Origin of the sequence: Pedobacter petrophilus (assembly GCF_009674725.1) — a bacterium.
Taxonomy (GTDB): Bacteria; Bacteroidota; Bacteroidia; order Sphingobacteriales; family Sphingobacteriaceae; genus Pedobacter; species Pedobacter petrophilus.
Genome location: NZ_WKKH01000017.1, coordinates 1 through 57,671, shown reverse-complemented (window position 1 = coordinate 57,671; position 57,671 = coordinate 1). Strand labels below are relative to the sequence as shown.

Genomic DNA, 57,671 nt, shown 5'->3' with positions numbered 1-57,671 from the left:
TGCAGGAATCTGTTCTGTTTTAGGCATTAAAAGTTCATTGCCTTCATCATCTAAAACTAAAGTTTCTTTTTTCCAAACCTGATAAACCTCGCCAGTGATAATCTCACCTACACGATCTTTATATTTTTTGAAAATTTCATCTTTTTCTAATTCCAATACTTTAGAAACCAATGTTTGGCGTGCAGCTAAAATCGCTCTGCGACCGAAACTTTCTAAAGTAATTTGTTCAATATAATCGTCTCCAACTTCTAATGTATTGTCTAATTTAGAAACTTCGGCAAGCTCGATTTCTAAATCATCATCTTCAGAAAAACCATCTTCCATTACTTTTCTGGTTCTCCAGATCTCTAAATCTCCGTTATCCGGATTCACAATCACATCACAGTTTTCGTCTGTTCCGTATTTTTTACGCAACATGCTACGAAAAACTTCTTCCAACACACTAATCACCGTAGGGCGATCTATATTTTTGAAATCTTTAAACTCTTGGAAAGAGTCGATTAAATTAATTGTTGTAGTACTCATTTTTACTTAAATGAAATTAACACACTTGTTTCTAATATATCATTAAACGGTATAGTTGTTTCAACATTTACCGCTTTTTTCCCTTTTTCTTTAACCGATTCTTCTAAAATTAGATTGTCTTCTGTAACTTCTAAAAGCTTTCCTTCCTTTTTAAGGCCATCCTTAAGTTTAATACTTAAGGTACGTCCTATATTTTTTACGTATTGGCGGTTTAATCTTAATGGCTCACCAACACCCGGAGAAGAAACTTCTAAATTATAAGCCTGCTCAATCACGTTTTCCTCTTCTAAATGAAAACCCACATGCCTGCTAATTGCCACACAATCCTGTATGCTAATACCTTCGTCGCCATCAACATGAATAATCAATTTATTGTTTGGCAACATTTTCACTTCAACCAAAAAAAGCTCTGGCCGATCTGCAATCTTTTCCTCAACGAGGCTTGCAACTTTCTTTTCTACCTGCATATTTTAACCTGATTTCATAGAAAAAGGGGACATTGTCCCCTTCTCTTTTCTTCGATTACGATGCAAATATAGTACTTTCTTACGAAAAATCAAATACTTATCTCTTATTATGCTGATTATTACCGTTTAAGTATTTGCTTTTGCGGCTGTAAATTGTGCCTGGCAGTACCGTTAAGTAAGTTACTCAGACCTGCGAACTTAATTCCGATGTAATTTTCTACCCGGTAACTTTTATTTTTCTGAAAAGGTTGTTCAGGTACGAAAACGACAGAATCGCCAGTGACGATAACTTTTCCAGGCACAACGATATCATCTTGTAAACTATCCAGTTCTCCTGGCTTTAACAAAACAGAAATTAATTCTACTGAATCAGCATTTCCCTGATATTGATTTTTAACTTGTAGCAAACTCGCCTCATCAATATTTTTGATTACTATTGATGCACTATCCGCTGAAAACTTAATTACAGGTTTTTTGTTTTTACCAGAACAAGAAATTAAAGGAGTTGCTATTATCACAACTGCAAAAATTTTATACAAGCTTTTAAACATTAACAAATTTAACATTATGAGATTAATTATTGAAGTTCTTTTGATGGGACTTGCCTTTTTTATTGGCGCCAAACTGGTTCCCGGTGTAGAAGTAACCGGATTTGCGAGTGCCCTTGGTGCTGCCGTTCTAATTGCACTGGCCAACGCCACTATTGGCTTTATTTTAAGATTACTGACTTTTCCCATTAACTTTTTAACATTAGGCCTGGTATCTTTCATTATCACCGTGTTGATGATCTTATTGGTAGACAGCATGATGACCTCTTTCAATACTACTGGTTTCTTCGCAGCTGCATTTTTAGCCATTATTGTGGCCCTGATCAAAGCAATCTTTAGCGCTGTTGCCGGAGAGAAAGAATAGCGAGTCTGTAGTCTTGAGTCAAAAGTCGTGAGTCTACAGTTCAAACACATAATACGACATATATTAAAAGCCTGTGATATTAAGTAATGCACTTAAATTCACAGGCTTTTAATTTAACGGTCAGACTAAAATCGAAACTATGCTACATCAAACAATAGACTCCAGACTATCGACTAAAGACTATTGACTAAATCTCAGCGTATCACTTCCCTCGAAATAATCATTTTTTGAATCTCCGAGGTTCCTTCATAAATCTGGGTAATTTTTGCATCGCGCATTAAGCGCTCAACGTGGTATTCTTTCACAAAACCATATCCTCCGTGCACCTGAACGGCTTCAATAGTTACATCCATTGCTACTTTAGAGGCAAACAGCTTAGCCATAGAGCCAGCCTGGGTATAAGGCAAACCCTGGTCTTTTAACCAGGCAGCCTTGTAAACCAATAGTCTTGCCGCTTCAATTTGCGTGGCCATATCAGCCAGTTTAAAGGCAATCGCCTGATGTTCCGATATCGGTTTCCCAAACGACTTACGCTCCTTAGCATATTGGGTAGCCAGCTCAAAAGCACCCTGAGCAATTCCAAGGGCCTGTGCTGCAATCCCAATCCTGCCGCCTTCCAGCGTTTTCATGGCAAACTTAAATCCAAATCCATCCTCACCTATCCTGTTTTCTTTCGGCACCTTAACATCATTAAACATTAAAGAATGCGTGTCAGAGCCACGGATGCCCAGCTTGTTTTCTTTCGGACCAATAGTAAAGCCCTCCATCCCCCTTTCAACAATAAAAGCATTGATCCCTTTATGTCTTAATTCGGGGTGAGTTTGTGCAATAACCAGATATGTTGAAGCTGAACTACCATTAGTGATCCAGTTTTTTGTTCCATTTAAGAGATAATAATCACCTTTATCTTCTGCAGTAGTACGTTGTGAAGTAGCATCTGACCCGGCTTCTGGCTCTGATAAACAGAACGCACCAATTTTTTCTCCAGATGCCAGTGGTTTAAGGTATTTTTCTTTCTGCGCTTCACTACCATAAGCTTCTAATCCATAGCAAACCAAAGAATTATTTACCGAAACCACTACAGATGATGATGCGTCAATTTTCGAAAGCTCTTCCATCACCAAAACATAAGAAATGGCATCAAGGCCACTTCCATTGTATTTCTCGCTCACCATCATGCCCAGGAAACCAAGTTCGCCCAGCTTTTTCACTTGTTCTGCCGGAAACTTTTGATGCTCATCACGTTCGATCACACCAGGCTTTAATTCTTGCTGTGCAAAATCTCTTGCAGCCTGCTGTATCATTATTTGCTCTTCACTTAATTCGAAATGCATAACATTTAGGTATAAAGGGTTAGTAAATCAAATGTAGCATTTCAAATCTAAAATTGCTATGGCTGCATAGTAATTTTATTGAAATAATTATTCCAAAAAGCAATTGGCCACCTGAAAATGAAAGCGCTTAAGAACAAACAGACAGACCTTATTATGATTTAATTTGTTTGGGATCAGGCTTCGTTAATGTTAAAAATATACTTAAACACCCTAAAATGAGAATAAGTAAGACCTGTGAGGAATGAATAATGGTAGCATAGGCTAATCCATCCTTTAAAGAAATGGAATATAGAATTAAAGATTGTGCTACCATCCAGTGGAAAACTCCTATTCCACCCTGCACAGGTGCAGCCATAGCAAATCCGGAAAATACAAGCGCTGTAAATGCAGCGTTAAAATGCAAATGACTGGTTGAGGGAATGGCAAAGAAGCAGAAATACATAGAAACCAGGTAAAAACTCCAGATACCGACTGTACAAAGTAAAAATGACGCCTTATTTTTCATTTTGCTGTAAGATCCGAATCCCTGCCTCAGGCTCACAAAAATTCTCAGGAACTTTTTGCTGACTCTCCTGCGTAGAAAATAAACTAACAAACCGCAAAGTGAAACCATGAAAATTCCAAATGCCACCAGCCAGGCATAGTTAAGATGTATGAAGTAATTTGTGATATTTTGGTAAATGCGGTGATAAAGAAAATCAAATACTAAATCATATTGAAAAATGAGCATTGCTAAGCCGGTTAGAAAAAGCATCAATACATCAAAAAGCCTTTCTGTAATTACCGTCCCCAGCGATGAGAATATTGGAACCCTTTCGGTCTTGTGCATTACAGAACAGCGAACAACTTCACCAAAGCGTGGTAAGGCTAAATTTGCTAAATAACCAATAATTACACCGTGATATACATTCCAGAAACCAACCTGATAGTGAATGGATTTATAAAGCATCTGCCAGCGTAATGCCCTGAGCAGGTAAGCAATTAAAACGCATAACGCAGAGATGATAACATGAAAAAGGTTGGCTGTTTTAATCTCCAGCCAGATTTTTCCCAAATCCTGCCCTCTAAACGCCAGAGATAAAATACCTACACCGATCAAAAGCATGATGAGGTATTTTACTGCCGTTTTCAGATCGAGGGCCACAACGTTATTTCAGTAAATGATTATTGTCATCCGGAAAAACAAGGATAGGATTGTATTTCTTCGCCTCATCGATCGGAAGGCTTCCGTATGACATAATGATAAGGATATCACCTAGCTGAGCCAGGCGAGCTGTTGCACCATTTAAACAGATTGTTCCGGTACCACGTTCGCCCTTAATTACATAAGTTTCGAAACGGGCACCATTATTATTATTGACAATTTGTACCTTCTCATTAGCGATAATATTGGCCGCATCCATCAAATCTTCATCTATCGTAATACTGCCAACATAATTTAGTTCAGCTTGTGTTACTTTCACACGGTGTATTTTCGATTTTAATATTGTAATAACCATTTGGCAAAGTTAATAATCAGTTTGCAGTTTTCAGTCATCAGTTTGGAGTTTCCGGCCGAAGTGAAAAGCATCAAAACTAAAGGAAAGAAATAATCTCCATTAAACAGAACAATATAGGGGTAACCCGCAACTGTCTTAATACTAAATACTTTATTATCAAGATACGTTTACTTAATAATCATATTATCGATTAAACGTGTTGAGCCAACTTTAGCAGCAACCAATGCCACTAAATTTTCTTCATCTTTTGATGCTGCCGGCTCTAAGGTATTGCCATTGGCGATGGTAAAATAATCCAGTTCTACTCCTTCAATATCTTTATAAAAGATTTTCGCCTTTGCTTCCAGTTCCTCCAATGAATATTCATCAAAGTGTTTAACCACAAAGTGAAGAGATTCATTTAACACTAAAGAATGTTGCCTGTCAGCAGCAGATAAGTGAATATTGCGGCTACTCATTGCCAGTCCATCATCTTCCCTGATAATAGGACAGGTGATAATCTGAATAGGAAGATCAAAATATTTAACCATATTTTTGATCATCAATACCTGCTGAAAATCTTTCTGACCAAACATGGCTACATCAGGCTCTACAGCATCAAAAAGTTTTTTTACAATTTGCGTAACGCCCTGATAGTGGCCTTTTCTAAACTCACCTTCCAGTAAAAATTCTGCTTTACCGAGGTTAATGTGCCAGTTTTCGTCTTCATCTAAAGGATACATTTCCTCCACATTCGGCATGAGCACACCACTACAACCTGCACTTTCCAGCATGGCTAAATCGTGTTCAATAGGGCGGGGATATTTCTCCAGATCTTTCGGATCTGTAAATTGCGTAGGGTTTACAAAAATACTGCAGATTATGATGTCTGCATTTTGCTGGGCCAGTTTAATTAAAGAAATATGGCCATTATGCAACGCACCCATTGTAGGTACAAGTGCTATTTTTTTACCCGATTCTTTTAAAGGTTTTAAGAAAGCTTTAAGCGTTGCTTTGGTTTTAAATATTTCCAATTTGGTCTATCTAAATTAAATAGTAAAGGTGTAAATTAATCTAAACGAAACCAAACAAATGCTTGCTATATTGATAAATAGTATTATTATGCTTACCTTTGCAGCTCATTATCTTTTATTTAACTTAATATTTTCTTAGAATATGGAGATGGCAAAAACAAAGCTGCTGATTGTTACACACGAGATGTCGCCTTTCCTCGAGCTCACTAAAATTTCTGAAATCACCCGTCAACTACCACAGGCTATGCAAGAAAAAGGATTTGAAATCCGCATCTTGATGCCTAAGTTCGGCAACATCAACGAAAGAAGAAACCGTTTACACGAAGTCATCCGCTTGTCGGGAATGAACATCATTATCGACGACAATGATAATCCCTTAATTATTAAAGTAGCATCCATCCCCGCTGCACGTATGCAGGTGTATTTCCTTGATAACGAAGAATATTTTCAACGTAAGCAAGTCTTTAGAGATGCGAATGAAAAATTCTTTGACGACAATGATGAGCGTACAATTTTCTTCTGCAAAGGCGCACTGGAAACCGTTAAAAAATTAGGATGGGCTCCAGATATTGTTCACTGTCATGGTTGGATGAGCGCTTTAGTTCCTGCTTATATTAAAACTACTTATAAAAACGATCCTACTTTCAAGAATTCAAAAGTAGTGTATTCTATTTACGAAGATGGTTTTACAGAAACACTGAACGATAAATTTGCATCTAAAGCAGTAATGGCTAACATGACTGAAGAAGATACTAAAGCTTTCGTTCCGGCAGATTGCAACAGCATGCATATTGGTGCGGTAACTCACTCTGATGCAGTAGTTTTAGCAGATGAGAATCTTGATGCGGCTGTGTTAAAATTTGTTAAAGATTCCAATAAACCAACATTAGCATTTAACTTAACCGAGAATTTTGAAAACTTCTATACTTTTTATGAAGAAATTTCAAATGATGAATTGGTTTCAGTTGCTTAATCAGGTATTATTATTTTAAATATGAAATTTACAAAACAAGACTTATTAACCCTGTTGATAGGTCTTTTTCTTTTTGCATCATGTAAAAACCCAGGTGCTGTTGGCTTAGATGTTGATCCAAATGCAGCTATCGAAGGTACTTTGGTTAATAATGAGCAGATAAACTCACAAACCATTAAAGAAAACGATATTGTTACTGGTGGATTGGCCCAGCATCCGATAGGCTATATGGTTGATCCGGTTTTTGGAAAAACAGAATCTAGCCTGGCAATGGCAGTAGCACCCCCTGCTACAATGACACAGGATTTTGGCACAAATGCTACCTTAGATTCTGCCGTATTGGTTTTAAATCTGGGTACTCAGTTTTATGGAGATACCACAACTTCTAAGTACAGTATTGATGTTTATCAGCTAACCAATAAAATAACCAACTTCAAGAGTTCTGATGTACAGGCACACAACAGTACTTTATTAGGTAATTTTAACAGCAAAATATTCCCAAAAACACCAATTAAGATTTTTGATATTATTGCAGGCAAAAAAGATACTTTAAAAACAGTTAAGGCTCAGATTAGAATTCCGCTTAACAGGGCATTTATTCAAAGCACGATCTTAGCTCAGCCAGCAGCTACATTTACAACCAATGCAAAGTTTATAGATTATTTTAAAGGTTTATATGCAGAAGTGAATAAAACATCATCTACTATTGCTGGAGGTGGGGTAGCCTTTATTGATCTTGCTGCTGCCAATTCTTATGTTCAATTGGTTTATAAAAAGCCGAATACCAGTAATGGCATCGATACTACAAGTGTAAATTTCCCGATTTCGGTATCAACAGGAGTGGCGGCAAATATTAAACATGATTATACCGGTACAGATGTTCAAACACAATTAACAAATAACGCTACACAATATAATGTAACCTATTTACAAGGTTTGGTAGGTGTAAAAACAAAAATCTCTTTTCCAAATCTTGCAAACTTTACCGGTACTCATGGTAAAGTTGTGGTAAATAAGGCCGAACTGGTAGTTGATGTAAGCAATGGCTCATTTGCAAATCCTTTTGTTCCGGCAGAAAGATTGGCTTTGTATCGCTGGGATATTGCTGAACAACCTACCACATTACCTGATTATAATAGCCTGGCAAGCTCTGGTGCAACGGGCTTGTTTGGCGGCGCTTACCAATCGCTGAATAACAGATATACGTTCAATATTACAGCATATGTACAGGGCCTTATTGATAAAACAATTACCGATTATGGAACATTCTTAGCGCCATCATCTACCGCCGCTTATGACATTACTCCATCGGGTACATCAGCAGGAAGATCTGTTATCGGATCTTTTGGCAACGCAACAAATAAAATAAAACTGAACATTTATTACACTAAAATAAATTAACAGGTTTAATTCCTATAATGAACCTCAGCCCAAAATGCTGAGGTTTTTTTATGCCTGAAAAATTATTTTCATTCGGAACAATCTTTGTTTAGTATATTCGTCAACTTTAGCAATACCCCAAATTTATGTGTGGAATAGTAGGTTACATCGGTTATAGAGAGGCTTGGCCCATAGTTTTAAAAGGTCTGAAAAGATTGGAATACAGAGGTTATGACAGTGCCGGTATAGCACTAATGAATGATAGCGGACAAAGTATTTATAAAAAGGCGGGTAAAGTAGCCGTTTTAGAAGAATTTGCAGAAAATCAGGATCGTTCGGGTACTATCGGAATGGGGCACACCAGATGGGCAACACATGGTGTACCATCAGATCGAAATTCACATCCACACACTTCAAATAATGAAAAACTATCAATTATTCACAATGGTATCATCGAAAACTATGCTACTTTAAAAGAAGAATTGATGGGTCGCGGCCATGAATTTAAAAGCGATACGGACACAGAAGTACTTATTCATCTAATTGAAGAAATTCAAAAAATAGAAAACTTAGACCTGCTGGAAGCCGTTCGTTTGGCCTTACATGAGGTTAGTGGCGCTTATGCAATTGTGATTATGGATAAAGATCATCCAGATCGTTTAATTGCAGCCAGAAAAGGTAGTCCGATGGTTATTGGCGTAGGTAAAGGAGAATATTTCATCGCATCAGATGCCACACCTATTATTGAATATACCAAAAATGTAATCTATTTAAAAGACGGTGAAATCGCTCTGGTTACCAAAAATGATTTATTGGTGAAACAACTGGATAACATTGTTCAAACGCCATTAATACAAGAACTTGAGCTGAAGTTAGAAATGCTGGAAAAAGGTGGTTTTGAGCATTTTATGCTGAAAGAAATCTATGAGCAGCCGCGATCGATTAAAGACTGTATGCGTGGCCGTATTTATCCAAGCGAGGGAAAGGTTCAACTTGGCGGAATAAAAGAATTCGCAGAGAAACTTAAAAATATTGATAGAATTATTATTGTTGCCTGTGGAACTTCATGGCATGCCGGCCTTGTAGGCGAATACCTGATTGAAGAATACGCCAGAATTCCCGTTGAAGTGGAGTATGCATCTGAGTTTAGGTACCGCAACCCAATCATTACGGAGAAAGATGTAGTAATTGCGATCTCACAATCCGGAGAAACTGCAGACACCATGGCAGCTATTGAAATGGCTAAAGAACGTGGCGCTACAATTTTCGGAATTTGTAACGTAGCAGGTGCATCAATTCCGCGTTTAACGCATGCCGGTGTTTACACTCATGCTGGTCCGGAGATTGGGGTTGCTTCTACCAAGGCATTTACCGCTCAGGTAACCGTACTTACTTTAATGGCCTTTTACATGGCGCAACAAAGGGGAACCATTACAGAATCGAAAATGATAGAGCTTTTAACAGAGTTGGATCATATTCCGGAAAAAATTCAAAAAGCGCTGGAATCAGATAAATTAATTAAAGAGGTTGCAGAGAAAATTAAAGATTCTCGTAATTGCTTATTTCTTGGTCGCGGGAGCGGATTTCCGGTTGCATTAGAAGGCGCTTTAAAGCTTAAGGAGATCTCTTATATCCATGCTGAAGGTTATCCTGCAGCAGAGATGAAACATGGCCCCATCGCCTTAATTGATGAAGAAATGCCTGTAGTTTTTATCGCTACTCAAAATTCATCATACGAGAAGGTAATCAGCAACATTCAGGAAGTAAAAGCCAGAAAAGGTAAAGTAATTGCAATTGTTACTGAAGGCGATACAGAAGTGAAGAAGATGGCAGATTACTGTATTGAAATTCCGGATGCAAATGAAGCATTTCTACCCCTTTTGGCTACTATTCCATTACAACTTCTATCTTACCATATTGCGGTTTTAAGAGGGTGTAACATCGATCAGCCAAGAAACCTGGCGAAATCTGTAACGGTTGAATAAAAAAGATCCAGACCTATCTCCAGGTGAGGTAGGTCTAATGATAAAGCTTCTTATACTTTAGTTTTTTTCTATCATCCCACGTGATATACAACTCGTTTTCGCTTAAATAAGTAATCCTTCCACTAACCCTTTTCTTCGGATACATAACTGTAATAAGACTATCTTTTAATTCATACCTGGCTAAGTCACTATCCGGATCAACATCATAACAATAACGTTCTCTGATTTCAAAAGTATGTTGTCTTTGTGAGGATGAAGTTGTCTGCCATCTCCCGTAAATGGTATATGGAGCAATCTTTTCCGGTATCTTCTTCCCAATTTTCAGGCTCCAGGAACTTCCACTTTCATGCTGCGCCTGCCGATTGTAGCTGGTATCTACAGCCATGAGAAAGGCCGTCTTGTTGTAAATTTTTTGCAGTTTACCTAGTGAATCAATAATTATAATCTTAAAACCAGACGGGAATTTTGAATTATTCCAAGAGGGAATAGGTGTTCTCACTGTGTTATAACTACCGGAAGCTAATTTTAAAGTATCAATGCGGTTAAATTCGTTATCTAAACTGGTATCGCCTGCCAATTCTACGTCGGAATATTTAAAATTCACAACCACAGTTAACTGATGTACACTTTGATTGTATAAATCTATGGTTTTAAAGTCTTCTTCGTAAGTGGGTTGTTGTCTCTCCTGAGTGGTGGCAACGAACGCGAAGATTGAGATCAAAGCTATAAACCTGATTATAGATGGCCTGGATGTGGCAAAAGGCGGTTTAAAAAAGGTGATGTAAGAGGCTAATACACTAATGAAGGCAATATAATCTGTATAATCTACTGTGCGAAAAGTTTGAAAACCAAAAAGATTTATAAAGTTAATCAGCGGTTGTGAATGGCCGGATTTCCAAAACAAAAATATGATGACTGTTGATAAATGAATAAAATTAATACGTTTCGGAAAAACAGCGCTCCAAAAAAATGGGAAAGCAAACAGACCTGCAAAATCTGAGAGCTTTCCCGTTAATTCGTTATGAAAATATGCTTTTAAAAAGAAATCATTCGTGAGCAGTAAAATTATAGAAAGTAAAAAGATAGGATGAAGAAGCTTATCTCTACTGCTCATCACAAATTAAAAAGGCAAATCACCATTTTCATCTGATGGGCCGATGGTAAACTCATCTTCAATTTTACGTTCTGCCGGGGCCTGATGAATGGTTGCCGTAGGACTCTGCTCGAAGTCGCTTTTGCGGCCTAGCATGGTGAAGTTTTCCGCAACAATTTCAGTTACATACTTTTTAACTTTTTCCTTATCCTCGAAAGACCTTGTTCTTAGCTTACCTTCAATATAAACGAGTTTTCCTTTTTGCAGATATTTAGAAGCAACCTCAGCAAGGCCTCTCCACAATACAATGTTGTGCCATTCCGTTTGTTCTACTCGTTTTCCATCTTTATTGTAGGTTTCTGACGTTGCAAGAGGGAAACTTGCTACGGTAACGCCACCATCTAAATGACGTACTTCAGGGTCTTTGCCCAAATGGCCTACTAAAATAACTTTGTTAATGCCAGACATAAATATTTTTGGTTAGTTTTTTAAAATTATAAATTAAATGGATCATGGTTAGTTAGTCCATTCCGTATTTAGAAGATATTCTGTTGTGAAATCGTGAATAACTTTTGGCTGCGGCAATTCATTTAATCTACTTAAAGAAACCCAATTAAGTTCCTTTTGTTTATCAATGTTAAATATATAATTATTTAATACAAAAAAGTGTATATGGATAATTTGGTGGGTTAATATATGTCTTTTATTTACAAGCGGGATAAACTCAGCATTTGCCCCAAAAGTTTCGGTTACGGTTTCCGCGAATGACGAACTGTTTAAGTTTATTTCTTCTACTGTTTCAATAGAGGGAAAATCGAAAAGATGTTGCCAGATGTCACCTGCCTGCCTTTCGTGCACCAAAACTTCCCCATCATTTTCACAAATAAAATAACTGATATAACGGTGTTTCTGCGCCGCTTTACGAAGCTTAACCGGTAGTAAATTAACCTGATGATGAGTGAAAGCAAAACAAGTTTGGTTTAATGGACAAATACTACAATTTGGAGATTTTGGCTTACATTGAATGGCACCGAATTCCATAATTGATTGATTATAGGTTGCCGGATCTTCCTGATAAAGAAGTTCATTAGCGAGCTTAAAAAATTCCTTTTTTCCTGCCGGAGCATTTATAGGGGTTTCAATGCCGAAGTACCTGGCCAATACCCTGAATACATTCCCATCTACTACCGCCCTGGCCTCACCAGAAGAAAAAGATGAGATTGCAGCAGCTGTATATTCACCAATTCCTTTCAATTTGATGAGGTCATCATGCCTGGTTGGGAACATTCCATTGAAATTATTCACTACATTTTGAGCAGTAGCATGCATGTTTCTCCCACGGGAGTAATAGCCCAAACCTTGCCAAAGTTTTAAAACTCTGGTTTCCGTGGCAGCAGCAAAGTCTCCTACAGTAGGGAAATTTTCTAAAAAACTATTGAAGTAAGGAAGGCCCTGTTCTACCCTTGTTTGCTGGAGTATAATCTCTGATAACCAAATGGTATAAGCATCGTTTGTGTGCCTCCAGGGCAAATCTCTTTTATTATTTTGATACCAATTTATCAGTTCAAGCTGGAATGTCATTGATGCAAATTACGGCGTATTTATTGGATAAAAAAAAATCTTGCATTTGCCTGATATCTCAGGAGATAAAAAAATCATCTTTTATTTCCCTATCTCATTAAAAAGCAATACTTTTGCAACCCCAAAACAGTTATAATATTAAAACACAATATATATAAATAAGTAAATATGACTAAGGCAGATATTATTTCAGAAATATCAACAAAAACCGGAATTGAGAAGGTTGATGTACAGGAAACAGTTGAGGCATTTTTCAAGGTTATCAAAACAAGCATGATTGGCGGTGAAAATGTATACGTAAGAGGCTTCGGAAGCTTTGTTGTTAAGAAGAGAGCACAAAAAACTGCTAGAAACATCTCTAAAAACACTGCAATAATTATCCCAGAACACTTTGTACCCAGCTTTAAACCAGCAAAAGTTTTTGTTGATAAAGTTAAAAGCAACTCTAAAAAAATTAGTGTAGAAGCCTAAGTCTTATTATGAATAGCAGCATCAGATCGAAACAAATCATCATTATTGGAGCAGTTTTATTGCTTGTTGCTTTTTTATTCACGAGAGACATTAAGGGTTTGGTTAAACCAACAGAAGAAAATGGCAAGATGCCTGCCGGCGAACAAATGGCTGGCACAGCATCAACACCATCTACTGCAGTTCTAAGCATCGAAACTTCTTCTATAGCGGCTAAGAATGTACTCAACAAGAATTTGGCTACAGATATTACAGCATTAGAAAACAGTTACAAAGGTGCTAAAGGCGCAGAAAAAATTGAAGTAGCGAAACAATTGGCGCAGAAATGGGACGATGTGGAGCAAATTACTCCATCAGCACTTTATTTAGAAGTGATTGCACAGGGAGAACCATCATCTAAAACATGGTTAGCCGCAGGAAATCAGTTCATGAAGGCTTTTGAGAGTACCCAAGATAGCTTGGCTCAACCTGCATTATTGCAGAAGGCCAATACATCTTACAAAAATGTGTTAGAGAAAGATGCAAATAACATTGAGGCTAAAACAGGCTTAGGCATAACGATAGTAAATGGCTTAGGAGCACCAATGCAAGGAATTGCAATGTTGCTTGAGGTTGTTGCTAAAGAGCCAAAAAATGTTAAAGCAAATATGAATTTAGGAATCTTCTCTATAAAATCAGGCCAGTTCGACAAAGCAATTCCCCGTTTCAATACGGTTATTGCAATTGCTCCTACCCCTGAAGCCTATTTTTATTTAGGAACAGCTTTAGAAAATTTAGGCAAGAACAAAGAAGCAATGGATGCTTATTTATCAAGCAAAAAATTAGCAGCGAACCCAACCTTATCATCATTCATTGATAAGAAAGTAGCTGAACTAAAGAATAAAAATTAATTAACGGATTAATAAAAACATTTAAAACTTAAAATTATGCCAAGCGGTAAGAAAAGAAAAAGACATAAAATGGCTACCCACAAACGTAAGAAACGTTTAAGAAAAAACAGACATAAGAAAAAATAGATTCTTATTTTGATAAAAGCCCTTTAAACCTCATAGTAAAACCTGTGAGGTTTAAAGTATTTATATGATTTTTTTGATTTCGTATAAAGTTGGCTATATCAGGTTTTTTTCTCGTTTACTATCCATTTGTTAATAGGCGATAGCCTTAAATCTGTAGCTGTTGGTAAAAGAATTAATTATCAATTCGACTCCTGCCGGAGTTACCATAGCTTTGATTGAAGACAAACAACTTGTTGAGCTTCACAAAGAACAAATCAATACTAACTACGCCGTAGGCGATATTTATTTAGGTCGCATTAAAAAAATTATGCCTGGCCTGAATGCCGCTTTTGTGGATGTTGGTTATGAAAAAGATGCTTTTTTGCATTATTTTGATTTGGGCCCTCAGGTTCAATCTTTAATTAAGCTAACTAAAATCAAGCGTAATGGCTCGGTTACAGGCACATTATTAGATAATTTAAAGCTCGAAGCCGATATTAATAAGGCAGGCAAAATTTCTGATGTGCTGGCAAAAAACATGCTCCTCCCTGTACAAATTGCTAAAGAGCCAATTTCTACAAAAGGACCACGTTTGAGCTCCGACATTTCGATTGCCGGCAGGTATGTGGTACTGGTGCCATTCTCCAATACCATATCTGTATCAAAAAAGATTAAAAGTAATACCGAACGTAATCGTTTAAAGAAGATTATAGAAAGTATTAAACCTCAAAATTTTGGGGTAATTATCAGAACCGTTTCTGAAGGCCGCGGAGTTGCCGAAATGCAAAAAGATTTATTAGATCTGATTGCAAAGTGGGAAAACTTCATTAAAAAGGTACCTTCAACTGAACCTTCAAAAAGGGTTTGGGGAGAAATGGACAGATCATCAACGTTAATACGTGATATTCTGAATCCTGATTTTACAAACGTTTACGTGAGTACGCCGGAGCTGTTCGATGATATTCGTTCTTATGTACATGATATTTCTCCTGAAATGGAAAAAATCGTGAAATTGTACAAACAGAAAGAACCCATTTTCGATCATTTTGGAATAGAAAAGCAAATTAAAAATGCTTTCGGAAAAACCGTAAACTTACCAGGTGGCGCTTATTTGGTAGTAGAGCACACCGAAGCACTTCACGTAATAGACGTGAATAGCGGGAACCGTACAGCCAGTAAAGAAAACCAGGAGGAAAATGCTTTACAGGTAAATAAAGAGGCGGCAAAAGAAATTGCCCGTCAATTGCGCTTGCGTGATATGGGCGGCATTGTGGTAATCGATTTTATCGATATGCACAAGCCAACAAACCGTAAAATGCTATTCGATTATTTGCGCGAGCTGATGTTATTGGATAGAGCCAAACACACCATTTTGCCTCCAAGCAAATTTGGTTTGGTACAAATCACCAGACAACGCGTTCGTCCGGAGATGAATATTGTTACGGTAGAAAAATGTCCGGCTTGTGGTGGAACCGGAGAAATTAAAGCAAGTATTGTTTTAATGGATGATATTGAGAACAACCTTAATTATATTTTACGTGAGCAAAATGAAAAAGGCGTAACACTAAGTGTTCACCCTTATATTGAAGCTTATATTACTAAAGGAATCTTGAACTTACAACGCCGCTGGTTTTTTAAATATGGCCAGTGGATTAAAGTTAAAGCACAATCATCATACTATTTAAATGAATTTCATTTTATCTCATCTAAGGATGAAGAAATAAAATTGTAGTTTAAAAAACATATTGTAGAAAGCCTGGATTGTAAAATTCAGGCTTTTTGCTTTCAGTACCACCTGCAACACTCATTTCTTCTCTCCTGGTCCTCACAAAAGAATGTAAACTTTTTTCCATCAACTATTTGATAATAAAAGTATTCTGTCTATCTTTGCAGTCCCAATTTTAATGGGAATAATAAATTGTTTAATAAATTAAATACAAGCAAGTGAATACGTTAAGTTACAAAACTGTCTCGGCCAATGCGAAAACTGTTAACAAACAGTGGATTGTTGTTGATGCGCAAGGCGAGATTTTGGGGCGCTTGTCATCGAAGATCGCTATGATCATCCGTGGTAAAAACAAGCCTGAGTACACCCCACACGTAGATTGCGGAGATAACGTTATCGTTATCAATGCAGACAAGGTTAAATTGACAGGAAACAAATTCAGCGAAAAGCAATATGTTTCTTATACTGGTTATCCAGGTGGTCAACGTTTTATCTCTCCAAAAGAGTTAATGGCGAAACACCCTCAACGTGTAATCGAGAAAGCGGTACGTGGTATGTTACCGAAAACTAAATTGGGCAAAAAATTATACACAAACCTTTTTGTGTATGCAGGTGAAAGCCACCCACATTCAGCTCAATCTCCAAAAACCATTAAACTTTAAGAAATGTCAGTTACTAACACTTCAGGCAGAAGAAAAACAGCTGTTGCACGTATCTACTTAAAAGATGGTGCTGGCGTAATTACCGTTAACGGTAAAGATCACAAAGTATATTTCCCAACTTTACCGTTGCAATATATCGTAAACCAAAGTTTAGAGGTTTCTGAGCTTACAGGTCGTTATGATATCACTGTAAACGTTCAAGGTGGTGGAGTAAAGGGACAAGCAGAAGCTGTTCGTTTAGCTATTGCTAAAGCGATTGTTGAACTAGATGCGGAGAAAAAACCTGCTTTACGCGCTAAAGGCCTAATGACGCGTGATATGCGTATGGTTGAGCGTAAGAAACCAGGACGTGCAAAAGCTCGTAAGAAATTCCAATTCAGTAAACGTTAATCACAGGAGGCAAAGACAATGGCAAGAACAACTTATCAAGACTTATTGGATGCAGGTGTACACTTTGGTCACCTTACCCGTAAATGGAATCCAAAAATGGCTCCTTACATTTTCATGGAGCGTAATGGAATTCACATTATAGATTTAAATAAAACATTAACCAAAACTGAAGAAGCTGCGGCTGCGATTAAACAAATCGTAAAATCAGGACGTAAAGTTTTATTTGTTTCAACAAAAAAACAAGCAAAAGGAATCGTAGCTGAACAAGCTAAGAAAGTAAATATGCCTTTCGTAACCGAGCGTTGGTTAGGTGGTATGTTAACTAACTTTGCTACTGTACGTAAGTCAATCAAAAAGATGTCTAACATCGATAAAATGACTAAAGACGGTACTTATTCGATCTTATCTAAAAAAGAGCGTTTAATGATTCAGCGTGAGCGTATTAAATTAGAATCACTTTTAGGTGGTATTGCTGATTTAAACCGTTTACCTGCGGCATTATTCTTAATTGATGTTAAGAAAGAACATATCGCAGTTACGGAGGCGTTAAAATTAAACATCCCTACTTTTGCGATGGTTGATACGAACTCTGATCCATCAAACATCGATTTCCCTATTCCGGCGAATGATGATGCAACTAAATCTATCTCTTTAATTACTGATGTAATTATCAAAGCGATTGAAGAAGGTTTAGACGAACGTAAACGTGAGAAAGATGACGAAGCAGAAAAAGAAGCAGTAGCCGCTAAAGCTGCAGCTGATGCGCCTGAGGTTAAAGAGCCAAGACGCAAAAAAACTGCTGAAGCTGAAGTAGAAGGATCTTCATCAGAAGAAACTAAAACAGAAGAATAATAATCAAAGTTGTGGGTTGAGAGTTATGAGTTGTGGGTATAAACCTATAACCTTAACTTTTAACCCATAACATTTTATAAAAAATTCAAAAAACTAAAAAAATGTCTACAGTACAAATTACTGCCGCTGATGTAAATAAATTGCGCCAACAAACTGGCGCTGGTATGATGGATTGCAAAAAAGCTTTAGTAGAAGCTAATGGCGATTTCGAAGCAGCGATTGATTTATTGCGCAAAAAAGGTCAAAAAGTATCAGCTGCTCGTTCTGGCAATGCTACTTCTGAAGGCCTTGTATTGATCAGTGTATCGGCGGATGGTACAAATGGTAAATTAGTTGCTTTAGCTTGCGAAACTGAGCCAGTTTCTAAGGTTGAAGATTTCCGTAATCTGGCTCAGGCTATTTTAACAGCAGCAGTTGATAATAACCCTACTTCTATCGAAGAATTATCAGCAATTGCTCTGTCAGACGGACGTACCATTGCCGAAACTATCACTGAACTAACTGGTAAAATCGGAGAGAAAATGGTTATTCAAGAGTACGCAAACGTAACTGGAGAAAAAATCGTTTCTTATATCCACTCCAATGGCAAAATGGGCGTTTTAGTAGTTTTTGAAGGTGCTAAAGATGTAGATATTACTGAAGCAGGTAAAGACGTTGCGATGCAAATTGCAGCAATGAATCCTGTTGCGGTTGATAAAGATGGTGTTGATCCGGCTACTATTGAGCGTGAAATCGAAATTGCTAAGGATGTGATCCGTGCGGAAGGTAAACCAGAAGAAATGGTTGAGAAAATTGCTGCAGGTAAATTGAACAAATTCTACAAAGACAGTACTTTATTAAACCAGGAGTTTGTTAAAGACGGCTCTGTAGATGTTCGTAAATTTTTAGATAATACTTCTAAAGGTTTAACAGTATCTGCTTTCAAACGTGTACAATTGGGTGCATAAGCATTTATAAAATAATATAGAAATCCGGTTAGCTGCAAAGTTAACCGGATTTTTTTTGATTAAAATTTTGTGATAAAATACTTAGACGCTTCTAAAGCAGCCGCACCGCTATTGTTTCCAGTTTTTTGCAAATATCTTGTGCATTTAGTCATCCGGTGATATAGACTTAGTGCAGATATTTCATCGGATGACTATTGGGGCTATTGAAACAAAAAGGAATTCCACGCTATCGCGTTTACAATTAACATTTATAGCATAACACCAAATTAGCGATCAACTTAGTAACTTAGGCCAGTTAAAAAGTAATCTTATGTTAAATATTCCTATCGCCAGGTTTTTTGCTGACAATATTTTGCAAGAAAATAAAAGCATCAGTATTGATCATGGCAAGATCGTATCCATCACAGAAACGACAGTAAATTCAGCCATTGAATTTGTTATTCCCGGGTTGATTGATCTTCAGATCTATGGTGCCGGCGGAAGGTTATTTTCAGCAGAACCAACTGTAGAATCACTTACTATTATGGAAGATGATTTATTGAAGAAAGGTACAACTGGTTTTCTGGCCTGCATGGCTACCAATACGCCTGAGGTTTTCAATGCCTGTATTGCCGCTGCAAAAGAGTATCGTACTTATGCCAGAAACTTACTGGGTTTACATTTGGAAGGGCCGTTTTTAAATCCAAAACGATTGGGTGCTCATATCCCTGCTTACGTTAGAAAAGCAACATTAGATGAAATAAAAGAATTATTGGATCATGGTGATGGCGTGATTAAAATGATGACCATTGCACCAGAAATACACGGTGATGAAGTGATTCAATATCTTCTGGACCATAACGTTGTGGTCTCTTTGGGCCACAGTGACGCAACCTTCGAAGAAGCAACCAATGCCTATAATAGTGGAATTCAAACCACCACTCACCTTTTTAATGCGATGACCCCTATTCACCACAGGGCACCAGGCATTCCTACCGCATTTTTTAACCATAAAAATGCAATGGCAAGCATTATTGCAGATGGCCAACATGTAGATTTCGAAGTAGTCAAGTTAGCATATAAGATAGCTGGCGATCGGTTATTTTTAATTTCTGATGCCGTTACGCCTTGCACAACAGGACCATATCAACATATTGAAAAAGGGAACAGATTCGTAATGCCAGATGGCACATTATCAGGCTCCTCTTTAACCATGTTAGAAGCTATCAGAAACTGTGTAAACCATTGCGATATCGAATTACCTGAAGCGATTAAAATGGCCACTGAATATCCGGCAAAATTGATTGGCATTGAAAATCTAACTGGGAAAATAGCTATAGATCAATCCGCGAATTTATTAATATTGGATGATGATTTGAAGCTAAAGAAGGTGATATTCAAAGGTTCAAATATTTCCATCTAAATATTTACATCATTTATCGAAAAGGATAGCCAGGTATTAAAAAAATCTTAATATTTTTGAGGTCATGAAATACAAACGCATCCTGCTAAAGCTTAGCGGCGAATCGCTAATGGGCGATAAACAATACGGTATTGATAATGAACGTGTTAAGCAATACGCTGAAGATATTAAGGCTGTTCACGATAAAGGTTTGGAAATCGCAATCGTTATTGGTGGTGGAAACATTTTTAGGGGTTTAAGTGCTGAGAAAAGTGGGATGGACAGGGCCCAGGCTGATTATATGGGGATGTTAGCTACCGTAATTAACTCCATGGCTTTGCAAGATGCATTGGAAAAAGTAGGAATAAAAACCCGTTTACTTACTGCGATTAAAATGGAGCAGATTTGCGAACCGTTCATCCGCCGAAGAGCCGTACGCCATTTAGAGAAAGGTCGGGTTGTTATTTTTGGAGCAGGTACCGGTAACCCTTATTTCACCACTGATTCTGCAGCAGCTTTACGTGCCATTGAAATTAAAGCTGATGTTGTTTTAAAAGGAACCCGTGTCGATGGTATTTACACTGCTGATCCTGAAAAAGATCCTTTAGCAACAAAATATGAAGAAATTTCGTTCCGAGAAGTTTACGATAAAGGCTTGAATGTGATGGATATGACTGCTTTCACCCTTTGTGAGGAAAACCAAGTTCCGATTATTGTGTTTGACATGAATAAGCACGGAAACTTTATGAAGATTGCAAATGGCGATTCGATAGGTACTTTGGTTAAATAAGCATTTTAAATTTATTACTTTTGTAGAAATACACAAATTATGAACGAACTCATACAATTACAATTGATGGATGCTGAATCTGCTATGGATAGAGCAATCGATCATTGTGAATCTGAACTAACTAAAATTAGAGCTGGTAAAGCATCTGCAGGAATGCTTGATGGTATTTTTGTAGATTATTATGGCGCTTCTACGGCGTTGTCGCAGGTATCCAGCATCAATACTCCTGATGCAAGAACAATCGTAATTCAGCCCTGGGAAAAATCACTGTTGGTACCTATCGAAAAAGCTATTCAAGTGGCAAATATTGGTATCAATCCTCAGAATGATGGTATTGTAATCCGTTTGGTAGTACCTCCGCTAACAGAGGAACGTAGAAAAGACCTGGTTAAAAAAGTTAAGGAAGAAGCTGAACGAGGAAGAATTACAGTTCGGAATATCCGTAAGGATGCAAATACTAAAATTCAGAAGCTTAAAGGCGAAGGGGTTTCTGATGACGAGATCAAAGCCGGTGAAGGTGAAGTTCAAAAATTAACTGATGCCTATATCATTAAAGTAGATAAACACGCAGAGGTAAAAGAAAAAGATGTAATGACTGTTTAATCAGTTATATTATAAATGTAAAAGGAACAGATTAAATCACCTGTTCCTTTTTTTATGCTTTAACTTTTGCGCTGGATTCGCGGATGTTGAAGATCGTTGGAACCACTACCTCACTATATTTCTTATCTGCACTGGTTTGTTTCAATTTTTCCATCAAAGTTTTCATGATATTTTCGGCAATAGCCTCTAAAGGCTGCGCAATTGCTGTTACCGGTGGGTCACAAAATTCTAAAATTTCAAAATCATCAAAAGATACTACTGCCAGGTCTTTTTGGATACGCATGCCCATTGCCCTGAAGGTTCTCAGACCATCAAGAGTGATATAATTCGCTCCAAAGATAACTGCATCTAAATTCTTATTTGCATTAAAAAATTCAGCCATCTCCTTTATTGTCGTTGCTGATGTACTATAGTTTATCTTTTTAACAAATGGATGCAGTTGATGCTTTGCTATAGTTTCCTCATAGCCAGCCAGGCGATCTAACATCTGCAGCTGAACAGAATCAACGGTGATAAAAGCGATATTCTTATATCCGTTATCAATCAAATGCGCCGTTGCAAGAGCTGTACTTTCTTTATTATTGATAATTACATAATCAGCCTGTACATCCTGCACGTACCGATCGAACAAAACAACAGGAGCATCCGTTGCAATCAGTTTTTTAACTTCATCTTCCAGACCTTCAGGCAATGCCATGATGTAGCCGTCTACGTGCCTGTCTTTAAAAATTTGCAATAACTCTATTGCTTTAGTTGTATCATTTCTGGTACTGCTAAATAGAATTTTATAGCCAAGTTCTGAAGCTATTTCATCAATACGTTTCGCGATACCAGAGAAGAAAGGCTCTGAAATGTCATCAACCAGAAAGCCGATAATTCTTGTCTTTCCTGTCCGCAAACTTGTGGCAAGCGTATTTGGTTGATAATTTAATTTTGCTACGAGGTCTAAAACCTTCTTAGTCAATGCATCACTAATGTTCTTTTCTTTTGCTCTGCCATTAATTACAAAAGAGACAGATGTAATCGAGATGTTTAGTTGTTTAGCTATGTCTTTAATTGATACTCTCTTCATTACTGGGGACTACAAGATATTTAGTGCAATCAATCGGTAAGATAGTCATAACTGATGTAATATTTCTGATATTTTTCATAACGTTATAAAATGAAAAAGAGCAACCTATCCAGGATTGCTCAATTAACTAACTTATTATTCATAAAAAATGCTGTTGGGGAAGGAGTCGAACCTTCAAGGGGTAGTTAGCTACAGTTCAAAAAATTAATTGTGGTCAACCCAATAAACTGCGTTTGTCCCATTATTCCCCACCACCGAGACAAGGAGGCGTGTCTGCCAATTTCACCACCCAACATTATAGTCATCAGTCCGTAGTCTTTAGTCGCCAGTCTGCTTTAGACTATGAACTTTTGACTCAGGACTAAGTCGCTGTAGGGGAAGGAATCGAACCTCCAAGGAGTAGTTAGCCATTGCTGGTTTTCCCATTATTCTCCGCCACCGAGACAAGGAGGTGTGTCTGCCTGTTTCACCACCCTACAGTATGTTTAGCAATTTGTTAAAGAACGTTCCTTTTTGTTAATTGCTTGATACAAATGTAATGGAACATCTAATACCTTGCAAATATTTTAAACATTTAATTTTATTTTTATAATATTGATAAATATTTGTAAATTCGCTTATCATAATTCAAAAATATGCTCAAAAAAGACAATTCCAATTTAGAAATTGACAACCTCGATATTGATATATTGAAGCAGTTAATGCAGGACGCTACTAAACCATATACCGAAATTGCGAAAGACTTAATTGTTTCTGGCGGCACTATACACGTTAGAATGAAGAAACTGCAGGAAATGGGGATCATAAAGGGCTCACACCTGATTATAGATCCTCAAAAAGCAGGTTACGATATCTGTGCTTTTCTAGGTATTTACCTCGAAAAAGGTATTCAGTATAAAGATGCTGTTGCCCAACTTAGTAAAATTAAGGAAGTTGTAGAGCTCCATTATACTACGGGTGCTTATAGTATGTTCGCTAAAATAATTTGCAGAGATACCAATCATTTACGCCACGTACTTAATGAAGAAATTCAGGCGGTGAATGGTATTCAACGTACCGAAACGCTGATTTCGTTAGAGGAAAGTATCAAAAGACAGATTGAATTGGGTTAGTTTTACGAGTGAGTCAAGTGTCTGAAGTCTTAGTCGATAGTTAAATGTTTTAAGTCCGGTAAGTAAAAAAGCTACAGTAGTTTTCTTGCCGGGCATCTTGACACTTAATATTTCTTGATTCTCAACACCTAATACTCAGAACTTTCTACTTAAGCAACTGGTATGCAATAAGCGCTGCAAAGTAAGCCATGACCGTCATATAAACCAATTGAATTACCGGCCATTTCCAGCCTTTAGTTTCGCGGTAAACAATTGCCACGGTACTCATACACTGCATCGCAAAAGCATAAAACAACATTAATGAAATACCAGTAGCAAAGGTGTAAACGGGTAAGCCTGTGCGGCTGTTTACGGACGCAGACATGCGTTCTCTAATGGTAGAAGTATCTTCATCGCCACCATCTACGCTATAGATAGTCGCCATTGTACCCACAAATGCCTCGCGTGCAGCAAAAGAAGTGATCAAACCAATGCCGATTTTCCAATCATAACCTAAAGGACGAATAGCGGGTTCTATCCAATGACCTAAAATGCCAACGTAAGAGTTTTCCAGCTTTTCTGTAGCAATAAGTGTTCGGATGTGATCAGTATTTTTTGTGGTATCTGCAAGTGCAGGTGCATATTTCCGGTCAATCTGATCAAAGCGACTGCCCGGACCAAAGGTTGCCAGCACCCAAAGAATAATTGATATTGCAATAATCACTTTCCCGGCCTCAAAAACAAAGGTTTTCGATTTTTCATACATCGTGTAAAGCACATTTTTCCATCTTGGCATGCGGTAAATAGGCAATTCCATAATGAAATAAGCACGCTCTTTAGTTTTAATGATGAACTTCATAATCCAGGCCACCAATACCGCAGCAATCACCCCAACCAGGTACATCACCATTAAGGCTAAACCCTGCATGTTAAAAATTCCAAAAATATTTTCTGACGGGATAATCAACGAAATGATCAGAATATAAACCGGAAGCCTTGCCGAGCAACTTACCAGGGGCGTTACCATGATCGTAATCATTCTATCCTTCCAGTTTTCAATATTTCTGGCCGCCATAATAGAAGGTACTGCACACGCTAAACCACCAATCATAGGTACAACGGATTTTCCATTTAAGCCAACTTTGCTCATGATTTTATCCATCATAAAAGTTACCCTTGACATGTAGCCTGTATCTTCTAAAATAGAAATGAAAGCAAACAAAATGGCAATTTGAGGAATAAACACGAAGATTCCACCCAATCCGGCTATGATACCATCGAGGAGTAAATTAGTGAACATCCCTTCGGGCAAATACTGGTGACCAAGATCAGTAACAAAACCGAAACCTGCTTCAATCCATTCCATCGGGTAGGAAGACCAGGCAAAAATCGCATTGAATATTACAAAAAGAATTAATATGAATATCGCGAATCCCCAGACTTTGTGGGTTAAAATTGAATCAAGCTTATCACTAAAAGTAAATTTCTTCGCAATACCTTCATCAGAAACCACATCTGCCAATATCGAACTTAAATATTTATAACGTACAATAGTTTCTGCTGCCTGCGTTTTAGAAGACTCAAATTGATGTGATTGCTCTATTTCTTCTATTTCTTCCTGTTCTTTTTCAGAAAAGAATTTAAGGTATTCATGCTGATGCAATACCTGTAAAGCATAATAATCATTATCAGAATTCAGTTTTGATTTGATGGCATTAATGGCCGCTGGTGCAAGAATGTTTACATCAACATCCTGAAACTGAGTGGCAATTTTATTGGTATTGGAAATCGCATTTTTTAGCTTATCAATCCCGATATTATTCCGTGCAGAAATTGAAACCACCTGCACACCTAATTTTTGAACGAGCTTATTTAAGTCAATATTAATGCCTTGTTTTTCGGAAAGATCGACCATATTCAATGCCAGTACCATCGGAATTCCTAAATCTGCAACCTGCGAATACAAAAGCATGTTACGTTTAAGGTTTGATGCATCAACTACCAGTACGATTACATCAGGATAACTATTATTATTCGCATCAGCTAAAACCTGGAAAACGATACTTTCATCAGCACTTTTTGGGTACAGGCTATATGTTCCGGGCAAATCAATTACTTCTGCACCCTTGCCATTGGCAAGCTTCATAAAACCTGTTTTTTTATCTACCGTAATTCCAGGAAAATTTCCAATTTTTTGATTTAATCCCGTTAAACGATTAAATAGAGTAGACTTACCTGTATTGGGATTACCAACTAATGCAACTTTAATATCCAAATCAGCTTATTTATTGATGATAACGACATCGGCTTCGCTTTTACGTAAGCAAAGCTGATAACCAGCAACACGAATGGCCATTGGGTCGCCAAGAGGAGCAAAACGCTCAACTTCTACAACTTCACCCGGCAAACAACCCATCTCCATCAATTTTACAGAAAGATCAAGGTCTGTAAATGAAATGATTGTTCCTTTTTCTCCAACTTTTAAATTTGAAAGTTTCATCTGTATTTGTTTTATGCTCAGATGGGGCCTCCAAGATTAAAATACTATCTCAATCCCTTCGGGTTCATGTGCTAAATCAGGTGCAAGTTAGCCTTTCTTTAGATTTATTCCAAATAGATGAATGGTATCTTGATGCCGAAAATCAGGTTTGACTAACCCATGATTAATTTCCTGATCTTCCTCCACCAAAACCTTCGCCACCACGGTTACGTCTTCCTCCTTCGTTACTTTTTTCGCTGATTCTGTTTTTACCGCCCATTCTGTTTAAAGAATATGTAAATGAGAACATAAAATAGCGTTGCAATACATTGTAGCGCTCATCCCGTATGGTATTGTTATCTGCAGTTCTGCTGACTCCCTGATTTTCATTCAATAAATCGTTAACAGCTGCTTTAAGCGTTCCCCGGTTTTTAAAAAACTGTTTACTCATATAAGAATTCAGTAAAGTAAAATGCGTATCAAAAGCCTCTCCCCTTCCGGTATTTTGATTATAATCCACGTCAATTGCCCAACGGATATCACCCGGGAATAAATAACTTACGCTGATGTTTGGACTAAAAGTATAGAATCGGGCATTAGAATTTGGCTGTACAGAGTAAGTAGCGCGATTAACTGATCCATTTATACCGGCTGTTAAATCTAACCGATCGAGATTCGATACCAGGCGATATCCATTACTTAGCACCCAGCTGTTGGTAATGTTTTTTAAAGAATTGGTAAAGTTCACATCCCGGTTGTAATTACCACTAATATTAATGTGAAAGTTTAATTTATTCCCGGCCATTAGCGGCAAACTGATTGATGAGTTTAAAGAACCGGCATAAACACCGTTTACATTTACCGGAAGGATGGCTAATTTACCCTGATCGCGTCCGTTTTCTATTAAACTACTGCTATTGGCAATCTTGTTTGAAGTCTGCGTAAGGTTAACGTTGATAAAAAGAGATCTGTTTTTACCAACAGTAAAAGTATTAAACGCCAGTCGCAGGTTATTGTTAAACTCAGGCCTTAAATCCGGATTTCCGACCGGGATATTCTGTGTATTGGTGTTATTTGGAATTGGTTGTAATTGTTGTATGGTTGGTTGATTTGTAGTACCACGGTAATTGACCACAAATCTTTTACTATTACTAAAGTTATAACGAAACATTGCAGACGGCGTATAATTGAAGACATTCTGTTTCAGGATAAATCCCCGGGTAATATTATTATTGGTTCTGTCTGTATTCTGTACAGCCATACCTACATTCCAATTGTATTTTTTCCCGTTCTTATTAAAGCTGAAGCCCGCAGTATTGATTAGAATTGTGTTTTCATAAGCATTGCTAAAGGTGGTATCAAGCAAATCATATTGCAACGTTGCAGGATTAAAATTATAAGTAAACCGATCAGATTTATTATGGTTATAGCCGTTTTGATAATTAAACTCCAGGCTTAATGTTTTATCGAGTGGTTCTGTGAATACCAAACGGGTATTTTGATTAATCGACTCACTTTCCTGGTCATTTAACTGATCGGTTATTTTTTGAGTGGTTAGGCCTCCCTCCGCCCTGGTTTCGTCATTCCGGTTGTAATTGCCGGCATCGTTATTATTAATATTGGTATTTAAATTTAACGATAGTGTTCTTCCCCTTTTCATAAACTTTTTTCGAAAAAGAATATTATTGCTTACAGACGGCGAAGTATTGTTGTTGCTTAAATTTTGGGTACCGTTAATGGTGTAGGTATTGTAATCGCGGGTGTAGATACTGCTGTTTAAGCCGGCGTTATTGGTATAACTTAAATTTGGCTGAATCCGGAGCGATGTCAGCGAATCCAGTTTTGTATCCACCATAAAGTTCAGCCGATGGTTTAAACGGTCTGCATTATTAGTTTGGCCGTTATTGAAAATAGTGGTAACATCGCCTAAAAGATTTTGCGTTACACTATTTCTGAGAATTAAGTTATCTGATTTGTTGACGAAGTAATTTAAGCTTACCTCTGTTTGATCAGCATAAGTATCATTAAAGTTGAAACCCGCAGCATTGGTTTCCGTAATTCCACCTCTGCCGCCGTTGCCGCCCCCGTTTCCACCACCAAGGCCGCCACCAAAATTCTGCTTATTTACGTTATTAAACTGCGCGACAACACTGAGTTTTCTATCCTGATTAAAGCGATTTACATTGACGTTAACATCATATCGTTTATCGGAACCATAACCCGCGGTTGTATTGCCGAAGTATCCATTTTTTTTATCTTTTCTGGTAGTGATATTAATAATTTTAGTTCTGGAACCATCATCTATCCCGGTAAACTGCGCCTGATCCGAAAGCTCATCGATAACCTGAATCTTATCTATCATATCTGCAGGAAGGTTTTTTGTGGCCAATAGCGGATCATTACCGAAAAATTCTTTTCCATCCACCCTGATTTTTGTAATCGTTTCCCCCTGTGCCTTGATTGTTCCGGCCTTATCAACTTCTACCCCCGGAAGCTTTTTAAGTAAATCTTCTACCACAGCATTCTCCACAACCTTGAATGAATTGGCATTAAATTCTAAAGTATCTTGCTTCACTACAATCGGTGGTACTTCCGCTTTAATTTCGACAGTTTGCAGGTCTATCGACCCTCCTTCCAAAACAATGTCACCAATATTTAAATCAGGTTTTTCTGCTGAGATAACGAAATCCTTGTTGGTATTTTTTAATCCTAAAAAGGCAGCATACAACCGGTATGAACCAGGCTTGAGTCCTTTAAAACTAAATGTACCATCTTCACCCGTATTCATGGCACCAATGGTTGTAGAATCTGTAAGGTTTTTAATGGCTATAGAGGCATAATCAATTGGCTGTTTATCTTTCGACTGAATAACACGGCCACTGATGGAACCGTTTTTCTGAGCGTAGGTTATGGTGCATGATAAAAAAAGGAGCAGCGTAAAAAGATGTTTCATTCGGTTAGTTTTCTGATTTTAAAATTAAAGACTATCCCGCACTTTAATGGTTTATTTGCGTCAGGTAACAAATGAAATACATAAACGTTAGTTAGACATTTATAATTTCTTACAAAAGGAAAAGGCCCGTTTTACACGGGCCTTTAAAAATTAACTAATCGATTTTACATCCTCATCCGCTGTCCTCCACCCTGACCAGGCGTAGGCATCTGCATATCGCCACTCATATTTCTTCCACCGATTCTGGTGAGCGAATAGGTGAATGAGAACATATAATATCTCTTCAATACATTGTAATTTAAATCGGTAATGGTATTGTTTGTTGCAGTTCTGCTTATTCCCTGGTTTTGGTTAAAAGCATCATTTACTGCAATTTTGAAAGTCCCCCTGTTTTTGAAAAACTGACGGCTGATATAAGAGTTCACCAGCGTAAACTGATTATTAAAACCCTCTCCTCTGCCTGTATTTTTAATATAATCTAAATCTACAGCCAGGCGGATGTTACCCGGAAATACATAACTCACATCAAAGCTTGGGTTCCAGGTGTAAAAGTTCGTTGTGGCATTTGGTTGAGCAGAATAGGTTGCCCTATTGTACGTGCCGGAGATTCCACCAGTTAAATCGAACTTATCAAAGTTGGTTACAAAATTGTATCTGTTGGTAACTCCAATTGAATTAGTCACATTTCTCACCAGATCACTTGGATTATCATTGCCCGTTGTGAAATTCACATTGCGATTATAGTTCGCATTTATTGATGCGTTTAACGTCAGCTTTCTCTCAGGTAGTATCGGCAAGCCAACGTTCACACTTCCATTTCCAGAGTAAACGCCATCAACATTTACATAAGTGGTTCTGATTTTTCCAAAGTTTTCATCATTACGGTCGGTTATAAGCTGACTGCTGTTTCCAATGGCATTGAAAGTTTGACTTAAACTTAGGAAAGCGAAGAACATTCTGCTCTTTGCAAAATCAAAGTTGTTATAATTGATGTTCAAGGTATTGTTAAAGGCGGGCTTTAAACCAGGATTACCAATGAAAACGCTTTGTGTATTGGTATTATCCGGAATCGGCTGAATCTGGCTGATACTTGGTTGTTGTGTATTTCCTCTGTATCGAATATTCAACCTCCTGGAGTTACTAAAATTGTATCTAAAGTTTGCGGAAGGAGTTAAATTAATGAAGTTCTGCGTGCGAACCAATCCGGTAGTGAGATTAGAGTTTACGCGATTGGTTTGTTGGGCGGCTAAACCAATGTTCCAGTTATATTTTTTTTCGTTAGTGGTAAAGCTTACACCTCCGGCATTGGTTAACGTTTGATTTTCGTAGGTATTGGTATAATCAAAATTAACTAAATCGTATTGACCGCTGGCCGAATTAAAATCCAATACCTGCCTGCCTTGGTTATCATGGCTATAGCCATTCTGATAATTAAATTCTAAGCTGGTAGTTTTAGATAATGGTTCGGTATAAACCAATCTGGAAGTGTTGTTTATTGAATTGGTATTTACCTTGTTTAACTGATCAGTAAGGGTATTGGTTACTACGCTATTAATCGTATTTGCTTCGGATATGTAATTATAGTTATCTGCATCGTTATTATTTATCGATGTATTAACATTAAGTGACAGGGTTCTTCCCCTTCTTTTAAATTTCTTTCGAACCAATAAATTGTTAGTGATATTTGGGGTAGAACTATTACTAATATAACGTTGCAAACCTGTTGTTTGAGATTCAAGCAAGTTTCTGTCATAATTACTCAGGTTTGTTGCATCACTTTGGGTATAGGAAACATTCGGCTGAATTTTAACAGTTGTTGAAGAATCCAGTTTGGTATCAATCATGAAATTAAACCGATGATTTATCCGGTCGGTATTATTATCAGCGTTGTTGGCCACCGTTGTAATGCTATTGCCTAAAAAGTTTTGCGTAAAACTCTGTTGCTGATTAACTACGTCAGATCTGTTAAAAAAGTAACTCCCCTGAATTTGTGTTCCGTCTTTGTAAGTATCTGCAAAGTTTATCCCGCCTGCGTTGGTATTGGTAATGCCCCCACTTCCGGCACTGCTTCCACCGCCACCAAAGTTACCACGGCCGCCACCGCCGAAGCCATTTCCGGCGCCATTACCCTGACCAAAATTTTGCTTGTTTACATTATTAAACTGACCAATTACACTAAACTGCTGGTCGTTATCAAATTTATTTACATTGATGTTGGCATCATATCTATCCTGAGTACCATATCCAACAGTGCTGTTTCCAAAATATCCTTTTTTCATTCCGGCTTTGGTAGTAATGTTTAAAATTTTGGTTCTCGAACCATCATCTACTCCAGAAAATTGAGATTGCTCTGATTGCTCATCAATAACCTGAATTTTATCTACCATATCTGCCGGCAGGTTTTTTGTTGCCAATAAGGGATCTGTTCCAAAAAACTCTTTCCCATCTACCTTCACTTTCGTAATGGTTTCGCCCTGGGCTTTAATGCTTCCGTCTTTAGCGACTTCTACACCAGGAAGCTTTTTTAATACGTCTTCCACAACAGCATTTTCGCGTACCTTAATGGTTTTTGCGTCGAATTCTAAAGTATCAGTTTTTACCACAACCGGAATGCTCGCGGTAACATTTACAGTATTTAAATCGACACCATCATCAGTCATTGAAATTTCGCCTGCATTAACAGCGGCTTTTGCTACTTCAACATCTTTTGTAGCTGTTTTCAGCCCTAAGAAGGCAGCATAAATTCTATACTTTCCGGGTGCTATTGCTTTGAAACTAAAAGTCCCGTCTGGCGCGGTTTGTCCCGATGCTACAACAACAGAATCTTTCAGATTTCTAACGGCTATGGTTGCAAAATCTACGGGCTGTTTATCTTTAGCGTTGATAACCTTTCCGCTTATTGAACCCGGATTCTGCGCCTGAGCGATGTAGCTACAAAAAATAAGAACAATGAAGATTGCCCTTTGAACGTTCCTTTTCATTAAAAAAATTTAGATAAAATATACAAAAACTAAGCTATCAGACTACTCGAAAGCTTAAAGGTTTGTTATCGAACGTTAAATGCTTGGTAACATTTTAAATACAGCAATTTGAATATCGCTGTTATATCACTTTGGGGATGATAATTTGGTTACCTACGCTGGGATGGGTAACTTTTATAATAAACTTTTGGGCAGTTGCAATCTTTTTTAAAGATGCTGCAACCGCTCAAAAATATGATGATCATTATAAATACTGAACTAATTATTCTTTTCATCGAAATTCAATTTATGCAATAATATATAGCTAAAAACAGCCATCAGCGCACCAATCATATCACATCCCAGATCCCACCACTCTGCAGATCGGTAAGTAAAAACCTTCCACTGTAAGAGTTCAATTCCTCCGCCAATTATGAAATTTATTAAAAGGATTTTGAATATAGTTAGTATTCTAAATCCATAACTATGCTGGTATTTTATTTTCCCATAAAACAGAAAAACAGAAAGTACGAAGAAAAACCCCAAATGGGTCATCTTATCAAATCCTACAAAAAAAAATCCTGGCCCGTTAGATTCGGGAAGCTTTATATTACAAAGCACCAAAATGATAAGCGTCCAGAGTATGGCCCATTTTTGCCGTTTCAGTGCTTTGTACAAAATAGGATAAGATTAAGCACCAACTAATGCCTGATAAGCATCAGCAGTTAATAAATCTTCAATTTCTGCAAGTTCTGACAGTGATACTTTCACCATCCAGCCTTTTCCATAAGGATCAGAATTTACCAATTCAGGATTATCATTCAACTCCGAATTAATTTCTAATACAGTACCAGTTACCGGCATAAATAAATCAGAAACCGTTTTTACAGCCTCTACAGTACCGAATACTTCTTCTCTAGCCACTTCGTCACCTACTGAGTTGATATCAACATAAACGATATCACCTAATTCGCGTTGAGCGAAATCTGTAATGCCAATAAAAGCTTCGTTACCTTCAACCTTAACCCATTCGTGGTCTTTAGTATATTTTAATTCTGATGGAAAATTCATTATCCTGTAAGTGTTTAAATAAATTAAGTTAGTCTATTATTCTGTTTCATACTTACCATTGCAAATGGTTAATTGATTTGCTATTTATGGCAGGTATGTCTACGTGTCAAAAATACAATTTAGTTTAAGCAATAGCAAAGACTGAAAAATTATGTTTTTATAAATTTATCATGCTATCAACTTGCCATTCAAATGCTATCTTAATTTAAGCGCAAATCATTTTCAACTTTCACGCTAATATTAAATTCAGCTGATTATCTGCGGCTTTTAAAGTATCAACTTCGTTTATTCTAATCACCGCTGCTCTACCATATTTGCAAATCAAGGTTATTCATCCACTAACCCCTAATTCAGCGTAAACCTTAAACTAAAACCAAAATTACTGAAAGAGGTATTAAACGTTTGCGAAGTATAAGGCTTTGTAATATTCGAATCGTAAAATAATTTAACATTAAATTTCTGATTCAAGACATAATCCACACTTGGTCTCAATGTAATGTTCTTTGCACCTGATGAAATTTCGGCTTCTTCTACGTCGGCTCTGTAAATAACAGTTTTATTATCGCGAATGGCGACATCGAGTTTGAAATCCATATTGTTATCCATTTTCAAACTTTTAAACCAGCCAAAAGGAAAACGAAACTTATTCGTTCTGTAACCCATCCCTAAAACCACATTATTTTCTGAAAGTTGTGCAAGCTGGCTATTGGCTAAACTCAAACCTAACAAACGTGATCTGTTAAGTTCAAAAGTAGCGCTCAGGTTATTTTTAAATCTGGTATCCACACCAATTAAAGGCGAGAAGTATTCTGATACCGTTACTTGTGCAAACTGGAATTCTGGCAGGAAGTTATTATTCGCATCACGGTTTACAGAAGAACCGTTGCTTTCCTGGTACCTTAATAAAGAGTTGAAACCATTAATATTGTAGGCAGAGCGATAACCATGTCTGATATCAATAGATGAAAAATGATCGGCAATCAAAGCAATCTTTGTCAATCCATTATAAGTTAATGTCCAGTTGGGGAGTGGAATCCTGGGAAAAGAATTCATACTCATCTTACCCGGGTCTTTACCAGAATATGCAGCCATAAAAGCAGAGATAATCACATCCTGACTCTCTTTACCATAACCATCTGAATAGCCTCCAGCCACCCCGGCTGAATTAGGATTTTGTGAACCTAGCCTTCTCGAGATAATAATCCTATTGGCCATAAACTGATTAAATAAAGTAGAAATTACGCTTGAATTTTTCTCTTTAAATGCGGTACCTAGCGCAATGTATGAAATGCTATAATCTCCTGTGGTAATTGCACTTAAGTTTTCAAATGAAGCAACGCTGGCAACATACCTGTAATTTGAGGAAAAATTTCTGGTTTGTGATTTATTTGCCCTGATGGTAATTCTTAAATCACGGAAAGGCTCTATCTGTCCGGTAAACTGTAAATCTTCGCGAAGCGTATTTACATATAACTGGGTTTGCAAGGTATCAGTGGTTAACCAACCATTGTTTAGCGCCATGTCTCTAATGTCTCGCTGACTTCCAAATGCAAAGCCTAAGCCAGGCGCACCGGTTGCGTTATCTATTCCAAAATATTTGGTGTTAGGTAAATATCCCGGCAAGAAAATTCCTTTGGTTTGCACATAATTTGCACTCACATTTTTAACACTGGTTAGTAAGTTAACGAAGAAATTCTTAAGCTTATCGCCGGTCTCCTCGCTGTTACCTGCATTTCTAATGAAGCCAAATTTATTATATAAGGTAGCTAAATTCAAGGTTGGATTAACCTGAACATTCCTGCTGTTTTGAACAGTATTCCCTAAATTAATATTTGGATCCAACAGTGTTGATAAAGGCTCTGTTTGCCAGTTAAAGTTAGTTCCATATCTGGTTTTAACGGTTACCCAGTTAAGCCCGGGAATTTTATCAATTGGCAAAGTATAGGTTACATTCAGGTTATGATTATAATCTGTGGTGCGACCTAATTTTTTAAGGTTTTGCCAAACCGTATCACGTTTCATACCATCAATTCTTCCATCTGGTTCATCAATAATAGAATAATTGGTGGCATTAAAATCCAATTGCAGTGAACGGGTTAAATTCCAGGCAATTCCGTAGATTCTACTCATCCTGAAATTCTTGTTAAATGTTGTTCCGAACCCATTCTGGAATATTGGAATTGAATTATTAGGATCGTTATTTCGCAACGTATTTTCAGAATACAACCTGTCTACATCAATTCTGAAGTTGATGGCACTGGGAAAGATACTAAAATTAAAATCCTTTAGTATGGCCAGCATATTCGATTTAATAATCTTCTCGAAAGGCGCATATGTTTTGGCCTCTTTCGCATAGCTATATTGTAAAGAAGCCCTGTAGGTATTCTGAATACTGCTTTGATTAATAAAATCCCTATGGTCGTATTGCGTAAAAGCATAACTGGCTGCAAAGTTTTCAATATCCCAAAGCCGAACGGGTTTACTATTATTGATTCGTTCTTTGCGCACATTGGTAAAGTTGATTCCCCTCCGTACGGTATAGTCTTGAGCAAAATTTAATATCGAATCTTTTTCTTCCTTTGTCGATCGGTCCAAGGCGTTTTTTAATTCTATATCTGGTGTACGCGGATTGTATTGTGGCGTAGAAACCTGCTTTGAATAGTTTACAAACATGGGGATTTTCACACCCGATTTCTGTGGTAAAAACTTACCTAGTTCTACCGCAGAGGAAACATCAAGCAAAACATTATCGGCACGGTTACGCTCACTCACTTTGGAATCGATAGATCCAAAACCAATGGTCGATTTACTGCCGGATATGTTCACGTCAGCAAAATCAGCCAGTTTTAAATTTAACCTGGCAGTGGCCGCCCAACCCCCTCTTTCATCAAACTCTGTTAACCTGAGTTCGTTAAACCATACCAGAACATCTTTCTCTGTTCCATCTTCACTTTCAGAAGTATTCAGGTTTCTTAGCGGATTTTTTACGCCAAGCATATACACCCTCACCTTACTCATATCCGGCTGCCCTTTTACGATAATGGTACGATCACCATCTGTAAAGGTGAAAGGCACATTAATAGGCCATGGCTGCCCGTTTGCTTGCTTCGCAACGTTACGGGCAAGTTTTGCATTCTGGAATAACGTAAGGTTAACGTCCATTCTATTTGCCTCCGGCCAGATGGCGTCAGGATCACTGGTACCCGGGGTCGTGATCTTTAAAGGCATTAAGTACTCGTAATAATTGTCTTGATTGTCTGTTCCGATTCTCAAAAATGCATTCAGATCACGATCACCTAAAAGCTGATTATTAATGGCTTCCGCATGAACAAACATCTCTAAATGTTTATAAGAACGGAAATCACTATAGGCCGTTTTAAATGCAGCTCTTCCATAACCATCACGGAGATTTTTAACGGTAACTGATAGAGATTGTTCGTTTAAACGTGTATCGCCACGGTAATTACTGAAATCACGTTCACGAAGAATCCCGGGAGGCGTTACGTAAGGTATCGGACTTTTCTTTCCGTTTTCCTCAATATTAACTGTTGACACCTGAATTGTCGAATTATCTGGCGTCAAAGCAGGCAATCCAGGTTCTACGATCACCTGATCTGCTGTGTTTTTAGTGTTAAATTCTCTCCATTCTCCTCTGATTAACTGAAGTTTTGCAAAACGCATGATCGCTGTATCTGCAAAGTTTGTCATAAACATCCTGAAGAAACGGATGGATTTAAAATCCTGAATATTACCAACTTTTTTCTCGTACTGTGAAATTGGGATTCTAAACTGGTACCAGGTTACGGCTTGCGTATTTCCGTTTGCCAGCTTTACCTGCGAGGTTACTTTATCCGTAATAAATTGTGTTTGACCTACATCCATCCCCGGTTTCATCGTCACTTTATACTGATAATATTCATCGCTTTGCGTCATGTTATTATCGCGGTTTATATCTTCACCATCAGGAAGTGATGTTGATGCAGAATTTTCTATCCCCAGTTCTGCCTGAGACTGCTGAGAGGTTTTGGAATTTCCCTCAGGACCATTATATTTTTCATAACGTTTTAAAATCCCTGCGTTAACCTGATCCAAAGCAGGTCCTCTGAAATAGGAATAATTATCTGAAGATGGATCCGCATCAATTTCTGCAGCAGCAGTTGCATTTAACTGAGATTTGATTTGATTAATCGCTGCAGCAAATTTTTCCTTTTCGTTTACATCTGATAACCCGTCTAAACCAACATCCTGTGCCCGTCTTGCATCGGGGTCATTATCGAAAGCCTGAATTACCGGTTGCAACCTTGGAACACGCCCCCAGGCGGTTTCATCATACTTAGCGCGATCATTCGTTGCCGGCAATCCATTTTCCAGTGATTTCCGTCCATCTTTTAAAATATCTTCAGAGATATTACCCAGGTTGAAATAAATATCACCCCCCTGAGAGTTTCTATTGTAGATAAAAGGATCCAATACCCAGAATTCGATAAAACCGACATTCAGCGCTTCAAAATCGTTCGTTTCAATTTTACGCTGGAAACCTGCCCACCGCTGTCTTGGATTTATTAGCTTTCCATCAGCTGAAAAACCAGTGGTAGCATAGTTGTATGGGCCACGAACAGTTGGGTAATAGGCAACATCCAGCGTTGTTATATTTAAAGCCTGACCAGTTGCCGTTTCCTTAAACGGAAAAACCTCCTGTTCAATAACCTGCCTTACATAATGATTGGAAAGTTCATTTCTGTTGTTCCTGATATTGGTTGGCGTAGTAGTGGCATTGGAATTATAAAAGGTGGGATCGATATTGTAATACGCAATCCGTGCACGGTTGTAACCGTAAGTAAGATCGTTTAACAATTGCGATTCTGCAAAATCTTGTGGTGTTCCTGACAATTGCCAGGCGATGGCGCTTTTTAGATCAATCACCGATCTCGACGCTTCAAAATCATCCAGATAACTTACGCCGTTTTTACTTCCTGCAAAGTTTAATGCCCGCGGATGTCCCGGAACCAATTGCGCAAACTCCCCATAAAAATTAACACTAGACGGTGCTTTAGTAGAAATAAACGGGAGTTTATCTACCAGTTTGGTTAAAAACCTTGAAGATGAACTATAATTAATATCTGCTCCCCAAATGGTATTGGAAATTGGTTCCTCGCCAAGGTTTACTTTCTGGGTAAGCGGTTTTTCCGTTAAGTTCATGAACGTACCACCCAAATTAAGCTTATTATTCAGCCGATAATCTAATCGCGTTCCGAATAACGACCTTTGCTGTAAACCAAAAAGCTCATTATTTTCAGTGGTAATTCGAATCGGCTGACCGGATGTTAACAATGCCTGATTGATGATACTTACCCTGCCACCCTGATAATCTACTGTAAAATCTACGCCTTCTTGTAAAGGCATGGTACCGGCGAAAACTTTAACAGATCCTTCCGGAACATTAATGGCGTTTAAGCTAAACTCTGAAGAAATTTCTGATTGATAATGCCCCTTAATTACGTATCTGTTTTTATTTTGAAACAGCTGCTTTGCAATCATTTGCGTAGAATCATAAAGCGCTGTGAACGTATATTTATCGATTAATGCCTGTTCACCGGGTAAAAACTTGTTTGCCAAATCCTGACCAAATGGTTCAATAATCGGGAATATAATCCGGCCGTTCGCAGGGTCGATAGTAATGTATCCGGTATTGGCGTTGTTTATTAAGGCTGCTAATCCACTAAGTGATAAGTTGGATCCAAAGTTACTGTTCGCTGTAGCACTATTGGAAAAGTAAGAGCCAAAAGCATTGTTGGCGGCTACAAAATCAAAGATCCCATCTGGCTTTTTTTCATTTTGCTGATTCAGCCTGTCAAATTCAATTAAAGAAATCCATTGTTTGTTGGCTGTATTTTGCCCTTCGGTCATGATCGGTTTTTCTACCCCGGTCTCATTATCGATTCTAAAAACATCAAGTTTAAAATTCAACGGACTAATTTGATACCCACCTATTGAATAAATATTTTTCATCATCAAATCCCAGGTTGGGAGATTGATTTTAGTCGTTTCATTTTTTAATAGTTTCGCAAAAAGCACTTTTGGATTCACTGCATCAAAAGAGATATCCGTAGAGAATTCACCCACCTGATATTCAACTCCATTATACGTATAACGATAAGCCACCGCCAAAACTTCATCCGAGTTGAGTGGATTATTCAGGGAGATATAACCCAGTTGGGGTTGGAAAGTAAATTCGCGTTCGGTTAATTTTCTTGCATAGGTAAGTTTCGCATACTGATCAGTACCGCCGTTGGCTTGAAAAAATGGTATAATCGAATTTGAATTTGTAAACCTGGCATCAGCGGGTAAACTACTCAATAAATTATTCGATTGCTGCGGAAATCCTGTTGCAGTTGTACCTGCCGGAAGAGCCGATCCGCCACCGGCGATTGCTCCCGGGTTAAAAGGCTGATTCTCACCCAAATTCAAGAAACCCAAGATATCTCTCGAATCTGTGGTGTTTCCAGCCTTATTGGTAATCCATACCTCAATTTTTGTGATCTGAATTGGCGAGGTAATAATGGGTGCATTGGCTAAATGCTTGTTATAGTTATTGCGGAAATACTGGGCCAGAAAATAATGTTTATTGGCTTCATAATTATCTGCAGTAACAGCAAATTCGTTTTGTTGCGCACCATTGGTAATCCGAAGTTCGCGTGACTCTGATTTCTGTTGAGTATAAACACTGGTTACATTCAGTTTTCCGAACTGCAACTGGGTCTTAATCCCGAACAATGCCTGCGTACCTGTGATTAAACTGGTATTTAATGGTAAACTTACGTTACCAGCCTCTATCTTTTTAATAATATCATCAGCACCACCAGTATAATCTAATTTAATCTGGTTTTCAAAGTCAAACTGTGCCTCTGTATTGTAATTACTTTTTATTTTAAGCTTTGTACCAATATTCCCAACCAGGTCCATTTGAATTCTCTGGTTAAAATCGAAATTGGTTTGCACCCTTTGCCGCTCATTAAATAAAGGGTTTTCATTCTTATTTCTGCGCCCTAAAAAAGTAAGCTCTGCTTCACCCCGCGGTTGAATATCGATAGTTGTTCCACCAAAAAGTTTCTCAAACGCCTTGCTGTTGACCTGAATTTTTGGAATAATACCTGTATTTCTATAGTCGCCTACTTCTGCATTTGAAATATTACGCCAGTTGCCACGCTTTACTTCACTATTAACCAATCTTGAATACTCATCGATCGTTAAATATTGAGTTTGCGTAACATATTTATCACCTATTAATTCTTTTACGATGTACCGTTTATTTTTGGCATCATATTCCACTACCTGCCTCACATTATTGGGTATTGGGAAAAACGGACTGCGTAAAGGACTGATCCCCAGTCGCTGTTTTTCCTTTAAACCGAAGTTATTTTTTAACAAAGAAGTATCTGCTTTGCTCTGAACCACTTGTGAGAAGACGTTTTTGGGAGCAATCAAGAAAAGAGGGGTGAGAAATAAGAGTATAGATATTCTCTTCAAGGGCGTTAAGGTCTATAATTTTTTTAAAGCTTGTTTAATTAGTTGCTCTACAGAAAGTGTTCCTTCTGTTACTTTTAATATTTGGTCGATGGTTTTTTCGGCAGTTTGTTTGGCAAATCCGAGCATAACTAATGCTGATAACGCCTCATCCTTAACGGTATTATGCTGAGGCATAGAAATTAACGAATCTACTCCCTCTTTTTTTAGCTTGTCTTGGAGTTCCAGAACCAGACGTTGTGCTGTTTTAGCACCCAATCCTTTTATCCGTTGGATTAGCGGCAAATCTGCTTTAACGATTGCCGTTTGAATTTCTTCTGGTGTTATCGATGATAAAATCATTCTACCCGTATTCGGTCCTATTCCAGATACAGATATCAGATGTAGAAATAAACGGCGTTCGCCCTCATCGGCGAACCCGTATAATGTATGTGCATCTTCTTTTACGTACAGCCAGGTGTAGAGTTTACACCTTTCTGCGTCTCCCAAGGCGCTGTAAGTATTTAATGAAATGTTTATATGATAGCCTATACCACCGGCTTCAACCACAACAAACGCTGGGTTCTTGTATGTTAATTTACCATCAATATAGGCGTACATGGAGTATTACTTCTTAGTTGTTTTTGTAAATATACCTTTTCGTTTTAATGTTTCAGCAATTTCTTCTTTTGCCTGAACATCCACTACCGCAATAGTAACCATATTTACGATCTCTCTCACCGAACTTCCTAACTGAACAATATGAACAGGCTTATTCAAACCTAACAAAATCGGCCCCACAGCTTCCGCTCCTCCGAGCTCTTGTAAAAGTTTATAAGCAATGTTTCCTGATTCTAAATTAGGGAAAACCAATGTATTTGCAGGCTCATCTGCTAAAGTACTGAACGGAAAATTATCTTTTAAAAGTTCGTTATTGATGGCAAAATTTCCCTGCATCTCTCCATCTACAATAACCTCCGGGTAATTTTTATGCAGAATTTTAACCGTTTCTCTTACCTTATTTGGCGTTACACCATCATTCGAACCGAAATTGGAATAGGACAATAATGCAATTCGGGGTTTGATATTAAATTGTTTTACCGATTTATCCAACAATAAAGTGATGTCTACCAACTCCTCTGCTGTGGGATCTACGTTCACCGTGGTATCACCAAAAAACACCGGACCTTTTTTGGTCATCATCATGTACATACCAGCCACACGTTTCACGCCTGGCTCCACACCAATCACCTGCAAAGCAGGCTTAATGGTATCGCCATAATTTTTTGTTAAACCAGAAATCATAGCATCTGCTTCACCAAACTCAACCATCGATGCACCATAATAGTTACGGTCTCTCAACAACTTAGTTGCGTCATTTATGGATACTCCTTTACGTTGTCTTTTTTTATAGAGTGCCGCTGCGTATTGTTTCGTTTTAGACGGATTTTGCATCTGATCAATGATCTCAACGCCATCTAATTCCAGCGCATGTTCATCAATAATCGCCTGAATTTTTTCTCTGTTTCCTAATAGGATTGGAATCGCGATATTTTCATCTTTAACAATTTGAGCAGCTTTTAAAATCTTGTAATTATCAGCTTCTGCAAACACCACCCGTTTAGGGTCAGTTTTAGCTTTAGTGGTAATGGAGCGCATAATGGCATCATCCAAACCTAAACGCTTTCTTAACTCCTCAGAATACGCATCCCAGTCGGTAATTACTTTACGGGCAACGCCGCTTTCTATAGCAGCTTTAGCTACCGCGATGGAAACCTCTGTTATTAACCTGAAATCTACCGGTTTAGGGATAATATAATCCCTTCCAAATTTCAGGTTACGTGCATTATAGGCCAGATTAACGGCTTCAGGAACTGATCTTTTGGCCAATTCTGCAATTGCTTTCACAGCTGCAATTTTCATGGCCTCATTAATAGTTGTTGCACGAACATCCAAAGCACCTCGGAAAATGTATGGAAAACCGAGCACATTGTTCACCTGATTTGGATAATCAGATCGGCCAGTTGCCATAATCAAATCCTTACGGGTTTTGATGGCCAGTTCATAAGCAATCTCCGGGTTGGGATTAGCCATTGCAAAAACAATCGGATTTTTCGCCATTCCAACCAACATTTCTGGCTGGATTACGTTTCCTGCAGATAGGCCGATAAAAACATCTGCGCCTTTCATGGCTTCACCTATGGTACCGATATCTTTTCTGCTGGTTGCAAAATACATCCGCATATCATCAAGATCAGTACGTTCTGTATTAATCAATCCGTCAATGTCGAACATCACCAGATTTTCTTTTTTCACACCTAAAGAAAGGTACATTTTTGAACAGGAAACTGCTGCTGCACCTGCCCCGCTCACTACTACCTTAATCTTATCGATTTTCTTTTTCTGAATTTCGCAGGCATTTAATAATGCTGCGCCAGAAATAATGGCCGTGCCGTGTTGATCATCGTGCATTACAGGAATATTCATTTCCTGTTTTAAACGGGTTTCTATTTCAAAACACTCTGGTGCTTTAATATCTTCGAGGTTAACGCCTCCAAAGGTTGGTTCCAAAGCTTTAACAATTTTCACAAAATCGTCTATGTTTTTGGTATCCAGTTCTAAATCGAATACGTCGATATCTGCAAAGATTTTAAATAATAAACCTTTACCTTCCATCACCGGCTTGCTGGCCTCAGGACCAATGTTTCCCAAACCTAAAACGGCTGTTCCGTTGCTAATTACAGCAACAAGATTCCCTTTCGCGGTATATTTGTAAACATCATCAGTATTATCTGCTATTTTTAAACAAGGTTCTGCTACACCTGGCGAGTAAGCCATGGTTAAATCACGTTGTGAAGTCGTTGGTTTTGTAGGTACTACTTGTATTTTTCCTGGCCGCCCTTGCGAGTGGTAATCGAGCGCATCTTGCTTTCTATTGATATTACTCATTAAGTAACTTATTAGTGACCGCGCAAAGGTACGATTCTTTTATCAGGCAGAAAACATTATGCAGGCAAAATAAGTCCTGCTAAATCAAGATGATTAGCACTTCGCTCGTAAACAGTTACATAGAGAAACAGTGATCGCTGTGATTAAAAATAAGCAAATATTAGGGCCATTATTTGTTCAATTTCAACTGAACACAAAACTGAAAGGTGAGAATTGATGTCACAATCTTCGGGGAGGTCAAAGCGATTTATGTTTTTTTATCGGCAGGTCGAAAAAATATCCCTCTTAACTAATATCTATTTTACCTCTTTATATATAGAAGAGGCAATAAGTTCTGCTGGCTATCCTTTGCTAATCTTCAGAATCATCCCTGCGTGCAAGCCTGCCCTGGATAACTTATTATCACGTTTGATACTTTGAACAGTGGCGCCATTAAATTTTTCAGCAATTTCGGATAATGTATCTCCGGATTTTACGGTGTAATTCAGGAAAGAAACTGGTGGTTTTAAGCGACTCACATTTTTAGCGAAGATTTTCAGGTTTTGACCGGGTACGATAGTTTTGCTCTTCAGTCCGTTCCATACCCTTAAATCTTGCACCTCAACCCCATATTTATTGGCAACTGTTGTGAGCGACTGCCCTGCAGCAACCTTATGTAACACTACAGAATTGCTGGCAATATGTTTAGTAGCCTTTGCTTTTCGCAGATCTCTTGCATCATCTGTGCTCGCCTGAATCACCCGCATGCTTGTCTCTAATCCCGTATTATTCAGCACTTCATAAATTCCGGCATAATCAATATCCCTAAGCTTCGGCATTACAATCCGTTTTGGATCTTCATCAGTACCATTAACAATTTGTTTTTTGTATGATGGATTAAGTGCAAAAAGGGCTGTTTCGTCAACATTTAACGCTTTTGCCAGGTCGGATAAGGAAACAAATTTATTCGTTTGAACTGTATCTGTTTTTAAGAATAAACTACAGGCCTGAGGAGAAATCTGGTGTTTATTAGAATAATTCATTACGTATACCGCAGCAATAAATGCCGGCACATAATTCCTGGTTTCTTTAGGCAGAAACTGCCTGATTACCCAGAAATCACGTGAATCTGCCTTAATCATTGCACGGGCCACTGCACCCTTGCCACAGTTATATGCAGCAATAGCCAGTAACCAATCACCCAGTTCTTCATACGCATCTCTAAAATATTGTGCTGCAGCATAACTGGCCTGAATAGGGTCTTTTCGTTCATCTACAAAATTATCCATTTTTAAACCATAAGCTTTGCCCGTACCAAACATAAACTGCCAGATACCTGTTGCGCCAACCCGGGAAATTGCATGGGGATTCATTTGCGACTCAACAATGGTGAGGTATTTAATTTCCTGCGGAATATCAAATTCTTTTAATGCTTTATCAAAAATGGGAAAATAGTAGTTTGATAAACCCATCATTTTGCCAAATAAATCTTTTCGCTTGGCATAAATGTCTATATACTGCTGAACATACTCGTTGTAGGGAAGGGGAACAGTTTTGGCAATAGAATCCAAACGTAACTTATAGATGTAATTTTGGCCCATTAATAATGGGTTTTCGTAGATAAGTGGCACCGAAACCGGGTCGGTGTTTATGAAAATGTTATCCTGTATTTTCGGAAGGCTATCAATATTTACTTTCTGCTGGGCATAAGAGACAGAAACAAATCCTATGAGGGTACATATACTGGTAAAAAGTAGTTTTTTTATCATGGGCAATTTGGTTTATCCAGCGCTATTTTCAGTTCTCCTACCGAAATCTTAATCAGAATGCCGCTCCGATTTAGCCGGAGAAACACAAAAAACGCTGTGCATATTTTAAAAAATACGCTATTTTAAAAATGCCTGAGAAAAAGCCAGGAGCTTGTCTTCCTCAAAATGTTTGGCTGTAAATTGAATACTTAACGGCAAGCCAGCGATATTATTGCCTAAAGGTAAGGCAATTGCCGGATTTCCGCTTAATGATGGTAAAACAGTAAAAATGTCTGCAAGGTACATTACCAATGCATCCTGAACGTTATCACCTATTTTAAAAGCGGCTGTTGGTGCCACGGGCGATAAAATCAAATCATAATCCCGGAACAGGTTATCCATTTTTTCTCTGATTAACCTGCGAACCTGTTGTGCTTTTTGATAATAGGCATCATAATAACCTGCGCTTAAAACAAAAGTCCCCAATAGGATACGCTTTTTCACCTCTTCACCAAAACCTTCTGCCCGGGATAATTTGTAAAGTTCCGTCAGTGATTTTGCATCTGTGTTTCGGTATCCGTAATGTACACCATCATACCTTGATAAATTTGAGGATGCTTCCGCAGTGGTTAAAATGTAATACGCCGGAACGAGGTAATCTAAAAGATCAAAAGACACATATTCAACCGTGTGGCCTTTCTCCTGAAGATTGGTTATTGATTTTAAAATAGCAGCTTTAATTTCCGGATCGAGCGCATCACTTTCGATGGTTTCTCTCAAAACAGCTATCCGCTGTTTTTTCTCTTCGTTTAACCTGGCCGGATAATCCGGAACAGCTAATGAAGATACAGTAGAATCGTTATCGTCGGCACCAGCCAAAACCTGAAGTAAAAGCGCGGCATCTTCAACCGAAGAAGTGATCGGCCCAACCTGATCAAATGATGAAGCGTAGGCAATAACGCCATACCGCGAAATTCGTCCGTACGTTGGTTTTAAACCAATCTGACCACAGAATGCTGCTGGCTGCCTAACTGACCCACCGGTATCAGTACCCAGGGCAGCAAGACACATATCAGCCTGAACAGCTACAGCAGAGCCACCAGAAGACCCACCCGGCACCAATTCTGGATTTGCAGCATTTTTTGCCGGCCCGAAGTAAGAGGTTTCATTGGAGCCACCCATTGCGAATTCATCACAATTTAAACGACCAATAATTACGGCATCTTCCTGCAATAAGCGCTGAATAACAGTAGATGAATAGGGCGACACAAAGCCATCGAGCATTTTTGATGATGCAGTAACGATGTGATCTTTATAGCAGATATTATCTTTAATGCCAATTACCATCCCGGCAAGCTTACCTGCAGTGCCTTGCGCTATCTTCTGCTGTACCGCTTTCGCCTGAACTTCCGCCGAATAAAAAAACACCTCATTAAATGCATTGAGGTGTTCATTATCTGAAATTTGCTTAAAATAATAAGCTAATAAATCGGGTAAAGTAAGTTGCTTTTGCGAAATGAGTGCCTGGATCTCTTTTAGAGCGCTGTATTTCTTCAAAACTTAAAATTATAACAATTAAACGGTTTTATCACGGTTTGATGGATCAACTTGTTCTCCATCTACGCCATCCTTACCATCCTTAAATTCTTTAACACCTTTACCTAAACCACGCATTAGTTCAGGAATTTTTTTACCACCAAATAATAACAATACCACTACCGCAATAATGATAATCTCTGGCGTTCCAAGCATTGCTGCTATTGTTGTATTTAACATAACTTTTTTGTTTAAACTTTTTGACTGTCAGTTACAATTTTTTCATCTATAGGAGTACTTGACGGATGATTGTCGGTTGTTGTCACTTTTTCATCTACCGGAGCAGTTTCTGCAGCTGGTTGATGAGCCTGATTATTTGCAACTTTCTCTTCTGCTTCTTCTTTATCTAAATCCATCGCATTGATGTTTCTATGAATTTCACGCTTAACACCATCAGATGCATCTTTAAATTCTCTGATTCCTTTTCCCAATCCTCTTGCTAATTCCGGCAACTTTTTACCGCCGAATAACAAAAGCACGACCACTAAAATGAGTACGATCTCAGATCCACCCATATTTAAAAACTCTAATAACGTTCCTTGATACATCACTAATCTATTTTATACAAATATAAACATTTTTAAACTTTCTTATTTACTAATCCAGGCTTCCGGATTTAAAGCTCCCTGCCCTCTTCTAATCTGGAACTTAAGTATCGCATCATCTCCAGTACTCGCTACCGCGCCTATGGTTTGCTTGGTATCGACAGAGTTACCTACACTTACGCTCACCCCTTTTAAATTCTGATACACCGTAAAGTACTCTCCATGGTTAATTACCACTGCAGTTCTACCCATAATGTTCTGAACCATCACTACTTTACCCGCAAATACAGCCCTTACTGCAGCGCCATCTGCCGTAGTGATGTCTACACCATCATTAGTATATGATGCCTGATCTACTTTATGTAAACCAAATCGTTCTGTAATCGTTCCGGTTGATACCGGCCATGGCAACCTCCCTCTATTATTTTCAAAGCCTGCCGAAAGTCTTGCTGCTTCTGGTGTAGCTGTTAACAACTCGGATGTACTCTTCGCTCTTACAGCGGGTGCTGTGCTGGTGGTTGGAGCCGGTTTATTTTCTGCTTTTGCTCTCGCTGCAGCAGCTCTTTCTTCAGCTGCGCGTTTTGCCGCTGCTAAACGTGCTTCTTCTGCTGCTTTCCTTCTGGCTTCTTCAATAGCTCTTTGAATTGCCGCAGCAATTGCCCGGTTAATTTGTGCCTGTTCTTTTTTCTTAGAATTGATATCTTGTTTAAACTGGCGTTCTTGCTTTGTTAATTGATTCAAAGCAACAGCCTGCTGATTCTTATCTTTTCCTAAACGCTCCCGCTCCCGCTCCTGTTCTTTTAGCAGATCACTTTTCTCTCTCAGGGTTTTATCCAACACCTTGATTTTTCCGTTTAAATCCTGCTGGGTATTTTCAATATAACCAGCTTGTTTTTTACGGTATTGACTAAATTGTTGCAGATATTTTATTCTTTTATAAGCCTGGTTAAAATCCCTGGCGGCAAAAATAAACATCATCTTCTCGTAGGCATTTCTGTTTCGTTGTGCAAAACGGATCATCCCCGCGTATTCCTTTTTTAAATCGCCTAACTGGTCTTGTAATGTATGTACGGTATTTGTGTTCTGGGAGATTTGATTATCAAGATTTTTTATTTCAGAATTGATGGTTCCGATCTTATCCTGACGGAGGCGAATCTGCGCATTGATTGCATTAATCTGCTGTAAAGTTAATTTCTTCCCGTTAGCAGTTTTATTTAAATTCTTTTGGAGCTGTTCAATTTCACGCTGGATAGCTTCTTTTTTCCTTCTGAGCTGACTTTCGGTTTGTGCAGTAGCCGAATAGGCAAATACGCTTAAAAACAGGATAAATATGATTTTCTGTAGCTTCATTAAGCCAAAAGTATAAAAATTTTATAGGAAAAGACATTAAAATTTAGATCCACAAGGCTTTGCAAAAAAACTTCACCTCATCTTCATTCGAAAAATTCTGCTCATAAAAAAAACAGTCGGCAAAATAAGCGGATGAAAATTCAACCTAAATATTTGATGACTGTTTAAAAGATCGCTAACACAAGCAAAGAATATTACTTTACCAGCTTATAGGTACCCGGAACTTTAAAAGGATATTCCAATGGAACATTACCGTCTATTTTTACAAATTTCAAATCGATATTAACTTTTTTCATCCCAGATAAAGTATTGATTTTAAGTGAACTGGGAAATAAAGATTCATTCAAATTCTGATAATCTGAATACATTACCTTTAACGCCTGACCAGATTTTGCATCATTCAGATTCGTTTCCTCCACTTTTAAAAGGGTATTAAACAGCAATTTATAATCCAGGCCTTCTTTACTTCCTGATACTACCCAAACGCCACTTTCTTGTTTTAAGTTAGCATCCTGCGTTAAAAATTCTCCCATTGCATTACCGGTTAACATCGCTTGCAGCGTATTAAAGTTAACTTGCTTATTGGTAAAATTATAGATATAACTAAATGGTTTGCTTAAATATTCGCCTTTTGCCCTGTTCATTACCTTAATACTGTCTGGCGTAATTAAAGCCCTGGCCGGCTCATATGCACCACCCAATGCGGTAATACTTACCCAAATGATTTCCTTATCTTTCAATCTGAAATTCATAGTTACATCATTCGAATTGCCGGCGATATCCAATGTGGCTTTCGCTTTTAACGAAAGGGTATTAAACTTCAATTGCTTGCTATTTAGTAAAGCCAAAGCTTCGGCCTTTGTGTTATCCGTTTTAACTTCTTCGGCAGCCTGAGGTGCAACAACGATTGCTTTTTTGGGCTTACACGCAGATACAAAAATTACTGTACCTGCAATTAGCAAGCTATTTAAAATACTTCTTCTCATTAATTTTCTTATTTAATACTTCAGATCCGTTCCCGGCAGATTTCGCCTTTTGCCACTGTACCAGGGCAGCATCCTTATCTCCCTTCATAAAAAGAATGTCTCCGTAATGCTCCAAATAAACACCGTTTTTATTGGTATTGTTTTGCAATGCTTTTTCTATCCAAACCTTGGCCAGATCATATTTCTGCTGTTTAAACAAGATATAGGCATAAGTATCTGTAACGGATGAATTATCAGGCATAGCATTGGCCGCCGTTTCCGAATATTTTGCAGCTTTAGCCAGGTCATCATTTTTCAGGGCAAGATAATAAGCATAATTATTCATGATAAAATAATTATCAGGCTCCATCGCAATAGCTTTTTCAAATGCTGTTTTTGCCAATGCAAAGTTATTTTGATTGATGTAGATATCACCTTGAAGGGCAAAAACCTGCGCTTGTAAGCTTTTGTTCTCCACATCTAACTGCAAAGCTGATTTCAAATTACTTAGAGCCAGATCAAACTTACCCGTTTTGAATAAGGCATAAGCTGTATAGTAATAGCGGCTGGCCTGATTTGGATAAATGGTAAGCGCCTCATCTCCCATCTTCACGGCATCATCATAGTGCCCTAATAATGTTTGGATATTGATAATTTGCTCCCATACCATATAAACCTGATCGTTTATCTTCAATGCCGCCTGATACTGGACTAATGCATCTTTTAATTTATTCTGCTGATATAAAACATCGCCATAAAGCGCCAGGGCCTTTGCATCTGCTGGGTTTTTCTCTGCTAAAAGCTTACTTAATGCGGTCACATTTTCGGCAACAACCGGCTGACTCAGTTTCGAAAACAATGATGCAATAATTTTCACCTTTTCATTTAAAGGCATTTCTGCATTTTCAAAAGCCTGCTTTAAAGATGCGAAAGCCTGCTCATCATTTTTCTGTTTGCCATAAACATCTGCAAGTCCCAGGTTTATTTCGAAATTACCTGGTGCCAGTTGTTGCGCTTTTAGTAAAACTTTTAGCGCTTCTGCATCATTACCTTTTTGCAGCAACAAGCCAGCGGCATAGAGGTAATTTTTAATATCGGCCTGATTACCTTCCAAAAGCTTAACTATATCACTTTCTGAGGCACCAGAATTTGGTTGGAAGCGTTTTTTAGCAGCAAGCAGTTCATTGGATTCGCCAAATTTGGCTAGAATTTCATCGTAAGTTTTTTTAGAAGCCGCTGTTTGATTGGATAAAAACTGTGCATTAGCCTTATCAAAATAATAAGCATCGTTCTCCGGATCTATCTTAATTAACTGATTAAAGACTTCAATCAACTCTGGCATTTTGTTGGTCCGTTTATAAATCTCTGCCAGCAAACGCTGATACCAGGGATTGTTCGGCTTTATAGTTATCGCCTGCCTGATATTTAATTCGGCTTCAGATAATCGGTCTAAACGCAGGTTCGCGTTCGCCAGTTCGAAAAGTGCAGCATCATTACCCGGTTCTAAACTAACAACTTTATTAAAATTAGTTAATGCAAGCGCATAGTTATCGGTCATTTTATCTCTCAAGCCAGCAAAAAACAATTGCTTTACCATATTGCTATCCCTGCCCGACGCTGCAACAGCGGGTTTTTGTCCGAAAGCATAACCACTCAAGGATAACAAAGCAAGAAAAACGACCCTTTTTACCATAATTTAAAAATGATTGATTGAAAGTATGGATGACAAAATGATTGAAGGAAAGAACGCTCATACAAATTGCAGAAACATTCGTTCATTCAAAACCAATTTATTTATTCCAAACCCCTATTATTAACCCTTTCCGGTATGTCCGTACCCACCTTCGCCTCTTAGGGTTTCGCCAAGAGACTCAACTGCCTGCCACTGCACAGTTTCATGTTTAGCTACAACCATCTGTGCGATACGATCTCCGTTAATGATCTTAAAATCTGTATCAGATAAATTTACCAATAACACTTTAATTTCGCCACGATAATCTGCATCAATAGTTCCAGGCGAATTTACAATACCAATGCCATGTTTGTAAGCTAAGCCACTTCTTGGTCTGATTTGTGCCTCAAAACCAACCAGTAATTCTATAAATAAACCGGTGGGAATGAGTTGCCGTTGCAAAGGTTTAAGTGTAATTTCTTCTATAATTGATGCCCTTAAATCCATCCCAGCAGCATGTGTTGTTTCATATTGAGGCAATGGATGTTCAGATTTATTAATGATGTTGATATTCATTTTTATAGCGGAAAACTGATTTGTGTAAATGATTTTCTATCGTTTTAACATTTTTCTTAAATCGTCTTTTTCAAAATAAGCAATGCCGCCAACAAACGCGATGAGCATAGCGTTGCCGATATAAATGTTTTTATTAAAGATAAAGAACGATGAAAATACGATTATAGTGGAAACAATTAAATAACCAAGAATCTTTTTAAGGTTATAAGGAATCGGATAATACTTTTGTCCTAAGATGTAAGAAATGATCATCATGGTGCCATAAGTAGCCATCGATACCCACGCTGAGCCCATATAGCTGTATTTTGGAATAAGGATCATGTTAAAAACAATGGTGATCACTGCGCCAACCAGAGAAATATACAGACCAAAACGGGTTTGATCTGATAGCCTGTACCAAATAGAAAGATTCATGTAAATCCCTAAACACACGTAACCAACCAAAAGATATGGAACGGCGGGTAATCCAACCCAGTATTCTGCCAGGTGAGCCTGATCTCTACTGATAAAGTATTTTAAGATTTCGATGTTGGCTGTTAAAGCCACAAAAAGAATAGAAAGCGCAATCACAAAATATTCTAAAATTTTTGCGTAGGTAACTTTTGCATTTTCATTTTTTGCATAACTAAAGAAAAACGGTTCGGCACCTAATCTGAATGCCATGTTAAAAATACTGAGAAAGATGGCCAGTTTACACACCGCACCATAAATCCCTACCTGGGTTTCGGTGGTGTAACGGTCTAACAGAATTTTATCTAAATTTTCATTAATGATGAAAGATAAGTTTGCAACAAGCACCGGCCAGCTGTAAGAGAGCATATTTTTGAATAATGCAGCATCAAACTTAAACTGCACCTTTAAAAACTCAGGCACCAGTAATAAAAAAGTAAAAGCACTGGCAATTAGGTTGGAGATGAAAACGTATCCAACCCATTTATCCCGAAACCAGCTCTGGAAAAATTCATGCCCGGGCAAATCATGCTTAATAATTAATGGGATGCCATAAATAAAAAACAAGCTCAGCAATACATAACTTAGAATGTTTAAAAATTTGATAATGCTATAGCGGAAAGGTTTTCCATCGGCCCTGATCCTGGCAAAAGGAATAACACAAATGGCATCAGAAAACAGTAACCATAGAAAATATTGAACATATCTTTTCTGATCCTGATAGTGCGACATGTTATTATTGAGCAGCCACTTTGTTATTGGCTCCGTAAAAACAAGACCTGTAATTAAAAATAAGATCGAAATAAAGGCAACGATTAAAAATGAATTGTTATATACCTGGGCTTTTTTATCTTCGTACTTATTTAAATACCGAAAGAATGTGGTTTCCATCCCGAACGCAAGAATGGCATTGGTCATAGAAGCATAGGCGTACATTTTTGTAAAAACACCTAGCGCCGCAGCACCATAGCTTCTGGTAAATATTGGGGTTAAAATAAAATTTAATAATCTTGAAGCTATGGTGCTGATCCCATAAACCATTGTTTGCCCAAGAAACTTTTTATATACAGACAAGAGATTTTAAATTTTAGATTTTAGATATAAATTGAATTTACCATTCATCAACCTCACTAAAATCGGATTAACAATATTATGATATATGATTTAGATTGAAATCGTAATTATTCAATCTAAAACGGTATTTATTTTACCAGAGTAAATTCTTTTTCACCACCTCAAAATTGCGAAAATCTTTAAGTGTTCCGTCGCTAACCGCTACATTTTCCACTGCAGATTTATCTGGTCCTTCTTTGCACCAGTCTATAAAAGCATCTAAAATAAATTGTTCGGCTTCTGCTTCGATATAAACAGAACCATCTTTTTCATTTTTAACAAAGCCGCGAATTCCCATTTGATCGGCTACAGCTTTTGTACTCGCCCTGAAGAATACGCCTTGCACCTTGCCCGTTACTTTTATATCAATGTGTTTCATTAATGGAAAATTTATGGCGCTAAGTTACGAATCAACTTTTATAACGCTCACAAGTAGATTAAATATCGAAATTTTGAGCAGCCAGTTCATTTTTGGCCTTTAGAAATTCTTCCCAGATCTCTTCCAGGATTTGTTTTGCAGGTTTAATTTCTTTGAGCATGGCTGAAACCTGTCCGATTTCAAGTTCGCCGTTTTCCATATCGCCTTCAAACATTCCGCTTTTTGCCCTCGCCCTTCCTAAGATTTGTAGCAACTGTGCGCGGTCTGCACCTTCAGCTTCGGCTTGTGCGACCGCGTCTGCAAATTCGTTTTTTAATAACCTTACCGGTACCAGTTTTTTCATGGCGAGCTGAGTATCGCCCTCAGCTGATGAAATAATTTTATTTTTAAAAGCCCAATGTGCCGAAGATTCTTCGGCAACGGCAAAGGCCGAACCGATCTGAACGGCATTGGCACCCAAAGCAAAGGCAGCAAGCATTGATTTTCCGCTGGCTATTCCTCCGGCCGCTATAATTGGAAGCTGAACTTCACTTCTAATCATGGGAATTAAGCACATGGTGGTGGTTTCTTCCCTTCCATTGTGGCCACCCGCTTCAAAGCCTTCTGCAACAATGGCATCTACTCCTGCCTCCTGTGCTTTCTTCGCAAATTTTGTATTTGCAATAACATGTACAACAGTGATTCCTGCCAGTTTTAAAATAGTGGTCCACGTTGCCGGATTACCTGCAGATGTGAAAACAATTTTAACCCCCTCCCGGATTACGATTTCGATTATTTCTTTAACATTCGGATACATCAATGGGATATTCACGGCAAAAGGCTGGCTGGTGGCACTTTTGTATTTTTGAATATGTTCCCGCAAGATATCAGGATACATAGAACCTGCACCAATGATCCCTAAACCACCTGCATTGGAAACCGCCGAGGCTAATTTCCAGCCACTACACCAAACCATGCCAGCCTGGATAATGGGGTATTTGATGTTGAAGAGTTTACAGATTGGGGTCATTAATATTTATGATTAGCAATAATGCCCTTTCAAAGAATGAACGATGATGAGTTCAGATTTAACTTCATAGATCAATCTATGCTCTTGACTTATCCTTCTGGACCAGTTACCTGATTGCTCATATTTAAGCGCTTCTGGTTTTCCGATTCCAGTATATGGACTCTCCTGAATGCTCTCTAAAAGCGCTCTTATTTTTTTTAGAATTGATTTATTGCCAGATTTTTTAAAATAATCTAAATCTTGTACCGCGATAAATGTAAATTCTATTTCCATATATCATCCAAGCTGATTTTGACAGTTTTCCCCTCGCTGGCTTGCTGTTTACTAAGCTTCATTTTTTCGGTAAAATCAGTAGTATACGGTTGTTTTGCCTCTTCAAAAGAGATGTTAAACGCTTTCATGAAAGCTTTAAGTGCTGAAAGTTGTTCTTTATTTTCAGGATGTACAATTAATGTTCCCATATATTCAAAATTAAACAAAACTTATCTGTGAACAAAGTGCATAATCCATTAAGCCAATTTAATCACCTGATCACTTTTAATGATAAAATCTTCTGATAACTGAATCAGGTTTAATCCGGGTGATTTACCGACTTCAATTGATCCAAACTTATCCGCTAACCCGAGAAAGTCAGCCCCATTGATTGTCGCCCATTTTAAAAGTTCTTCGAATTTCACTTTCTTCAACGATTGCAGAGTTTGCATCTCCGCTAAAATATTCAACTGGTGATTGCTCGCCAAACTATCTGTTCCTAAGGTAATTTTTAAGTTCTCGCTGATTAACAGATGAACATCGGGAAGTGCATTTTCAATATATAAATTAGCCTGCGGACATAAACACCAATATAAATCAGCATGATTCTGCTTTGCAAACGCTATATCTTCTTTACTGGAAACGGTGTTATGAACCAGCAACATTTTTTGCTTTTTTATATAAGGTAGCCAGGTTTGTAAAGAGGTTTTACCGGAAGGCTTGAAGAATACTAAATCCAGCCCTAGGAATTGATAAAGTTCCAGAAACCCTCCAGACTTCTGTTCGAAAAAATCATTTTCATGAGTAGTTTCCTGGTTGTGAACACTAATAAAGGTATGCTCCTTTTCTGCAGCCGTATTAATTAACGCAAAAAGTTCAGGCGAAACGGAATATGGCGCATGGGGCACCACAGATGCAGGCAAAGGCAAAAACTGGTCTTTAATATCGCTAGCGAACTCCATTGTTGCAGTTGCCCTATCGGGATTGAAACTCAACGCTTCTACAAAGGTGTGGTAATAGATTTCACTTTGCTGCTTAACGGTTTTTGAAATAAGCTGATTGGAAATATCACCAACCGCTACAATTCCATTATCGAACATTTTTTGGTCAGCGCTATGCATCGCCAACTGAATTTCTTCCGCATCGGCAGATCTGCTTTTGATAACGGTTTGCAAAAACGCTACCAGGCCAGTTCTTTCCGGAATCTCGCCAAGCATGTGTGATAATTCCAGATGACAGTGCGTATTAATGAAACCAGGAACAATTGCACCTTTGTATCCCTTTATTTCCAAAGGAAGCTGCTGAGCCGCCAGTTCTGTTAGTACTTCCTGGATTTCTCCTTCCGCATTAACTGCAACTACCCCGTTTTTTACGGGTGGTGTACTTACAGGAAAAATCCAATCGGCCGAAAAGTAGTTTAGCATGTCGCGAATTTAAGATTTTAGCTTCACCAATTACGATTTGTAAAGTGGTAAAAGAATAAGCTGAAAGGAATACTTAGATTTCGGGAACAATCGAAAGTCGTGAACAGACAATTCTAAATTAAAAAGAGCCTCCTATCGGAATCGAACCAATGACCTACTGATTACAAGTCAGTTGCTCTACCAGCTGAGCTAAGGAGGCTTTTAATCGGGCTGCAATGATAGAAAAAAATATTGTTTTCGAGAAAAATTATATTGTTTTTTTGAAGTTTTAGCTGAAGAAGCATTCTTGAAAGAAAGGAGATATTGGAAACGAAGGTAACGACGAATCACCACAACGCCTTGCAGGCACACCCACCTGAAGGAGTGAATTGCGATCGCTATAAACCCTTAACAAAGCCAAACCACTGTTCTTCGTTCTGCTCTTCAACCGGCATGGTCAATTTTTCGGGATGGCACTGACCTGGCCTACCCACTAACTTCCACAGAAAAATTGCGAGCCGGCAGTTTTGTTTCTTTTGCTGTCAAAAGAAAATAAGCCCGTCCGGCCAGGACAAAATGAATTTATTTAATAATGGATATAAACCACAACGCCTAAAGGAGTGAAATTGCGATCGCTATTAACACTTAACAAAGCCAAACCACTGTTCTTCGTTCTGCTCTTCAACCGGCATGGTCAATTTTTTGGGATGGCAATGACCTAGCCTTACCCACTAACTTCCACAGAAAAATTGCGAGCCGGCAGTTTTGTTTCTTTTGCTGTCAAAAGAAAATAAGCCCGTCCGGCCAGGACAAAATGAATTTATTTAATAATGGATATAAACCACAACGCCTTGCAGGCACACCTACCTGAAGGAGTGAATTGCGATCGCTATAACCCCTTACCAAAGCCAAACCACTGTTCTTCGTTCTGCTCTTCAACCGGCATGGTCAATTTTTCGGGATGGCACTGACCTGGCCTA

The 57,671-nt window shown here is 38.1% G+C and carries 49 protein-coding genes and 3 tRNA genes (1 of these 52 running past the window's edge); 15 read left to right on the top strand and 37 right to left on the bottom strand.

The annotated features are described in order from the left end of the window. From nusA to GJU39_RS12440, 3 genes are all read right to left on the bottom strand, one after another. Window positions 1-525, bottom strand: the 5' portion of a protein-coding gene (gene nusA, locus GJU39_RS12450) for a transcription termination factor NusA (RefSeq protein WP_154281126.1). 720 nt of this gene lie to the left of the window's left edge; the window shows 525 of its 1,245 coding nt (coding positions 1-525); its start codon is at window positions 523-525; the stop codon falls past the left edge of the window. Window positions 526-527: 2 nt separating this feature from the next. After that, window positions 528-992, bottom strand: coding sequence for a ribosome assembly cofactor RimP (rimP, locus tag GJU39_RS12445; RefSeq protein ID WP_154281125.1), 465 nt, complete (start codon window positions 990-992; stop codon window positions 528-530). A 119-nt stretch (window positions 993-1,111) separates the two neighbouring features. Next, on the bottom strand, window positions 1,112-1,510 hold the full coding sequence (locus GJU39_RS12440; RefSeq protein WP_154281124.1) for a hypothetical protein: 399 nt from the start codon (window positions 1,508-1,510) through the stop codon (window positions 1,112-1,114). 49 nt (window positions 1,511-1,559) lie between these two features. Here GJU39_RS12440 and GJU39_RS12435 point away from each other — a divergent pair, with 49 nt between their 5' ends. Next, the gene (locus GJU39_RS12435) at window positions 1,560-1,904 is read left to right on the top strand and encodes a phage holin family protein (RefSeq protein ID WP_154281123.1); all 345 of its coding nucleotides are present in this window, start codon (window positions 1,560-1,562) and stop codon (window positions 1,902-1,904) included. Window positions 1,905-2,098: 194 nt separating this feature from the next. Here the strand turns inward: GJU39_RS12435 and GJU39_RS12430 are convergent, their stop codons facing one another. The 4 genes from GJU39_RS12430 to panC form a co-directional block, all read right to left on the bottom strand. Beyond that, on the bottom strand, window positions 2,099-3,238 hold the full coding sequence (locus tag GJU39_RS12430) for an acyl-CoA dehydrogenase (RefSeq protein WP_154281122.1): 1,140 nt from the start codon (window positions 3,236-3,238) through the stop codon (window positions 2,099-2,101). Window positions 3,239-3,389: 151 nt separating this feature from the next. Then, on the bottom strand, window positions 3,390-4,382 hold the full coding sequence (locus tag GJU39_RS12425) for a flippase-like domain-containing protein (RefSeq protein ID WP_154281121.1): 993 nt from the start codon (window positions 4,380-4,382) through the stop codon (window positions 3,390-3,392). 4 nt (window positions 4,383-4,386) lie between these two features. Then, window positions 4,387-4,737 (bottom strand): aspartate 1-decarboxylase, encoded by a 351-nt coding sequence (panD, locus tag GJU39_RS12420; RefSeq protein WP_131028219.1) that lies wholly within the window; start codon window positions 4,735-4,737, stop codon window positions 4,387-4,389. A gap of 167 nt (window positions 4,738-4,904) precedes the next feature. Further along, on the bottom strand, window positions 4,905-5,750 hold the full coding sequence (gene panC, locus GJU39_RS12415) for a pantoate--beta-alanine ligase (protein WP_154281120.1): 846 nt from the start codon (window positions 5,748-5,750) through the stop codon (window positions 4,905-4,907). Between the two features lie 148 nt (window positions 5,751-5,898). Between panC and GJU39_RS12410 the strand changes: the two genes are divergently transcribed. The 3 genes from GJU39_RS12410 (at window position 5,899) to glmS (ending at window position 10,088) form a co-directional block, all read left to right on the top strand. Continuing rightward, complete coding sequence (locus GJU39_RS12410; protein WP_154281119.1) at window positions 5,899-6,723, top strand: glycogen/starch synthase; 825 nt, start codon at window positions 5,899-5,901, stop codon at window positions 6,721-6,723. Window positions 6,724-6,744: 21 nt separating this feature from the next. Beyond that, a complete protein-coding gene (locus GJU39_RS12405; protein ID WP_154281118.1) occupies window positions 6,745-8,124 on the top strand; it encodes a DUF4270 domain-containing protein in 1,380 nt (459 codons plus the stop codon). A gap of 125 nt (window positions 8,125-8,249) precedes the next feature. Beyond that, entirely contained in the window at window positions 8,250-10,088 is a 1,839-nt protein-coding gene (gene glmS / locus GJU39_RS12400) for a glutamine--fructose-6-phosphate transaminase (isomerizing) (protein WP_154281117.1), read from the top strand. A gap of 34 nt (window positions 10,089-10,122) precedes the next feature. Here the strand turns inward: glmS and GJU39_RS12395 are convergent, their stop codons facing one another. Genes GJU39_RS12395 through mutY form a run of 3 tightly spaced genes read right to left on the bottom strand, consistent with a single transcriptional unit; the run spans window position 10,123 to window position 12,762 of the window. Further along, complete coding sequence (locus GJU39_RS12395; RefSeq protein WP_154281116.1) at window positions 10,123-11,202, bottom strand: hypothetical protein; 1,080 nt, start codon at window positions 11,200-11,202, stop codon at window positions 10,123-10,125. Window positions 11,203-11,208: 6 nt separating this feature from the next. Further along, window positions 11,209-11,649 carry a single-stranded DNA-binding protein gene (locus GJU39_RS12390; protein WP_154281115.1) on the bottom strand — a complete coding sequence of 147 codons (441 nt, stop codon included), beginning with the start codon at window positions 11,647-11,649 and terminating at the stop codon, window positions 11,209-11,211. A 48-nt stretch (window positions 11,650-11,697) separates the two neighbouring features. Further along, complete coding sequence (gene mutY / locus GJU39_RS12385) at window positions 11,698-12,762, bottom strand: A/G-specific adenine glycosylase (RefSeq protein WP_154281114.1); 1,065 nt, start codon at window positions 12,760-12,762, stop codon at window positions 11,698-11,700. Between the two features lie 168 nt (window positions 12,763-12,930). On the opposite strand from mutY, the gene GJU39_RS12380 reads away from it, so the two are divergent. The 10 genes from GJU39_RS12380 to frr all read left to right on the top strand — a co-directional run bounded on the left by GJU39_RS12380 (window position 12,931) and on the right by frr (window position 21,576). Next, on the top strand, window positions 12,931-13,233 hold the full coding sequence (locus tag GJU39_RS12380) for an HU family DNA-binding protein (RefSeq protein WP_010601128.1): 303 nt from the start codon (window positions 12,931-12,933) through the stop codon (window positions 13,231-13,233). Between the two features lie 8 nt (window positions 13,234-13,241). Further along, on the top strand, window positions 13,242-14,120 hold the full coding sequence (locus GJU39_RS12375) for a tetratricopeptide repeat protein (RefSeq protein WP_154281113.1): 879 nt from the start codon (window positions 13,242-13,244) through the stop codon (window positions 14,118-14,120). 286 nt (window positions 14,121-14,406) lie between these two features. Beyond that, window positions 14,407-15,957, top strand: coding sequence for an Rne/Rng family ribonuclease (locus GJU39_RS12370; RefSeq protein ID WP_154281112.1), 1,551 nt, complete (start codon window positions 14,407-14,409; stop codon window positions 15,955-15,957). Between the two features lie 212 nt (window positions 15,958-16,169). Continuing rightward, a complete protein-coding gene (rplM, locus tag GJU39_RS12365) occupies window positions 16,170-16,613 on the top strand; it encodes a 50S ribosomal protein L13 (protein WP_131557562.1) in 444 nt (147 codons plus the stop codon). A gap of 3 nt (window positions 16,614-16,616) precedes the next feature. After that, entirely contained in the window at window positions 16,617-17,003 is a 387-nt protein-coding gene (gene rpsI / locus GJU39_RS12360) for a 30S ribosomal protein S9 (protein WP_154281111.1), read from the top strand. 18 nt (window positions 17,004-17,021) lie between these two features. Next, window positions 17,022-17,855, top strand: a complete 834-nt coding sequence (gene rpsB / locus GJU39_RS12355) for a 30S ribosomal protein S2 (RefSeq protein WP_154281110.1) — start codon at window positions 17,022-17,024, stop codon at window positions 17,853-17,855. Between the two features lie 101 nt (window positions 17,856-17,956). Continuing rightward, on the top strand, window positions 17,957-18,802 hold the full coding sequence (gene tsf, locus GJU39_RS12350) for a translation elongation factor Ts (protein ID WP_154281109.1): 846 nt from the start codon (window positions 17,957-17,959) through the stop codon (window positions 18,800-18,802). A gap of 310 nt (window positions 18,803-19,112) precedes the next feature. Then, complete coding sequence (nagA, locus tag GJU39_RS12345; RefSeq protein ID WP_154281108.1) at window positions 19,113-20,204, top strand: N-acetylglucosamine-6-phosphate deacetylase; 1,092 nt, start codon at window positions 19,113-19,115, stop codon at window positions 20,202-20,204. Window positions 20,205-20,268: 64 nt separating this feature from the next. Beyond that, the gene (pyrH, locus tag GJU39_RS12340) at window positions 20,269-20,973 is read left to right on the top strand and encodes a UMP kinase (RefSeq protein ID WP_154281107.1); all 705 of its coding nucleotides are present in this window, start codon (window positions 20,269-20,271) and stop codon (window positions 20,971-20,973) included. 39 nt (window positions 20,974-21,012) lie between these two features. Further along, window positions 21,013-21,576: a ribosome recycling factor gene (gene frr / locus GJU39_RS12335; RefSeq protein ID WP_154281106.1), complete on the top strand. Its 564-nt coding sequence runs from the start codon at window positions 21,013-21,015 to the stop codon at window positions 21,574-21,576. A 52-nt stretch (window positions 21,577-21,628) separates the two neighbouring features. Here the strand turns inward: frr and GJU39_RS12330 are convergent, their stop codons facing one another. The 3 genes from GJU39_RS12330 to GJU39_RS12320 form a co-directional block, all read right to left on the bottom strand. Then, a complete protein-coding gene (locus GJU39_RS12330; RefSeq protein WP_154281105.1) occupies window positions 21,629-22,648 on the bottom strand; it encodes a LacI family DNA-binding transcriptional regulator in 1,020 nt (339 codons plus the stop codon). 151 nt (window positions 22,649-22,799) lie between these two features. Beyond that, window positions 22,800-22,943: transfer RNA gene (locus GJU39_RS12325), tRNA-Asp, on the bottom strand. A gap of 74 nt (window positions 22,944-23,017) precedes the next feature. Continuing rightward, window positions 23,018-23,127: transfer RNA gene (locus GJU39_RS12320), tRNA-Asp, on the bottom strand. A gap of 156 nt (window positions 23,128-23,283) precedes the next feature. Here GJU39_RS12320 and GJU39_RS12315 point away from each other — a divergent pair. Next, window positions 23,284-23,760 carry an Lrp/AsnC ligand binding domain-containing protein gene (locus tag GJU39_RS12315; RefSeq protein ID WP_025145395.1) on the top strand — a complete coding sequence of 159 codons (477 nt, stop codon included), beginning with the start codon at window positions 23,284-23,286 and terminating at the stop codon, window positions 23,758-23,760. 145 nt (window positions 23,761-23,905) lie between these two features. On the opposite strand, the gene feoB is transcribed toward GJU39_RS12315, so the two are convergent. From feoB to GJU39_RS12200, 24 genes are all read right to left on the bottom strand, one after another. Continuing rightward, a complete protein-coding gene (feoB, locus tag GJU39_RS12310; RefSeq protein WP_154281104.1) occupies window positions 23,906-26,014 on the bottom strand; it encodes a ferrous iron transport protein B in 2,109 nt (702 codons plus the stop codon). 6 nt (window positions 26,015-26,020) lie between these two features. Continuing rightward, complete coding sequence (locus tag GJU39_RS12305) at window positions 26,021-26,239, bottom strand: FeoA family protein (RefSeq protein ID WP_154281103.1); 219 nt, start codon at window positions 26,237-26,239, stop codon at window positions 26,021-26,023. A 163-nt stretch (window positions 26,240-26,402) separates the two neighbouring features. After that, window positions 26,403-29,171 (bottom strand): TonB-dependent receptor, encoded by a 2,769-nt coding sequence (locus GJU39_RS12300; RefSeq protein WP_154281102.1) that lies wholly within the window; start codon window positions 29,169-29,171, stop codon window positions 26,403-26,405. A gap of 164 nt (window positions 29,172-29,335) precedes the next feature. Continuing rightward, complete coding sequence (locus tag GJU39_RS12295; RefSeq protein ID WP_154281101.1) at window positions 29,336-32,152, bottom strand: outer membrane beta-barrel family protein; 2,817 nt, start codon at window positions 32,150-32,152, stop codon at window positions 29,336-29,338. 258 nt (window positions 32,153-32,410) lie between these two features. Continuing rightward, window positions 32,411-32,686, bottom strand: a complete 276-nt coding sequence (locus tag GJU39_RS23420) for a VanZ family protein (protein WP_245227859.1) — start codon at window positions 32,684-32,686, stop codon at window positions 32,411-32,413. Window positions 32,687-32,821: 135 nt separating this feature from the next. Then, window positions 32,822-33,202 (bottom strand): glycine cleavage system protein GcvH, encoded by a 381-nt coding sequence (gene gcvH / locus GJU39_RS12290; RefSeq protein ID WP_154281100.1) that lies wholly within the window; start codon window positions 33,200-33,202, stop codon window positions 32,822-32,824. 345 nt (window positions 33,203-33,547) lie between these two features. Continuing rightward, window positions 33,548-40,729, bottom strand: a complete 7,182-nt coding sequence (gene sov, locus GJU39_RS12285; RefSeq protein ID WP_154281099.1) for a T9SS outer membrane translocon Sov/SprA — start codon at window positions 40,727-40,729, stop codon at window positions 33,548-33,550. Between the two features lie 12 nt (window positions 40,730-40,741). Beyond that, on the bottom strand, window positions 40,742-41,326 hold the full coding sequence (ruvA, locus tag GJU39_RS12280; RefSeq protein WP_154281098.1) for a Holliday junction branch migration protein RuvA: 585 nt from the start codon (window positions 41,324-41,326) through the stop codon (window positions 40,742-40,744). Between the two features lie 6 nt (window positions 41,327-41,332). Next, a complete protein-coding gene (locus GJU39_RS12275) occupies window positions 41,333-43,654 on the bottom strand; it encodes an NADP-dependent malic enzyme (protein ID WP_154281097.1) in 2,322 nt (773 codons plus the stop codon). Between the two features lie 341 nt (window positions 43,655-43,995). Beyond that, on the bottom strand, window positions 43,996-45,402 hold the full coding sequence (locus GJU39_RS12270; protein ID WP_154281096.1) for a lytic transglycosylase domain-containing protein: 1,407 nt from the start codon (window positions 45,400-45,402) through the stop codon (window positions 43,996-43,998). Between the two features lie 117 nt (window positions 45,403-45,519). Continuing rightward, on the bottom strand, window positions 45,520-46,938 hold the full coding sequence (gene gatA, locus GJU39_RS12265) for an Asp-tRNA(Asn)/Glu-tRNA(Gln) amidotransferase subunit GatA (protein ID WP_154281095.1): 1,419 nt from the start codon (window positions 46,936-46,938) through the stop codon (window positions 45,520-45,522). A gap of 18 nt (window positions 46,939-46,956) precedes the next feature. Continuing rightward, on the bottom strand, window positions 46,957-47,157 hold the full coding sequence (locus GJU39_RS12260; protein ID WP_029287719.1) for a Sec-independent protein translocase subunit TatA/TatB: 201 nt from the start codon (window positions 47,155-47,157) through the stop codon (window positions 46,957-46,959). Window positions 47,158-47,168: 11 nt separating this feature from the next. Next, window positions 47,169-47,525: a Sec-independent protein translocase subunit TatA/TatB gene (locus GJU39_RS12255; protein WP_154281094.1), complete on the bottom strand. Its 357-nt coding sequence runs from the start codon at window positions 47,523-47,525 to the stop codon at window positions 47,169-47,171. Window positions 47,526-47,567: 42 nt separating this feature from the next. After that, a complete protein-coding gene (locus GJU39_RS12250; protein ID WP_154281093.1) occupies window positions 47,568-48,872 on the bottom strand; it encodes a murein hydrolase activator EnvC family protein in 1,305 nt (434 codons plus the stop codon). Window positions 48,873-49,066: 194 nt separating this feature from the next. Next, a complete protein-coding gene (locus tag GJU39_RS12245; RefSeq protein ID WP_154281092.1) occupies window positions 49,067-49,858 on the bottom strand; it encodes a DUF4292 domain-containing protein in 792 nt (263 codons plus the stop codon). Further along, a complete protein-coding gene (locus tag GJU39_RS12240) occupies window positions 49,836-51,530 on the bottom strand; it encodes a tetratricopeptide repeat protein (protein ID WP_154281091.1) in 1,695 nt (564 codons plus the stop codon). The genes GJU39_RS12245 and GJU39_RS12240 overlap by 23 nt, the downstream gene beginning before the upstream one ends. A 120-nt stretch (window positions 51,531-51,650) precedes the next feature. Further along, complete coding sequence (dut, locus tag GJU39_RS12235) at window positions 51,651-52,085, bottom strand: dUTP diphosphatase (RefSeq protein ID WP_154281090.1); 435 nt, start codon at window positions 52,083-52,085, stop codon at window positions 51,651-51,653. A gap of 36 nt (window positions 52,086-52,121) precedes the next feature. Continuing rightward, on the bottom strand, window positions 52,122-53,609 hold the full coding sequence (locus tag GJU39_RS12230) for an oligosaccharide flippase family protein (RefSeq protein WP_245227858.1): 1,488 nt from the start codon (window positions 53,607-53,609) through the stop codon (window positions 52,122-52,124). Between the two features lie 133 nt (window positions 53,610-53,742). After that, window positions 53,743-54,027, bottom strand: a complete 285-nt coding sequence (locus tag GJU39_RS12225) for an acylphosphatase (RefSeq protein ID WP_154281089.1) — start codon at window positions 54,025-54,027, stop codon at window positions 53,743-53,745. A 58-nt stretch (window positions 54,028-54,085) separates the two neighbouring features. Next, a complete protein-coding gene (locus tag GJU39_RS12220; protein ID WP_154281088.1) occupies window positions 54,086-55,036 on the bottom strand; it encodes an NAD(P)H-dependent flavin oxidoreductase in 951 nt (316 codons plus the stop codon). A gap of 12 nt (window positions 55,037-55,048) precedes the next feature. Beyond that, a complete protein-coding gene (locus GJU39_RS12215) occupies window positions 55,049-55,309 on the bottom strand; it encodes a Txe/YoeB family addiction module toxin (RefSeq protein WP_154281087.1) in 261 nt (86 codons plus the stop codon). After that, a complete protein-coding gene (locus GJU39_RS12210; protein WP_154281086.1) occupies window positions 55,300-55,497 on the bottom strand; it encodes a DUF2683 family protein in 198 nt (65 codons plus the stop codon). The genes GJU39_RS12215 and GJU39_RS12210 overlap by 10 nt, the downstream gene beginning before the upstream one ends. 48 nt (window positions 55,498-55,545) lie before the next feature. Beyond that, window positions 55,546-56,712 (bottom strand): amidohydrolase family protein, encoded by a 1,167-nt coding sequence (locus tag GJU39_RS12205; protein ID WP_154281085.1) that lies wholly within the window; start codon window positions 56,710-56,712, stop codon window positions 55,546-55,548. A gap of 126 nt (window positions 56,713-56,838) precedes the next feature. Further along, window positions 56,839-56,911: transfer RNA gene (locus GJU39_RS12200), tRNA-Thr, on the bottom strand. Between the last annotated feature and the right edge of the window lie 760 nt (window positions 56,912-57,671).

What these genes read in the sequence shown, in the direction of transcription:
- GJU39_RS12245 (WP_154281092.1), bottom strand. Translation starts at nt 49,858, where the DNA reads ATGAGAAGAAGTATTTTAAATAGCTTGCTAATTGCAGGTACAGTAATT.
- frr (WP_154281106.1), top strand. Translation starts at nt 21,013, where the DNA reads ATGAACGAACTCATACAATTACAATTGATGGATGCTGAATCTGCTATG.
- rpsB (WP_154281110.1), top strand. Translation starts at nt 17,022, where the DNA reads ATGGCAAGAACAACTTATCAAGACTTATTGGATGCAGGTGTACACTTT.
- gcvH (WP_154281100.1), bottom strand. Translation starts at nt 33,202, where the DNA reads ATGAATTTTCCATCAGAATTAAAATATACTAAAGACCACGAATGGGTT.
- GJU39_RS12255 (WP_154281094.1), bottom strand. Translation starts at nt 47,525, where the DNA reads ATGTATCAAGGAACGTTATTAGAGTTTTTAAATATGGGTGGATCTGAG.
- GJU39_RS12270 (WP_154281096.1), bottom strand. Translation starts at nt 45,402, where the DNA reads ATGATAAAAAAACTACTTTTTACCAGTATATGTACCCTCATAGGATTT.
- rimP (WP_154281125.1), bottom strand. Translation starts at nt 992, where the DNA reads ATGCAGGTAGAAAAGAAAGTTGCAAGCCTCGTTGAGGAAAAGATTGCA.
- GJU39_RS12260 (WP_029287719.1), bottom strand. Translation starts at nt 47,157, where the DNA reads ATGTTAAATACAACAATAGCAGCAATGCTTGGAACGCCAGAGATTATC.
- glmS (WP_154281117.1), top strand. Translation starts at nt 8,250, where the DNA reads ATGTGTGGAATAGTAGGTTACATCGGTTATAGAGAGGCTTGGCCCATA.
- GJU39_RS12375 (WP_154281113.1), top strand. Translation starts at nt 13,242, where the DNA reads ATGAATAGCAGCATCAGATCGAAACAAATCATCATTATTGGAGCAGTT.
- GJU39_RS12315 (WP_025145395.1), top strand. Translation starts at nt 23,284, where the DNA reads ATGCTCAAAAAAGACAATTCCAATTTAGAAATTGACAACCTCGATATT.
- GJU39_RS12225 (WP_154281089.1), bottom strand. Translation starts at nt 54,027, where the DNA reads ATGAAACACATTGATATAAAAGTAACGGGCAAGGTGCAAGGCGTATTC.
- GJU39_RS12435 (WP_154281123.1), top strand. Translation starts at nt 1,560, where the DNA reads ATGAGATTAATTATTGAAGTTCTTTTGATGGGACTTGCCTTTTTTATT.
- GJU39_RS12405 (WP_154281118.1), top strand. Translation starts at nt 6,745, where the DNA reads ATGAAATTTACAAAACAAGACTTATTAACCCTGTTGATAGGTCTTTTT.
- GJU39_RS12295 (WP_154281101.1), bottom strand. Translation starts at nt 32,152, where the DNA reads ATGAAAAGGAACGTTCAAAGGGCAATCTTCATTGTTCTTATTTTTTGT.
- GJU39_RS12300 (WP_154281102.1), bottom strand. Translation starts at nt 29,171, where the DNA reads ATGAAACATCTTTTTACGCTGCTCCTTTTTTTATCATGCACCATAACC.
- GJU39_RS12205 (WP_154281085.1), bottom strand. Translation starts at nt 56,712, where the DNA reads ATGCTAAACTACTTTTCGGCCGATTGGATTTTTCCTGTAAGTACACCA.
- GJU39_RS12250 (WP_154281093.1), bottom strand. Translation starts at nt 48,872, where the DNA reads ATGAAGCTACAGAAAATCATATTTATCCTGTTTTTAAGCGTATTTGCC.
- GJU39_RS12220 (WP_154281088.1), bottom strand. Translation starts at nt 55,036, where the DNA reads ATGACCCCAATCTGTAAACTCTTCAACATCAAATACCCCATTATCCAG.
- GJU39_RS12305 (WP_154281103.1), bottom strand. Translation starts at nt 26,239, where the DNA reads ATGAAACTTTCAAATTTAAAAGTTGGAGAAAAAGGAACAATCATTTCA.
- tsf (WP_154281109.1), top strand. Translation starts at nt 17,957, where the DNA reads ATGTCTACAGTACAAATTACTGCCGCTGATGTAAATAAATTGCGCCAA.
- GJU39_RS12380 (WP_010601128.1), top strand. Translation starts at nt 12,931, where the DNA reads ATGACTAAGGCAGATATTATTTCAGAAATATCAACAAAAACCGGAATT.
- GJU39_RS12395 (WP_154281116.1), bottom strand. Translation starts at nt 11,202, where the DNA reads ATGAGCAGTAGAGATAAGCTTCTTCATCCTATCTTTTTACTTTCTATA.
- GJU39_RS12330 (WP_154281105.1), bottom strand. Translation starts at nt 22,648, where the DNA reads ATGAAGAGAGTATCAATTAAAGACATAGCTAAACAACTAAACATCTCG.
- rpsI (WP_154281111.1), top strand. Translation starts at nt 16,617, where the DNA reads ATGTCAGTTACTAACACTTCAGGCAGAAGAAAAACAGCTGTTGCACGT.
- GJU39_RS12390 (WP_154281115.1), bottom strand. Translation starts at nt 11,649, where the DNA reads ATGTCTGGCATTAACAAAGTTATTTTAGTAGGCCATTTGGGCAAAGAC.
- GJU39_RS12430 (WP_154281122.1), bottom strand. Translation starts at nt 3,238, where the DNA reads ATGCATTTCGAATTAAGTGAAGAGCAAATAATGATACAGCAGGCTGCA.
- GJU39_RS12275 (WP_154281097.1), bottom strand. Translation starts at nt 43,654, where the DNA reads ATGAGTAATATCAATAGAAAGCAAGATGCGCTCGATTACCACTCGCAA.
- panD (WP_131028219.1), bottom strand. Translation starts at nt 4,737, where the DNA reads ATGGTTATTACAATATTAAAATCGAAAATACACCGTGTGAAAGTAACA.
- GJU39_RS12215 (WP_154281087.1), bottom strand. Translation starts at nt 55,309, where the DNA reads ATGGAAATAGAATTTACATTTATCGCGGTACAAGATTTAGATTATTTT.
- nagA (WP_154281108.1), top strand. Translation starts at nt 19,113, where the DNA reads ATGTTAAATATTCCTATCGCCAGGTTTTTTGCTGACAATATTTTGCAA.
- pyrH (WP_154281107.1), top strand. Translation starts at nt 20,269, where the DNA reads ATGAAATACAAACGCATCCTGCTAAAGCTTAGCGGCGAATCGCTAATG.
- GJU39_RS12410 (WP_154281119.1), top strand. Translation starts at nt 5,899, where the DNA reads ATGGCAAAAACAAAGCTGCTGATTGTTACACACGAGATGTCGCCTTTC.
- GJU39_RS12210 (WP_154281086.1), bottom strand. Translation starts at nt 55,497, where the DNA reads ATGGGAACATTAATTGTACATCCTGAAAATAAAGAACAACTTTCAGCA.
- GJU39_RS23420 (WP_245227859.1), bottom strand. Translation starts at nt 32,686, where the DNA reads ATGACCCATTTGGGGTTTTTCTTCGTACTTTCTGTTTTTCTGTTTTAT.
- dut (WP_154281090.1), bottom strand. Translation starts at nt 52,085, where the DNA reads ATGAATATCAACATCATTAATAAATCTGAACATCCATTGCCTCAATAT.
- GJU39_RS12240 (WP_154281091.1), bottom strand. Translation starts at nt 51,530, where the DNA reads ATGGTAAAAAGGGTCGTTTTTCTTGCTTTGTTATCCTTGAGTGGTTAT.
- ruvA (WP_154281098.1), bottom strand. Translation starts at nt 41,326, where the DNA reads ATGTACGCCTATATTGATGGTAAATTAACATACAAGAACCCAGCGTTT.
- mutY (WP_154281114.1), bottom strand. Translation starts at nt 12,762, where the DNA reads ATGACATTCCAGCTTGAACTGATAAATTGGTATCAAAATAATAAAAGA.